Source organism: Kitasatospora sp. NPDC088351 (assembly GCF_040685575.1).
Taxonomy (GTDB): Bacteria; Actinomycetota; Actinomycetes; order Streptomycetales; family Streptomycetaceae; genus Kitasatospora.
This window is the reverse complement of record NZ_JBFBIL010000028.1, coordinates 55933-98223: the sequence shown is the minus strand read 5'-3', so window position 1 is coordinate 98223 and position 42291 is coordinate 55933. Positions and strand designations below refer to the sequence as shown.

General features: G+C 72.6%; 46 protein-coding genes (1 of these 46 only partly in view). 25 read left to right on the top strand and 21 right to left on the bottom strand.

Features of this window, described 5'->3' with window-relative positions; all coding sequences use genetic code 11:
- The 5 genes from AB0P06_RS20845 to AB0P06_RS20825 all read left to right on the top strand — a co-directional run.
- A partial coding sequence (locus tag AB0P06_RS20845; RefSeq protein ID WP_363609345.1) for an ATP-binding protein occupies positions 1 to 386 on the top strand: 386 nt, incomplete at its 5' end.
- Complete coding sequence (locus tag AB0P06_RS20840; RefSeq protein ID WP_363609343.1) at positions 383 to 643, top strand: hypothetical protein; 261 nt, start codon at positions 383 to 385, stop codon at positions 641 to 643. The genes AB0P06_RS20845 and AB0P06_RS20840, both read left to right, overlap by 4 nt.
- On the top strand, positions 631 to 879 hold the full coding sequence (locus AB0P06_RS20835; protein ID WP_363609341.1) for a hypothetical protein: 249 nt from the start codon (positions 631 to 633) through the stop codon (positions 877 to 879). Before AB0P06_RS20840 ends, AB0P06_RS20835 begins: the two co-directional genes overlap by 13 nt.
- Positions 876 to 1172, top strand: a complete 297-nt coding sequence (locus AB0P06_RS20830; RefSeq protein WP_363609339.1) for a hypothetical protein — start codon at positions 876 to 878, stop codon at positions 1170 to 1172. The genes AB0P06_RS20835 and AB0P06_RS20830 overlap by 4 nt, the downstream gene beginning before the upstream one ends.
- A 23-nt stretch (positions 1173 to 1195) precedes the next feature.
- Positions 1196 to 1336: a hypothetical protein gene (locus AB0P06_RS20825; RefSeq protein ID WP_363609338.1), complete on the top strand. Its 141-nt coding sequence runs from the start codon at positions 1196 to 1198 to the stop codon at positions 1334 to 1336.
- A gap of 61 nt (positions 1337 to 1397) precedes the next feature.
- On the opposite strand, the gene hisS is transcribed toward AB0P06_RS20825, so the two are convergent.
- The gene (gene hisS, locus AB0P06_RS20820) at positions 1398 to 2705 is read right to left on the bottom strand and encodes a histidine--tRNA ligase (protein ID WP_363609336.1); all 1308 of its coding nucleotides are present in this window, start codon (positions 2703 to 2705) and stop codon (positions 1398 to 1400) included.
- Positions 2706 to 2847: 142 nt separating this feature from the next.
- On the bottom strand, positions 2848 to 3312 hold the full coding sequence (locus AB0P06_RS20815; RefSeq protein WP_363609334.1) for a hotdog fold thioesterase: 465 nt from the start codon (positions 3310 to 3312) through the stop codon (positions 2848 to 2850).
- A gap of 260 nt (positions 3313 to 3572) precedes the next feature.
- On the opposite strand from AB0P06_RS20815, the gene polA reads away from it, so the two are divergent.
- The gene (polA, locus tag AB0P06_RS20810; protein ID WP_363609350.1) at positions 3573 to 6272 is read left to right on the top strand and encodes a DNA polymerase I; all 2700 of its coding nucleotides are present in this window, start codon (positions 3573 to 3575) and stop codon (positions 6270 to 6272) included.
- Between the two features lie 79 nt (positions 6273 to 6351).
- Here polA and hrpB read toward each other — a convergent pair whose 3' ends face one another.
- Together hrpB and AB0P06_RS20800 are read right to left on the bottom strand one after the other, a co-directional pair.
- Positions 6352 to 8898: an ATP-dependent helicase HrpB gene (gene hrpB, locus AB0P06_RS20805; protein ID WP_363609332.1), complete on the bottom strand. Its 2547-nt coding sequence runs from the start codon at positions 8896 to 8898 to the stop codon at positions 6352 to 6354.
- A gap of 21 nt (positions 8899 to 8919) precedes the next feature.
- Positions 8920 to 9774, bottom strand: coding sequence for a class I SAM-dependent methyltransferase (locus tag AB0P06_RS20800; RefSeq protein WP_363609330.1), 855 nt, complete (start codon positions 9772 to 9774; stop codon positions 8920 to 8922).
- Positions 9775 to 10188: 414 nt separating this feature from the next.
- Between AB0P06_RS20800 and rpsA the strand changes: the two genes are divergently transcribed.
- Together rpsA and AB0P06_RS20790 are read left to right on the top strand one after the other, a co-directional pair.
- A complete protein-coding gene (gene rpsA, locus AB0P06_RS20795) occupies positions 10189 to 11679 on the top strand; it encodes a 30S ribosomal protein S1 (protein WP_329487183.1) in 1491 nt (496 codons plus the stop codon).
- Between the two features lie 236 nt (positions 11680 to 11915).
- Complete coding sequence (locus tag AB0P06_RS20790; protein WP_363609328.1) at positions 11916 to 14174, top strand: MMPL family transporter; 2259 nt, start codon at positions 11916 to 11918, stop codon at positions 14172 to 14174.
- A gap of 37 nt (positions 14175 to 14211) precedes the next feature.
- On the opposite strand, the gene AB0P06_RS20785 is transcribed toward AB0P06_RS20790, so the two are convergent.
- On the bottom strand, positions 14212 to 14661 hold the full coding sequence (locus AB0P06_RS20785; protein ID WP_363609326.1) for a MarR family transcriptional regulator: 450 nt from the start codon (positions 14659 to 14661) through the stop codon (positions 14212 to 14214).
- Positions 14662 to 14723: 62 nt separating this feature from the next.
- On the opposite strand from AB0P06_RS20785, the gene AB0P06_RS20780 reads away from it, so the two are divergent.
- Positions 14724 to 15365, top strand: coding sequence for an MBL fold metallo-hydrolase (locus AB0P06_RS20780; protein WP_363609324.1), 642 nt, complete (start codon positions 14724 to 14726; stop codon positions 15363 to 15365).
- Positions 15366 to 15437: 72 nt separating this feature from the next.
- On the top strand, positions 15438 to 16034 hold the full coding sequence (coaE, locus tag AB0P06_RS20775; RefSeq protein ID WP_363609322.1) for a dephospho-CoA kinase: 597 nt from the start codon (positions 15438 to 15440) through the stop codon (positions 16032 to 16034).
- 90 nt (positions 16035 to 16124) lie between these two features.
- On the opposite strand, the gene AB0P06_RS20770 is transcribed toward coaE, so the two are convergent.
- Positions 16125 to 16763, bottom strand: a complete 639-nt coding sequence (locus tag AB0P06_RS20770; RefSeq protein ID WP_363609320.1) for an HD domain-containing protein — start codon at positions 16761 to 16763, stop codon at positions 16125 to 16127.
- Positions 16764 to 16822: 59 nt separating this feature from the next.
- Positions 16823 to 17596, bottom strand: a complete 774-nt coding sequence (locus tag AB0P06_RS20765) for a hypothetical protein (RefSeq protein WP_363609318.1) — start codon at positions 17594 to 17596, stop codon at positions 16823 to 16825.
- Between the two features lie 76 nt (positions 17597 to 17672).
- On the opposite strand from AB0P06_RS20765, the gene AB0P06_RS20760 reads away from it, so the two are divergent.
- Positions 17673 to 18563, top strand: coding sequence for a LysR family transcriptional regulator (locus tag AB0P06_RS20760; protein ID WP_363609316.1), 891 nt, complete (start codon positions 17673 to 17675; stop codon positions 18561 to 18563).
- Between the two features lie 267 nt (positions 18564 to 18830).
- Positions 18831 to 19097, top strand: coding sequence for a hypothetical protein (locus tag AB0P06_RS20755; protein WP_363609314.1), 267 nt, complete (start codon positions 18831 to 18833; stop codon positions 19095 to 19097).
- A 195-nt stretch (positions 19098 to 19292) separates the two neighbouring features.
- On the opposite strand, the gene AB0P06_RS20750 is transcribed toward AB0P06_RS20755, so the two are convergent.
- Positions 19293 to 21122, bottom strand: coding sequence for a Scr1 family TA system antitoxin-like transcriptional regulator (locus AB0P06_RS20750; RefSeq protein WP_363609312.1), 1830 nt, complete (start codon positions 21120 to 21122; stop codon positions 19293 to 19295).
- An 846-nt stretch (positions 21123 to 21968) separates the two neighbouring features.
- Complete coding sequence (locus tag AB0P06_RS20745; protein ID WP_363609310.1) at positions 21969 to 22352, bottom strand: hypothetical protein; 384 nt, start codon at positions 22350 to 22352, stop codon at positions 21969 to 21971.
- A gap of 97 nt (positions 22353 to 22449) precedes the next feature.
- On the opposite strand from AB0P06_RS20745, the gene AB0P06_RS20740 reads away from it, so the two are divergent.
- Together AB0P06_RS20740 and AB0P06_RS20735 are read left to right on the top strand one after the other, a co-directional pair.
- The gene (locus AB0P06_RS20740; protein ID WP_363609308.1) at positions 22450 to 22947 is read left to right on the top strand and encodes a MarR family winged helix-turn-helix transcriptional regulator; all 498 of its coding nucleotides are present in this window, start codon (positions 22450 to 22452) and stop codon (positions 22945 to 22947) included.
- Positions 22948 to 23393: 446 nt separating this feature from the next.
- On the top strand, positions 23394 to 23744 hold the full coding sequence (locus AB0P06_RS20735) for a hypothetical protein (protein ID WP_363609306.1): 351 nt from the start codon (positions 23394 to 23396) through the stop codon (positions 23742 to 23744).
- 167 nt (positions 23745 to 23911) lie between these two features.
- Here AB0P06_RS20735 and AB0P06_RS20730 read toward each other — a convergent pair whose 3' ends face one another.
- Genes AB0P06_RS20730 through AB0P06_RS20720 form a run of 3 tightly spaced genes read right to left on the bottom strand, consistent with a single transcriptional unit; the run spans position 23912 to position 25207 of the window.
- Positions 23912 to 24127: a DUF397 domain-containing protein gene (locus tag AB0P06_RS20730; RefSeq protein WP_363609304.1), complete on the bottom strand. Its 216-nt coding sequence runs from the start codon at positions 24125 to 24127 to the stop codon at positions 23912 to 23914.
- Between the two features lie 22 nt (positions 24128 to 24149).
- The gene (locus AB0P06_RS20725; protein ID WP_363609302.1) at positions 24150 to 24356 is read right to left on the bottom strand and encodes a DUF397 domain-containing protein; all 207 of its coding nucleotides are present in this window, start codon (positions 24354 to 24356) and stop codon (positions 24150 to 24152) included.
- Complete coding sequence (locus AB0P06_RS20720; RefSeq protein ID WP_363609300.1) at positions 24353 to 25207, bottom strand: helix-turn-helix transcriptional regulator; 855 nt, start codon at positions 25205 to 25207, stop codon at positions 24353 to 24355. Before AB0P06_RS20720 ends, AB0P06_RS20725 begins: the two co-directional genes overlap by 4 nt.
- 260 nt (positions 25208 to 25467) lie before the next feature.
- Between AB0P06_RS20720 and AB0P06_RS20715 the strand changes: the two genes are divergently transcribed.
- The 4 genes from AB0P06_RS20715 (at position 25468) to fxlM (ending at position 27906) form a co-directional block, all read left to right on the top strand.
- Complete coding sequence (locus tag AB0P06_RS20715) at positions 25468 to 25932, top strand: ATP-binding protein (protein WP_363609298.1); 465 nt, start codon at positions 25468 to 25470, stop codon at positions 25930 to 25932.
- Positions 25929 to 26213, top strand: a complete 285-nt coding sequence (locus AB0P06_RS20710) for a hypothetical protein (protein ID WP_363609296.1) — start codon at positions 25929 to 25931, stop codon at positions 26211 to 26213. Before AB0P06_RS20715 ends, AB0P06_RS20710 begins: the two co-directional genes overlap by 4 nt.
- A complete protein-coding gene (locus AB0P06_RS20705; protein WP_363609294.1) occupies positions 26210 to 26407 on the top strand; it encodes a hypothetical protein in 198 nt (65 codons plus the stop codon). Before AB0P06_RS20710 ends, AB0P06_RS20705 begins: the two co-directional genes overlap by 4 nt.
- 287 nt (positions 26408 to 26694) lie before the next feature.
- Positions 26695 to 27906, top strand: a complete 1212-nt coding sequence (fxlM, locus tag AB0P06_RS20700; protein WP_363609292.1) for a methyltransferase, FxLD system — start codon at positions 26695 to 26697, stop codon at positions 27904 to 27906.
- A gap of 261 nt (positions 27907 to 28167) precedes the next feature.
- Here the strand turns inward: fxlM and AB0P06_RS20695 are convergent, their stop codons facing one another.
- Positions 28168 to 28593 (bottom strand): hypothetical protein, encoded by a 426-nt coding sequence (locus tag AB0P06_RS20695; protein WP_363609290.1) that lies wholly within the window; start codon positions 28591 to 28593, stop codon positions 28168 to 28170.
- 250 nt (positions 28594 to 28843) lie between these two features.
- Here AB0P06_RS20695 and AB0P06_RS20690 point away from each other — a divergent pair, with 250 nt between their 5' ends.
- Complete coding sequence (locus tag AB0P06_RS20690) at positions 28844 to 29293, top strand: MarR family transcriptional regulator (protein WP_363609288.1); 450 nt, start codon at positions 28844 to 28846, stop codon at positions 29291 to 29293.
- Here the strand turns inward: AB0P06_RS20690 and AB0P06_RS20685 are convergent.
- From AB0P06_RS20685 to AB0P06_RS20665, 5 genes are all read right to left on the bottom strand, one after another.
- The gene (locus AB0P06_RS20685) at positions 29290 to 29916 is read right to left on the bottom strand and encodes a cysteine hydrolase (RefSeq protein WP_363609286.1); all 627 of its coding nucleotides are present in this window, start codon (positions 29914 to 29916) and stop codon (positions 29290 to 29292) included. The genes AB0P06_RS20690 and AB0P06_RS20685 overlap by 4 nt on opposite strands.
- A gap of 57 nt (positions 29917 to 29973) precedes the next feature.
- Positions 29974 to 31350, bottom strand: a complete 1377-nt coding sequence (locus AB0P06_RS20680; protein WP_363609284.1) for an MFS transporter — start codon at positions 31348 to 31350, stop codon at positions 29974 to 29976.
- Positions 31351 to 31569: 219 nt separating this feature from the next.
- Positions 31570 to 32625 (bottom strand): type III polyketide synthase, encoded by a 1056-nt coding sequence (locus tag AB0P06_RS20675; protein WP_363609282.1) that lies wholly within the window; start codon positions 32623 to 32625, stop codon positions 31570 to 31572.
- Between the two features lie 315 nt (positions 32626 to 32940).
- The gene (locus AB0P06_RS20670) at positions 32941 to 34146 is read right to left on the bottom strand and encodes a cytochrome P450 (RefSeq protein ID WP_363609280.1); all 1206 of its coding nucleotides are present in this window, start codon (positions 34144 to 34146) and stop codon (positions 32941 to 32943) included.
- 335 nt (positions 34147 to 34481) lie between these two features.
- Positions 34482 to 34637 (bottom strand): DUF6131 family protein, encoded by a 156-nt coding sequence (locus AB0P06_RS20665; protein ID WP_363609278.1) that lies wholly within the window; start codon positions 34635 to 34637, stop codon positions 34482 to 34484.
- Positions 34638 to 34831: 194 nt separating this feature from the next.
- On the opposite strand from AB0P06_RS20665, the gene AB0P06_RS20660 reads away from it, so the two are divergent.
- The 6 genes from AB0P06_RS20660 to AB0P06_RS20635 all read left to right on the top strand — a co-directional run bounded on the left by AB0P06_RS20660 (position 34832) and on the right by AB0P06_RS20635 (position 39982).
- On the top strand, positions 34832 to 35356 hold the full coding sequence (locus AB0P06_RS20660) for a GNAT family protein (protein WP_363609276.1): 525 nt from the start codon (positions 34832 to 34834) through the stop codon (positions 35354 to 35356).
- Between the two features lie 136 nt (positions 35357 to 35492).
- Positions 35493 to 35957: a hypothetical protein gene (locus AB0P06_RS20655; protein ID WP_363609274.1), complete on the top strand. Its 465-nt coding sequence runs from the start codon at positions 35493 to 35495 to the stop codon at positions 35955 to 35957.
- Positions 35944 to 36849, top strand: a complete 906-nt coding sequence (locus AB0P06_RS20650; RefSeq protein WP_363609272.1) for a class F sortase — start codon at positions 35944 to 35946, stop codon at positions 36847 to 36849. The genes AB0P06_RS20655 and AB0P06_RS20650 overlap by 14 nt, the downstream gene beginning before the upstream one ends.
- A 141-nt stretch (positions 36850 to 36990) precedes the next feature.
- Entirely contained in the window at positions 36991 to 37842 is an 852-nt protein-coding gene (locus AB0P06_RS20645; protein WP_363609271.1) for a hypothetical protein, read from the top strand.
- Positions 37839 to 38666 carry a response regulator transcription factor gene (locus tag AB0P06_RS20640; protein ID WP_363609269.1) on the top strand — a complete coding sequence of 276 codons (828 nt, stop codon included), beginning with the start codon at positions 37839 to 37841 and terminating at the stop codon, positions 38664 to 38666. Before AB0P06_RS20645 ends, AB0P06_RS20640 begins: the two co-directional genes overlap by 4 nt.
- On the top strand, positions 38663 to 39982 hold the full coding sequence (locus AB0P06_RS20635) for a HAMP domain-containing sensor histidine kinase (protein WP_363609268.1): 1320 nt from the start codon (positions 38663 to 38665) through the stop codon (positions 39980 to 39982). The genes AB0P06_RS20640 and AB0P06_RS20635 overlap by 4 nt, the downstream gene beginning before the upstream one ends.
- A gap of 23 nt (positions 39983 to 40005) precedes the next feature.
- Here AB0P06_RS20635 and AB0P06_RS20630 read toward each other — a convergent pair whose 3' ends face one another.
- The 3 genes from AB0P06_RS20630 to AB0P06_RS20620 form a co-directional block, all read right to left on the bottom strand.
- Positions 40006 to 40809 carry a thioesterase family protein gene (locus tag AB0P06_RS20630; protein WP_363609266.1) on the bottom strand — a complete coding sequence of 268 codons (804 nt, stop codon included), beginning with the start codon at positions 40807 to 40809 and terminating at the stop codon, positions 40006 to 40008.
- 150 nt (positions 40810 to 40959) lie between these two features.
- Complete coding sequence (locus tag AB0P06_RS20625; protein WP_363609264.1) at positions 40960 to 41871, bottom strand: VOC family protein; 912 nt, start codon at positions 41869 to 41871, stop codon at positions 40960 to 40962.
- 51 nt (positions 41872 to 41922) lie between these two features.
- Positions 41923 to 42291 carry the final stretch of a hypothetical protein gene (locus tag AB0P06_RS20620; RefSeq protein WP_363609262.1) on the bottom strand. It continues 954 nt past the right edge of the window, so 369 of the gene's 1323 nt are visible here — the last part of the coding sequence; its start codon lies beyond the right edge, outside the window; it ends in the stop codon at positions 41923 to 41925.

The following is a 42291-nucleotide window of genomic DNA, read 5'->3' as shown; positions in this document are numbered from 1 at the left end:
GTGCCTTCAGCCTGCCCGAAATCCCCGACTGGTCCGCCGCCCGTGCGGAGCTGAGTGACGCGATGTCCCTCGCCGGATGGCCGGACGACGCCATCTACGACGCCGAACTCGCCTTCCATGAGCTGTACTTCAACGCGTGGAAGCACGGCGGGAGCCCCGCGCCGACCGTGGTCGTCGTCCTTGCCGGCCGCACCGTGCGCGTCTGCGTCAGCGACGACAGCCCCGTCCTGCCCGAGCCGCGCGAGTGCGCCGACCCGTACGCGCAGTCCGGCCGGGGCCTGCACCTGGTCCGCGCGCTCACCCACCGCTTCGGCACCGTCCCCCGCAAGCACGGCAAATGCGTCTGGTTCGAGTTGCACGCCGCGGCCCTGGACGCCGCCGCGTGAGCGCCCGCCACCGGCCCCTCGCTCCGGACGACCCCCGGATGCGCGAGTACACCGAGGCCCAGGTCACCGCGCTCCTCGGCGAACTCCGCGAGCGAGGCCGCCCCCACGGCATCCTCTGGGGCTCCGCCACCACCCACAACGGCACCGTCGACGGCCGCGTCCTGATCGACTTCGGCAACGCGCCCGTCAGCACGCTCCTCAACCTCCTCCACCTGCTCCGCGAAGCCGGGCGGGGCGGTGACCCGTGGGAGTCGTGATCCCCCTCGCCACCTCCTCGACCCAGCCGGCCCACGTCGAGCGCACCACCGTCCCCTACCTCACCGTCGAACACGTCCCCGACGCCACCGTCCAGCTCCGCCTCGCCGTCGACCTCGACGTGGCCGCCGGCCCCGGCGAACAGCTCGCCTTCCCCCTCACCCGCGACCAGGCCGAGGAACTCCTCCACGGCCTCGCCGCCCACCTCGGCACCCGCGTCCTCGGAATCCGCCGATGACACCCGGCACCGTCAACTTCCTGATCGGCACGGCGTTCGTGGCCCTCCTCGCCCTCGCGATCGCCACCGTGATCCTCGGCGTCCTCGCGACCCTGCGGATGCCGCACCCCAGCGAACGGGCAGCCACCCCGCCACCGCCCCCGATCACCCGCCACGGCCGCTGGGAACTGCGCCAACTCCCCGACGGCACCACCGAATACGCCTGGATCGCCCGCCAGGCCGGCCACTTCGGCCCCGAGACCGGCCGACCGTCCGCCCCGAGTGCGACTTCTTTGATGCGCTCGCCGCCCTGATCGCCAACACCGAGCGCTGGGAGGTGGCTTGGCGCAAGGAGCGTGAGACCGGAGTCATCGACCGGTTGACCACGATCGAGTGCGACCTGGCGTCGATCGAGGCGCCGATGCACTGCGACACCTGCAAGAAGACCATCACGGCCGTCCTGTACCTGGACGAGTAGGTGCCATGAGCACGGTGCCCCGTTCCCGGATCGTTCGGGGGCGGGGCACCGTCGTGTTCGTCTACCGGGCGAAGTGTTCCGCCACCTGGTCAACGGGGTGCGTCGTCTGCTCGCCCGAGGTCATGTCCCGGACGATCACCTCTCCGGCCTCCCGCTCCCGCTCGCCGTAGATCAGGCAGAACCGGGCGCCCTGGTCTGCGGCCCACTTCATCTGCCGGGCCAGCTTCCCGCTCGACCCCAGGTAGACACCCGTGCGCTGTCCGGTGCGGCGGATGGCGGCAGCCATGCGGAACGCGTCGTCGGCCAGGGCCTCACCGAGCACGGTCACGGCAACGTCCAGTGCGGGTGCCGGCTGCTGAGCGGCGGAGGACAGCAGTGGCAGAATCCGTTCGATACCCAGCGAGCCGCCGCACGCGGGTGTGTCACTGCCGGACATCCGCCCGATGAGTCCGTCGTACCGGCCGCCGGAGGCGATCGAGCCGGGCATGCCGGGCGCCGTCACCTCGTAGATGACGCCCGTGTAGTAGTCCAGCCCGCGAACCAGGCTGGGCGCGAACACGATGCGTCCGGGCGGGACGGTCCCGGAGAGCAGGGAGAGCAGCCGGTCCACCTCGGCCAGTCCTTCCTGGCCGGTCGCGCTGCCCTTCAGCTCCTTCCGGATCCGGTCCGTGGCATCCGGGGCGGTGAGGTCGTCCACAAGCCCGTGAGCGGTCGTCCCGGGCACACCGCGATCGGCCACGAGCTCCCGGACCACCTCGTCGGGCGAGAGCTTGTCGAGCTTGTCCAGGGTGATCAGTACCCCGCCCCCGTGGCCGGCCGGGACCCCGTACACCTCCAGCAGCCCGGCGAGCGTCTTTCGGCTGTTCACCAGGAACCGGAACTCCGGGACGCCGAGCCGTTCCAGTGCTTCGTGCAACGCCGAGACCACCTCGGCATCCGCGAGGGGGGAGGCTGTTCCCACCACGTCCAGGTCGCACTGGACGAACTCGCGGAACCGGCCCCTGCCCGGTCGGTCGGCCCTCCACACCGGGGCCAGTGCATACCGCTTGTACGGCACCGGCAGTTGGCTGCCGTAGGCCGCCACCACCCGGGCAAGGGGGACGGTGTGGTCGTACCGCAGGGCCAGATCCGCCTCCCCGCCGGCCTCGTGTTCACCGCGGCGAAGGATCTTGAACACAAGCTTGTCGCCCTCGTCGCCGTACTTGCCCGTCAGTACTTCCAGCCGCTCGAAGGCGGGCGTCTGGAGGGGCTGGAAGCCGTACCGGCCGAACACCTCTCGGACTGTGGCGAACGCCCGTTCGCGGGCGTCGGACTCCACGGCGAGGAAGTCGCGGGTGCCGGACGGGGGGAGGAAACTGTCTGTTGCCATGGCCTAGATGATTCCCCATCAGGAGCGCGCCCCGAGCGAGATCGGGCCGTATGGCCGGCGCGATTCAGATCGGTTCCCGCCGCGGTGCACGGGCCCTCGCCGTCTCGGCGAGGGCCCGCTGCGGTCAGGCCGGGCCGGGCCGTCAGAGGTCGCGCAGCATGCAGGTCAGGCGGCAGCTGGTGATCCTCTTGCCGGTGTCGTCGGTGATCGCGATCTCGTAGGTGGCGGCGGTGCGCCCCTTGAAGACGGCGGTCGCGACCCCGGTGACCAGTCCGGAGGTGGCCGAGCGGTGGTGGGTGGCGTTCAGGTCCACGCCCACCGCGTACCGCCCCGGGCCGGCGTGCAGCATCGCGCCGATCGAGCCGAGGGTCTCGGCGAGCGCGGCCGAGGCGCCGCCGTGCAGCAGCCCGTACGGCTGCTGGTTGCCCTCGACCGGCATGGTGCCGACCACCCGGTCGCCCGAGGCCTCGACGATCCGGATGCCGAGCTTCTCGCCGAGGTGGCCACCGGAGAAGGTGGCCGGTTCCACGCCCAGCTTGGCGAAGTGGTCCAGCACGTCCTGGGGGACCTTCAGGACGGTGGACGCGTCGGGGGTCGCGCCGGTCATGGGGAAGCTCCTGCCGCTCGGGGTCACGTCGTCGTGCTGCCTGCGATCGTACGACCGTGCTACTGGGCGGTAGCGACCGCGGCGGCGGGCAGGCGCGTCGCCCGCCCGGCCCCGCCCCGCGCGGCGTCCCTTTTGTCGGTGCCGGGCCATAGGATCGGGGGCCGGTAGTGGAATCGGCAGGAACGGACGTTGACGTGGCTACGCAGAGTACGGACAAGGGCGCGACGGGTGGCGGCGGGGCCGGATCGCGGCCCCGGCTGATGCTGCTCGACGGGCACTCGATGGCCTACCGGGCGTTCTACGCGCTGCCCGTGGAGAACTTCAACACCTCCACCGGCCAGCCCACCAACGCGGTGTACGGCTTCGCCTCGATGCTCGCCAACACGGTGCGGGACGAGCGGCCCACCCATGTCGCGGTGGCCTTCGACCTCTCCCGGCAGACCTTCCGCTCCGTCGAGTTCCCCGACTACAAGGCCAACCGCGCCAAGACACCGGACGAGTTCCGCAGCCAGGTCCCGCTGATCGGCGAACTGCTGGACGCCATGCGCGTCCCGCGGCTGACCGCCGAGGGCTTCGAGGCCGACGACATCATCGCCACCCTGGCCACCGCCGCCGAGGCGGCCGGCTACGACGTCGACATCGTCACCGGCGACCGCGACTCCCTCCAACTGGTCACCGAGCACATCACCGTCCTCTACCCGACCAAGGGCGTCTCCGAGCTGACCCGCTACACCCCGGAGAAGGTCGCCGAGAAGTACGGCGTCACCCCCCGCCAGTACCCCGACCTCGCCGCCCTGCGCGGCGACCCGTCGGACAACCTGCCCGGCATCCCCGGCGTCGGCGAGAAGACCGCCGCCAAGTGGGTCAACCAGTTCGGCTCCTTCGACGAACTGGTCTCCCGCGCCGACGAGGTCAAGGGCAAGATCGGCGAGAAGCTGCGCGAGCACCTGGACTCGGTCAAGCGCAACCGCGTCCTCACCGAGCTGGTCCGCGACGTCGAACTCCCGCTCGGCGTCGACGACCTGGGCCGCGCCGCGTTCGACCGCGAGGCCGTCGGCACCCTGATGGAGTCGCTGGAGTTCCGCAACGCCAACTTCCGCGACCGCGTCTTCGGCATCGACCCGGGCGCCGAGCAGCCCGCCGCCGAGGCCGAACTCGCCCCCGGCGTCGAGGTCGACGGCGAACTGCTCACCGACCCGGGCACGCTCGCCGCCTGGCTCCGGCAGCACGCCGCGGGGAAGACCCCGGTCGCCCTCGCCGCCGTCTACCAGTGGGCGCTCGGCACCGGCGAGGTCACCGAGGTCGCGCTCGCCGTCGGCGAGGGCGCCGCCTGGTTCGACCCGGCCCTGCTCGCGGAGGAGGACGAACGCGCCTTCGCCGCCTGGCTGGCCGACCCGGCCGCCCCCAAGGCCCTGCACATCGCCAAGCAGGTCATGCGCGCCTTCGCCGAGCGCGGCTGGCGGATCGAGGGCGTCGCCGCCGACACCGCCCTCGCCGCCTACCTGGAGAAGCCCGGCCGGCGCACCTTCGGCCTGGAGGTGCTCGCCGAGGAGTACCTCGGCCGCTCGCTCACCCCGGCCCCCGTCGCCGAGACCGGCCAACTCGCCTTCGACGCCCCCGAGGAGGAGGACGGCACCGACGGCACGGCCGCCCGCGCCCAGGCGCTGATGCTCCAGGCCCGCGCCGTGCTCGACCTCGCCGCGCTCTTCGACACCCGCCTCGCCGAGGTCGGCGCCACCGAACTGCTGCGCGACATGGAGCTGCCCATCGCCGCCCTGCTGGCCCGGATGGAGCGCACCGGCATCGCCGCCGACCGGGCCTGGCTCACCGGCCTGGAGGCCCAGTTCGCCGCCGAGATCCAGCGCGTGGTCGAGGAGGCGCACGCCGCGGCCGGCCGCGAGTTCAACCTCGGCTCGCCCAAGCAGCTCCAGGAGATCCTCTTCGGCGAGCTGGCCCTGCCCAAGACCAAGAAGATCAAGACCGGCTACACCACCGACGCCGACGCGCTCACCTGGCTCGCCACCCAGACCGACAACGAGCTGCCGGTCATCCTGCTCCGCCACCGCGACCAGGCCAAGCTGCGCACCACCGTCGAGGGCCTGCTCAAGACGGTCTCCCCGCAGGGCCGCATCCACACCACCTTCAACCAGATGGTCGCCGCCACCGGCCGGCTCTCCTCGCAGGACCCGAACCTGCAGAACATCCCGGTCCGCACCGAGGAGGGGCGCGCCATCCGCCGCGCCTTCGTCGTCGGCGCGGGCTACGAGTCGCTGCTCACCGCCGACTACTCGCAGATCGAACTGCGCATCATGGCGCACCTGTCCGAGGACGAGGCCCTGCTGGAGGCCTTCGCCACCGGAGAGGACCTGCACACCACCGTCGCCTCCCAGGTCTTCGAGGTCCCGGGCGGCTCCGTCGACGCCGAGATGCGCCGCAAGATCAAGGCCATGTCCTACGGTCTGGCGTACGGGCTCTCCGCGTACGGGCTCTCGCAGCAGCTGGGCATCAAGCCCGCCGAGGCGCAGGGCCTGATGGACACCTACTTCGAGCGCTTCGGCGGCGTCCGCGACTACCTGCGCCGGGTCGTCGACGAGGCCCGCGCCACCGGCTACACCGAGACCCTGCTCGGCCGCCGCCGCTACCTGCCGGACCTCAACAGCGACAACCGCCAGCGCCGCGAGATGGCCGAGCGGATGGCCCTCAACGCCCCGATCCAGGGCTCGGCCGCCGACATCGTCAAGATCGCCATGCTGCGGGTGGACGAGGCGCTGCGCGCGGCCGGCCTGGGCTCCCGGATGCTGCTCCAGGTGCACGACGAAATCGTGCTGGAGCTGGCCCCCGGCGAGCGCGAGCGGGTCGAGGCGGTCGTCCGCGAGCAGATGGCCGGCGCCTACCCGCTGCGCGCCCCGCTCGACGTCTCGGTCGGCGTCGGCGCCGACTGGGAGGCCGCCGCGCACTGACACGCGTCCGGACGGCGGCGGGCGCGGGCCTCGGTCCGCGTCCGCGGCCGTCTTCCGGGCGGGGCGGGCGGCCCGGCCCTCATCTGCGCGTGTTGGTGCGCCGGGTGGCCTCCGCCGTGGTCGGGGCCTCCGGCCAGGGGTGGCGGGGGTAGCGGCCGCGCAGATCGGCGCGGACGGCGCGGTAGCCGTCGCGCCAGAAGGAGGCGAGGTCCCCGGTGACGGCGGCCGGGCGGCCGGCCGGGGAGAGCAGGTGGACGGTGAGCGGCACCCGCCCGCCGGCCAGCGCGGGGGCCGCCGCCCAGCCGAACAGCTCCTGCAACTTCACCGCCAGCACCGGCCGTTCGCCGCTGTAGTCGACCCGGACCCGCGAACCCGACGGGACGGTGATCCGCTCCGGGGCCAGTTCGTCCAGCCGGCCGGCCTCGCCGCCCGCCCACGGCAGCAGCCGCTGGAGGGCCGACGCGGTGTCGATCCGCGCCAGGTCGGACCGCCGCCGGGCCCGGGAGAGTTCCGGCTCCAGCCAGTCGTCGGCCGCCGCCAGCAGCGCCTCGTCGCCCACGTCCGGCCACGGCTCGCCGAGCGCCGCGTGCAGGAAGGCCAGCCGCTCCCGCAGCCCGGCCGCGCCGGCCGGCCAGGAGAGCAGACCGCTCACGCCCTCGCGGGCCAGGCCGTCCAGCAGCGCGGCGCGCAGCAGCGCCCGGTCCGGCCGGTCCAGCGGCGCCGCGGCCAGCTCGACGGCGCCCAGCGACTCCACCCGCCGGGCCGCGACCTCGCCGCGCCGGGCGTCCCAGCGCACCTCCTCCCGGGCGGCCAGCAGCGGCGCGCCCGCCAGCCGCGCGGTCTCCTCGTCCAGCGCGGCCGCGTGCAGCACCCGCGCGGACGGCGACCCGGCCGGGCGGTCCGCCACCGCGACGGCCAGCCACGGCAGGGCGCCCAGCGCGGTGCCGGGGGCCAGTTCGGCGGCCGTGCCGGAGACCATCAGATACGGGCTGTGCGCGCCCGGTTCGGGCTTCTCGACCCGGGCGCGGGCGATCCGCTCCGGGAAGGCCAGCGCCACCACCAGGCCGACCGCCGCGGTGTCCGGCAGTGGTGTCGCCGGGGCGTCGCCCGCCCCGCGCAGCAGCCGCCGGACCTCCTCGCGCCAGCGGCCGGCGTAGGGATCGCGCCCCTCCCGGACGGTCCGCAGGACGGCGCCGAGGTCGTCCCCGAGCGCCCGCGGGGGCTCCTCCGACAGCAGCGCCACCACCTCGGCGGCCCGCCGGGCACCGACCGCCGGGGCGCCGTCCACCAGCGCGCGGGCGAGCCGCGGGTGCAGCCCGGTGCGGGCCAGCCGGACACCGCGCGCGGTGGCCCGCCCGTCGGCGTCCACCGCGCCCAGCGCCAGCAGGGTCTGCCGGGCGGCGGCCATCGCCCCGGCCGGCGGCGGGTCGGGCAGCGCCAGCCCGGCCGCGTCCGGGTCGCCCCAGCAGGCGGCCTGGAGGGCGAACGGGGTGAGGTCGGCGAGCGCGATCTCCGGGGTCGGGAAGCGCGCCGCCCGGGCGTCCTCGGCCTCCGCCCAGCACCGGTAGACGGCGCCCGGCGCCTCGCGCCCGGCCCGGCCGGCCCGCTGCCGGGCGGCGGCCAGCGAGGCCCGGACGGTCACCAGGGCGGCCAGGCCGCGGGCGTGGTCGGTCCGCGGCTCGCGGGCCAGCCCGCCGTCCACCACGACCCGTACGCCCGGCACGGTCAGCGAGGACTCGGCGACCGAGGTGGCCAGCACCACCCGGCGCCCGGCGGCCGGGGTGAGCGCCGCGTCCTGCACCGACTGCGGTGCCCGGCCGTGCAGTTGCAGCACCTCCGCCGGGGCGCCCGCGAGCAGTCCGGCCACCCGGGCGATCTCGCCGACGCCGGGCAGGAAGCAGAGCACGTCCCCGGACCGCTCGGCCAGCGCCCGCCGGACGGTGGCCGCGACATGCTCCAGCAGCGCCGGGTCGACCCGGGTGCCGTGCGCGGGCCGGACGGCGCGCGGTGGCGGCGCCCAGACCACCTCGACCGGGTGGGACACCCCGTGCGCCTCGACCACCGGCGCGGGCACCGCCCCGCCGCCGCCCAGCAGTTCGGCCCAGGCCGCGGTGTCGGAGGTCGCCGAGGCGCAGACCAGCCGCAGCTCCGGCCGCAGCGCCGCCCGGACGTCCAGCAGGAAGGCGAGCGCGGTGTCGGCGTCCAGGTGCCGCTCGTGGCACTCGTCCAGCACCACCACGTCCACGCCCGGGAGTTCCTGGTCGCGCTGGAGCCGCTGGAGCAGCACGCCGGTGGTGACCACCTCGACCACCGTGTCCGGGCCGACCCGGCGCTCGCCGCGCACGGTGTAGCCGACCTCGGCGCCGACGGACGAGCCGAGCAGCCAGGCCATCCGCCGGGCCGCCGCCCGTACCGCCAGCCGGCGGGGCTCGGCGACCAGCACCCGGCGCACCGGGCCGCCGCCCTCGCCGCCGTCCCCGGCCAGCCCGGCCAGCGCCAGCGGCACCAGGGTGGTCTTGCCGGTGCCGGGCGGGGCGGCCAGCACGGCGGTGCCGCGCTCGTCGAGCGCGCGGTGCAGCGCGGGCAGGGCGGTACGGACGGGCAGTTCGCGCCAGACGGGGTTCACCCGGACAGTTTCCCCGATGCGTCAGCCCCGCTCGGCGACGAAGACCGCGGTGCCCGGGATCAGCCGCCCGCGCAGCGGCGACCAGCCGCCCCACTCCTGCTCGTGCCCCTGCGGCCACTCCGGCTCGACCAGGTCCAGCAGCCGGAAGCCGGCGCCGGTCAGTTCGCGCACCCGGTCCCCGAGCGTGCGGTGGTGCTCGACGTAGGTGGCCCGGCCGTGCTCGTCCTCCTCCACGTAGGGGGTGCGGTCGAAGTAGGAGGCGACGGCGGTCAGCCCCTCGACCCCGGGCTCGTCCGGGAAGGCCCAGCGGATCGGGTGGGTGACCGAGAACACCCAGCGCCCGCCCGGCCGCAGCACCCGGTGCACCTCGCGCATCAGCGCGGCGGTGTCGGCGCTGAACGGCACCGCCCCGTACGCGGAGCAGGCCAGGTCGAACGAGCCGTCCGCGAACGGCAGCACGGCGGCGTCGGCCTGCACCACCGGTACGGGGGAGACGCCGCGCGCGAGGTCGATCCGGCGGGAGTGCTGGAGCTGGCGGAAGGAGATGTCCAGGGCCACCGGGCGGGCGCCCTGTCCGGCCAGCCAGCGCGAGCACTGGGCGGCGCCGGCGCCGAGCTCCAGCACGGCCAGCCCCCGGACGTCCCCGAGCAGCCGGGCGTCGGCCTCGTCCAGGCCCTCCGGGCACCAGACGAACCGGTCGTCGCCGAGGAACTCCCCGTGCTCGTCCTGGTACTCGTCCGCGTTGCGGTCCCACCAGTGCCGGCTGGCCCGGCTGCTCTCGCCGGCCTCGGCCGCGCGCCTTACCGCGTCGTCGCCGTCGTCGTCAAGATCATGCAGGTCGGACTGGGGGGTGGTGGCCACGGTGATAATGCCCATCGCGTAGGGTGTGGTCTGCGGAAGCGCCGCTGCCGCGAACCCGGCCCGAAAGGCCCGGATCCTGGCGGTGGCATCCGGGGAAGGCTTCCTGCGGCCGCCACCCATGAGGTGCGCAATCGGAGGATATGGCCTGATCCATACCGGCCTCCACCGTCTTGACGCCCTTGGCGTTGACCGTTCCTGGCCGTCCCCGTATGCTACAAGTTGCGCTGCGGGCCTGCGCGCCTCGGACGGAGCAGGTCGCGCTCGCATCTGTCGAAGACCCCACGGTCGCAAGACGGACACCGGTTTTCTCGCTGTGCGGGAACCTCCGGTGCGCCGTGTTCTTGGCTGTCCGGCTTTCGGTGGGAGCGATACGGGCCCTCCGCGTGGCATTACCTACGACTTCATGTCCGTACCGGAGCCCTTTTCCTAATGACGAGCCCCACCGACTCCTCCCTCAGCACCACCCCGCAGGTCGCGGTCAACGACATCGGCGACGCTGAGGCGTTCCTCGCCGCGATCGACGAGACCATCAAGTACTTCAACGATGGCGACATCGTCGAGGGCGTCATCGTGAAGGTCGACCGTGACGAGGTGCTCCTCGACATCGGTTACAAGACCGAGGGCGTCATCCCGTCCCGTGAGCTCTCGATCAAGCACGACGTTGACCCGCACGAGGTCGTCTCCGTCGGTGACAACATCGAGGCCCTGGTTCTCCAGAAGGAGGACAAGGAGGGTCGTCTCATCCTGTCCAAGAAGCGCGCTCAGTACGAGCGTGCCTGGGGCACGATCGAGAAGATCAAGGAAGAGGACGGCATCGTCACCGGTACCGTCATCGAGGTCGTCAAGGGTGGTCTCATCCTCGACATCGGCCTCCGTGGCTTCCTGCCGGCCTCGCTCGTCGAGATGCGCCGCGTCCGCGACCTCCAGCCCTACGTGGGCAAGGAGCTCGAGGCCAAGATCATCGAGCTGGACAAGAACCGCAACAACGTGGTCCTGTCCCGCCGTGCCTGGCTGGAGCAGACCCAGAGCGAGGTCCGCCAGACCTTCCTCACCACCCTGCAGAAGGGCCAGGTGCGCTCCGGCGTCGTTTCCTCGATCGTCAACTTCGGTGCGTTCGTGGACCTCGGCGGCGTCGACGGTCTGGTTCACGTCTCCGAGCTGTCCTGGAAGCACATCGACCACCCGTCCGAGGTTGTCGAGGTCGGCCAGGAGGTCACCGTCGAGGTTCTCGACGTCGACATGGACCGCGAGCGCGTCTCCCTGTCGCTGAAGGCGACCCAGGAGGACCCGTGGCAGCAGTTCGCCCGTACCCACCAGATCGGCCAGGTCGTCCCGGGTAAGGTCACCAAGCTGGTTCCGTTCGGTGCGTTCGTCCGCGTGGACGAGGGCATCGAGGGTCTGGTCCACATCTCCGAGCTGGCCGAGCGCCACGTCGAGATCCCGGAGCAGGTCGTCCAGGTCGGCGACGAGATCTTCGTCAAGGTCATCGACATCGACCTCGAGCGTCGTCGCATCAGCCTCTCGCTGAAGCAGGCCAACGAGGCCCTCGGTGCCAACCCGGCCGAGGTCGAGTTCGACCCGACCCTGTACGGCATGGCCGCTTCGTACGACGACCAGGGCAACTACATCTACCCGGAGGGCTTCGACCCCGAGGCGAACGACTGGCTGCCCGGCTTCGAGAAGCAGCGTGAGGAGTGGGAGCGCCAGTACGCCGAGGCGCAGTCCCGCTTCGAGCAGCACCAGGCCCAGGTCATCAAGAGCCGTGAGGCCGACGCCGAGGCCGCTGCCGAGGGTGGCGACGCTGTTGCCGCCGCCGCCGGTGGCTCGTACTCCTCCAGCAGCGACGAGGGCTCCGGCGCTCTCGCTTCGGACGAGGCCCTGGCCGCCCTGCGCGAGAAGCTGGCGGGTGGCCAGAGCTGAGGCTCTGACCCTGCCGGTCGCTAGCGCATAGCGACACCGCTTGAGCGATGCGCCCCACCCGGATTTCCGGGTGGGGCGCATTGTTTTTCCTCTTCACTTATTTGTCCCTTATGTGAAGGATTTTTGTGATAAGGGGCTCATCTGTTCACTATGTGCCGTTCGGGACCTAGGACCTACCTTGGGATGAGTTGCCCGATCGGGCTGCTCACCGGCCCCGCACGCTAGGCACCCTGTATATGCGCCGTAGCACCGCAGTGACCCCCCTCCCCGCCGCCGCCTCCGCCGCTGTTTCCGCCTCCGCCGACAACAAGGTCGACGGGCGGCTCGCCGCCCTCGGCCGGTTCTGCTTCCGGCACCGGCGCTGGGTGCTCGGGTTCTGGGCCGTGGTCCTGGTGGTCGGGGTGCTGATCGGCGGCCGGGTCTTCGCGGGTTCGGTGGCCGGCGCCTCCTCGGCCAGCTCCGAGGCGGACCGCGGCGGGGCGGTGGTCGCCGCGGCCGATCCGGTCAGGGGCACCGTCACCGCCGTGGTGGACGGCAGGCCCGTCGACGACCAGGCGGTACGGGACGCCGTCACCCGCGCCACCGCCGAGATCGCCGCGCTGCCTGGGGTCTCCTCGGCCACCGACGCCTACGGCACCGACCCGGCCGCCGCCGCCCTGCGCTCCGCCGACGGGAACGCGAGCCTGATCTCCGTCCGGATGGCCGAGACCAGCACCGACGCCCAGACCGGCGCCGTCACCCAGCGGCTGGCGGACCTCAAGGCCGACGGCGCCCACGTCACCGTCGGCGGGGACCTGGTGCTCCAGGACGAGGTCAAGAAGCAGACCGAGCGGGACACCCGCTTCGGCGAGATCGTCACCCTGCCGCTCACCCTGATCGTCATGGTGCTGGTCTTCGGCGGGCTGGCCGCCGCCAGCCTGCCCGTGATCGGCGCGGTGGCCTCGGTGGGGGGCGCACTTCTGGCCATGTTCGGCTTCAGCAAGCTCATGGACATCGACACCAGCGTGCTGCCGATCGCCACCGTCCTGGGCCTGGGCCTGTCGATCGACTACGCGCTGCTCATGGTGAATCGTTTCCGCGAGGAACGCGGCCAGGGCGCGTCCATCGACGCCGCCGTCGAACGGACCGCCGCCACCGCCGGCCGGACCGTCGCCTTCTCCGGGCTGACCGTCGCCGTCGCGCTCTCCGGCCTCTTCATCTTCACCAGCCCGGTGCTCGGGGCGGTCGCCGCCGCCGGGGTGAGCGTGGTGGTGATCGCCGTCGCCGCCGCGCTCACCCTCATCCCCGCCCTGCTCGGCTTCGCCGGCCGCCGGATCAAGACGCCCGCCGCGCCCGTCCCCGACGAGGGCTTCTTCAGCCGCACCGTCCGGCGGGTGCGCAAGCGCGCGGTGCCCGTCGCACTCGCCTGCACCGCGCTGCTGATGGCCGCCGGGGCGCCGTTCCTCCACGCCGAGATGCGCAACTCCGGCGCCGCCGTGCTGCCGGCCGCCTCGGCCGGCCGACAGGTCGCCGACACCATCGACCAGCGCTTCCCGCAGGTCTCGCCGGCGGCGGTCACCGTGGTGGTCGAGAGCGGCGCGCCCGCCGCCCAGGCGTACGCGGACAGCGTGGTCGCCAAGCTCCCCGGTGTCAGCGGGGTCCGGGCGGTGACCCCGGTCACCGACACCCTCTCCACCATCGACGTGCTGGTGCACGGCGACCCCCAGGGCGGACCGGCCAAGCAGGTGGTCGAGGAGCTGCGGGCCGACCGCGGCGGGCTCACCACCTACGTCACCGGCGGCGCCGCCTCCGTGGTCGACTTCCAGCACGAGCTGCTGACCCGCGGCCCCTGGGCGCTCGGCCTGGTCGCGGTCGGGACCCTGATCCTGCTGTTCCTGATGACCGGCTCGGTGGTGATGCCGGTCAAGGCCCTGCTGATGAACCTGCTCTCGCTCGGCGCCTCGCTGGGCGCGCTCACGCTGATCTTCCAGGACGGCTACTTCAGCGGCCTGCTCGGCTTCAGCCCCACCGGCGGGCTGGAGACCTTCATCCCGGTCCTGGTCTTCGCCTTCGCCTTCGGGCTCTCCATGGACTACGAGGTCTTCCTGCTCGCGCGGATCAAGGAGCTGCGTGACAAGGGACACAGCTGCACCCGCGCCGTCGAACTGGGCGTCCAGCGCAGCGGGAAGATCATCACCTCGGCGGCCCTGCTGATGGTGATCGTCTTCGCCGGCTTCGCCGCCGGGGACATGCTGATGGTCAAGCAGATGGGCATCGCGCTCGCCGTCGCCGTGGCCGTCGACGCCACCCTGGTCCGCTGCCTGCTCGTCCCCGCCGCGATGAGCCTCTTCGGTGAGTTCAACTGGTGGGCCCCGGCCCCGCTGCGCCGCCTCCACCGCCGCTTCGGGCTCAGCGAGCACGTCGACCTGCCCGCGATCGAGCCCGCCATCGAGCCCGCCGCGCTCCCGGCGCCGCGGCCGGAGCCGAAGAAGACGCTGGTCGGCTCGACGCCCTGATCCTGTTGTCCTGACTCGGCTGCCCCGACCCGGCCGCTCAGCGGAGCCGGCGCAGCAGCGTGACGCTGTCGCGGAGGGTCTGCTGCTCGGCGGGGGTGAGGCGGGTCTCGATGGCGTCGGCGATCCAGGCCTCGCGGCGGGCGCGCTGGTCGTGCAGGGCGGCGCGGCCGGCGTCGGTGGCGGTGATCAGGAGCTTGCGGCCGTCGGTGGCGTGCGGCTGCTGGGTGACCAGGCCGGCCTCGATCAGCAGGGCGACCGTCCGGGCCATCGACTGGTGGCGGACCCGCTGGAGGGCGGCCAGTTCGCTGACGGTGCAGGCGCGCTCGTCACGGACCAGCAGACCGAGGACGCCGGCCTGGTTCTGCGGCAGGGTGTCGCCGGGGCGCAGCGCGCGGACCAGGTCGCCGATGGCGGCGCGGAGGTCGGCGGCGAGTTCCAGCGTGTCGGGGCGGGGGACGGGGCCGTCGGTGGGCTGGGGGCTGCTCATAGGAGAAGTCTATCGTCAGGTTGTACAGCAAAACTGCACAGCCTTGCTGTACTGTTTTCGCCATGCGAATCACCAAGTTCGGACATGCCTGCGTACGCCTGGAGCACGGCGGCACCACCGTCGTCGTCGACCCCGGGGTGTTCACCGATCCGGCCGCCCTCGCGGGGGCGGACGCCGTCCTGATCACCCATGAGCACGTGGACCACTTCGAGGAGGCCCGGCTGCGCGCCGCGCTGGAGGCCGACCCGGCGCTGCGGGTGTGGACCAACAGCGCGGTGGCCGCGCAGCTGGACGGTGCGGCGCAGCGGGTGACGGTGGTCGGCGAGGGCGACGCCTTCCAGGTCGGCGGGATCGACGTCTCGGTGCACGGCGAGTGGCACGCGGTGATCCACCCGGACATCCCGCTGGTGAAGAACATCGGCTTCCTCTTCGACGGCCGGCTCTTCCACCCCGGCGACGCGCTCACCGTGCCGCCGCACACCGTGGAGACGCTGCTGCTGCCGATCGCCGCGCCGTGGACCAAGATCTCCGAGCTGATCGACTACGTCCGGGAGGCGGGCCCGCGGCAGGCGCTCCCGATCCATGACGCGGTGCTCAGCCCGGTGGGCCTGGCGCTGCACACCCGGCTGGTGGGGCCCGGCGGCCCGGGGACGGGCGCGGAGCTGCGGACCCTGGGGGAGGGCGAGAGCCTCGATCTGGCCTGACGCCGTTGTGGGCGGGCCGACGTCGCCGTGGGCGGCCTGACGCCGCTTCGCCCGCGCCGGTAGCCTGGCGCCATGCTGAAGATCGGACTGACGGGTGGCATCGGCGCGGGCAAGAGCGAGGTGTCGCGGCTGCTCGCCGCCCATGGCGCGGTGATCGTGGACTCCGATGTGATCGCCCGCGAGGTGGTCGCCCCCGGCACGCCGGGCCTGGCGGCCGTGGTCGGCGAGTTCGGCCCGGAGATCCTGCGGCCGGACGGCTCGCTGGACCGCCCCGCGCTGGGCGCCGTGGTCTTCGCCGACCCGGAGCGGCTCAAGGCGCTGAACGCCATCGTCCACCCGCTGGTCCGGGCCCGCTCCGCCGAACTGGAGGAGGCCGCCGCGCCGGACGCGGTGGTGGTGCACGACGTCCCGCTGCTCGCCGAGAACGGTCTCGCCCCGCTGTACGACCTGGTGATCGTGGTCGACGCCGAGGACGACGTCCGGGTCGACCGGCTGGTCCGCCTGCGGGGCATGGCCGAGGAGGAGGCCCGGGCCCGGATGGCCGCCCAGGCCACCCGGGCCGGCCGGCTCGCCGTCGCGGACGTGGTGATCGACAACAGCGGCCCGCTGGACGCCCTGGCTCCCCGGGTCGCCGAGGTCTGGGACGGGCTGAAGACGCGTCGGGCCTGATCCGGCCGGACTCCTCCGCGGCGGGGACTGCGGACGGACGGTCACGGCACTTTCGCGCCACCCGCGGTGGCGCACTGTCCGCCTCCGCGATCACTCCGGCCAGTCGGAGCGCTCGATCACCTCGACGAAGTCGGTCCGTTTGAAACCGGGGCTGAACCGGGCCAGCACATCGGCCTTGACGTTGCCGAAGGTGGTCTCCGGCTTGGGCACGATGCCCTCGTGGAAGGCGCGCAGGATGCCGCGCTTGAAGTCCGGCCGGGGGTGGGCGGCGACGACCGCGTCCCGGGCGCCGGCGTCGATGTCGTGGTAGCCGATGCCGAGCACGTCCAGCTCGACACCGGCGGTGGTGAGGGCGATCTCGGGCTCCAGGTACTCCGGGATCCCGGGCGTGGTGTGCAGGGCGATGGCCTCCCAGACGAGGCGGACCCGTCGCTCGTCCACCCCGTGCCCGCGCAGGAAGGCGGCCGCCGCCTCGGCGCCGTCGACCTCGAACCGCCGCCCGGAGGCGCGGTGTTCGGGCCCGAGGCCGAGGTCGTGGAACATCGCGGCGAGGTAGAGCAGTTCGGGGTCGAAGGTGAGGCCGCGCCGCTGCCCCTGGAGGGCGCCGAAGAGGTGGACCCGGCGCGAGTGGTGGTACAGCAGTTCGGTGGTGGCATCGCGGACGAGTTCGGTGGCCTCGGTGGCGAGCTTGCTGTCGGGGATCTTCACCCCGGCGATCTCGGTGGTCATGCGGGTCTCTCCTCGGTTCTTCGGCTCGTTTCGGGTTTCCGGTTTTCCTGCTTTTCCGGTCAGACGCCGACGCCGGTTCCGTGCTCGACGCCGGTTCCGTGCTCGACGGCGGACGCGTGCTCGACGGTGGACGCGTGCTCGACCGCGGCTGCGGCGAGCGCGCGGATCGCGGGGTGGGCGCGGGTGCCGTCCCCGGCGAGTTCGGGCTGGAACAGCGAGGCCAGGAAGAACGGGTGGCCGGGCAGTTCGAGCACCCGCACCTCGCCGGTGCCGTCCACACCGCTGAACCGCAGCCCGCGCCCGCGCAGTCGCGCCAGGTAGTCGGCGTTCAGTCCGTACGCGCAGTGGTACCGCTCCAGGGTGCGGGTGGTTTCGAAGACCCGCTCGGCGAATGAGCCGGGAGTGATCTCCACCGCGCCCTCGTGCCCGACCAGCGAACAGGTGAGCGGCACGATCAGCAGCTCGTCCCGCTCGGGGTGCGACTCGCCGTGTGCGGCGCCGCCGATCCCGCAGACGTCGCGCGCGTACTCCAGCACCGCGTGCTGGAAGCCCGCACAGGTGCCGAGGAACGGGATGCCGCGCTCCCGGGCGGTCCGGACGGCGGCCAGGGCACCCGCCTCGCTGCGGTACGGGCTGCCGGGGAGCAGCCAGATGGCGTCGAAGCCGTCGAGCGCGGTGGGCGTTCCGGCGTCCTCGGTGGGGATCCAGTAGGCGTCCAGGACGAGCTGGTCGTGCTCGGCGAGCGCGTCGAGCAGGCCGGGGACGCGGGCGTGCGAGCGGACGGCGGGGGAGCGGTCGCCGACCAGGGCGATGCGGGGGGTCAGGTAGGCCATGCGGCTATCCTCACTCCCGGGCCGACATCAGTGCCAACGATGATTCCTTACTCTCTGATCAGAGGATCTGATAGCCATGGATCCGCATCTGCTGCGCACCTTCGTCACCGTGACCCGTCTCGGCTCGTTCTCCGAGGCGGCCCGGGAGCTGGGCTACACCCAGTCCGCGGTTTCCCAGCAGATCGCCGTGCTGGAGGCCGACCTCGGGGTCGCCCTGCTGAACCGCCGCCCGGTCGGCCCCACCAAGGCGGGCGGGCGGCTGCTGGAGCACGCCGGTCCGCTGCTGGTGCGGCTGGACGCGGCGCGCGCCGATGTCGCACGCCTGGCGGGTGCTCCGAGCGCCCGGCTGGTGCTCGGCACCACCCCGCTCGCGATGGGCGCCGCCCTGGGGAGCGCACTCGCCGAAGTGCGCCGGGTGTACCCGCGGGTGGACCTCGTGGTCCGGGTGCTGTCCCAGGGCGCGCTGCCCGCCCAGGCGGCCACCGGCGAGGTGGACCTCGCCCTGATCGACGGCCTGGCCGCGCCCAGCGACCCCCTGCCGCTCCCGGACGTCGGCCCGCTCGCCACGGTGGCGGTCGCCGAGCAGCCGCTCGCCGTCGCGCTCCCCACCGGCCACCCGCTGGCCGGCCGCCCCGGGCTCGCCCTCGCCGACCTCTCCTCCGCCCGCTGGCTCGACGCCCCGGACCTCGCGCCCGCCGCCGCCCGCCTGCGCGCCGCCACCGGCATCGACGGCTTCCGCCCCGCCACCCGCTACCAGGGCACCGACCTGCGCGGCCTGCTCACCCTGGTCGCCGCCGGCCACGGCCTCGCCGTCCTCCCCGTCTCCGCCCTGGACGCCGCCCCCGGCATCACCGCCGTCCCGGTCCGCAGCCCCCGTCTGGTCCACCGCACGGAACTCGTCCACGGCAGCCTCCCCGAGGGCCCGGCCGCCCTGCTGGCCCGACTGCTGGACGGGGACCGGGTGTGAGCCCCCGCACTGGGTTGTGGGCAAACTGATTGACCGTCAAATATCTTGACCAGCAAAGTCGCTGATCGCTGCGTCGGTGCTCGCCGGGCGCGCGGAAGCAGCCCGGCGGCGGCGGTAGAGTGGGGGTCCTCGGGGCCCCTGTGGGATGCCCGGGTCCTTGCTCGGTCGGACGGTCGAGCCGGTCGCCAGTACCCCGGTCCTGGCGGTCGGCCCGGCCGTTCGCCGGTCGGAGTCATGTACACCGCCGACATAGCAAGGGGGACCACCGTGGCAGATCGCGCGGAACGCGAGGACCAGCAGCCCGAAGGCGAAGAGAGCCGGAAGGCGCCGGACCCCGGGGCCGGGCAGAAGCCGGGTGGACCGAAATCTGCCAGGCCCGCGTGGGTCAGGTGGGGGCGGCGAGCCCTGGGGGTCGGCATCGGCCTCTACAAGGTCCACAAGGCCTGGCGAGCCGTCGAGAGCGTGTTCGGACTCGATGATCCTTCCTCGACCGATGAGCGCTCGCCCGTCGCGGAGTTCTTCGACGAGCTCTGACCCGCCTGCGGGCTGCGGGGCGTTCGGCCGGTCTGCCAGCCGGCCCTGGCGTCGCGGCAGTTCGAAGGTCGACCAACTCCGAGATCATGTAAGCGCCTTGACCGGATGTAAGTGATCTCCCTACCGGAGTCGCCCCTCAGGAGGAGGGGCGACTCCTTTCTCTCCTGCCGTCGGGGCGAACGGCTCGGGCGGTGCTCAGGGCGGCTGCTGGGAGAACCGGTCGCGGGCCTCCGTCAGCGCGGCCAGGCTCTCCTGTCTGGTCCTGGCCTGCATGAGAAGCCGGACGTGGATCTCCCGGTAGAAGTCCGGCCGTGTCGTTCGGGCCGTGAGATCCCGATAGGGGCCCGGTACCGGATCCGACTCCATGATGTACTCCGCCGAGTCGGGCTGTTCCAGATAGAACATCTCCGCCAGTTCGGCCTCTCGGAACCCCAGGTGCGTGAGTGAGGCCAGTGAGGGGGCGACGGCACTGTCGAGAGAGATGATCCGGATACTCGTACCCGGTGTGTCGAACGTGTCGATCAGCCGTTGCAGTTGCGAGGCCATCACCTCGGCGTTTCCGACCCGACGGTGCAGCACGCTCTCGTCCAGCAGGAATACCGACTCTGTGGGGCTTGTCGAGAATCGCTTCTGGCGCTCCATGCGCAACTCGACCAGGCGGTTGGCCCTGGTCCGGCCTGCTTTGCCGGGATTCTGTGCCAGGACGGCCTTTGCGTAGTCCTCGGTCTGCAACAGACCCGGCACCACGCGTGCCTCGTAGGTCCACAGCTCGGATGCCACGGTCTCCAGTGACATGAGTCGGGTCAGCCAGCCCGGTGTCACGTCGAGATAGTCGTGCCACCAGGCGGGCTGGTTCGCCTGCGCGGTGAGCGATTCCAGCTCCGCGGCCTCCTCGGGAGGGAGCCGGTAGAACGTGGCAAGCCTGTGGACATCGCTCAGCTGCGGGCGGCTCTGGCCGCGTTCCAAGCGGCTCAGTTTGGAAACGGACATACCGGCAGCGTCGGCGGCCGCTTTCAGATCGAGGTTCAGACGGAGTCTGCGCAGGCGTGCGCCCAGGAGCATCGCCGCCACTGTGGGGTTCGTGGCCCCGGCTTCCGCTGCCGGCCCGTGAGGAAGGGTCGGAACGGTCGTGGAGTGGTGGGTCGGCCCCGTTGCCGTGCCGGGGCCTCCCGCCGGAGCGGTCGTCGCCGTGCCGGGGCCTCCCGCCGGAGCGGTCGTCTTCTCCTGAAAGCGCTTCAACTCCTCCTCGGCGGCGTGTAGCTGATGCCTGAGCTCGGCTATCCGGGCCTGGAGGGCGTCCACGGTTTCATCGGCGTTGCTCTCGGGCGCGCCGATCGACTCGGCAAGGTCGGCCTCCCACAGTCGCCGAAGGGCCTTCAGGTCATCGGCGCTTGCGTCAAGCGCCCTGGCCATCACGTCAACTACGCGCCAGGGTGGTGATCCTCTACCCCTCAGGACGCGGCTCAGGGTGGAGGCGCTGATGCCGGTGTCTGTGGCGAGCTTGCGGAGGGGTGGCTGCCCGGCGGCCTCGCGAAGCGCGAGCAGGAGTGCCGTAAGGGTCTCGTGTCGGACAGGGGCTTGCTGCTCCGAAGCGGGGTCGCCGAGTGTGATGCCATCCGGGTGGTGATCGCGAAGCGCGGGATCGTGGCAACCGGGGCAGCGGCTCCCCTTCCGGTCGGCGGGCCTCCGCGTGCCGAACCGGCTTCCACAGCCCTCGCAGGTGTCCGACACGGCTGCGATGAGGCCGTGCAGGCCTGATTCGATCCGGAGTTCGAGATTGAGCTCGCGACGACGCTCCGCCCATGCCCGGCGGTCACCGTTCCATGCGGTGACAAGGACTGCCAGCACTTCCCGGGACGGCGTTCTGGTCCCGCTGAGTGCGGCGTAGATCGTCGAGACGGGGATGCCGGTGGCCTGATGAGTCTCGGCCACCGTGAGGTGCGCGGCCTCTCTCAGGGCCCGCAGCTCGCTCGCGAACTCTGCGAGAGGGCCCGAGGTTTCGTTGAGTGAGTGGGGGCGGCCCATGCGCTTCTCCTTGCTCGACAGGCGGGTGCCATCGCCTCTGTTCTCGGATTGTCTCGCTTCGGTGAAACAGTCATCTATGATGTAACGGACGGTTGATGACGAACCCTCAGGCGATATGGCCGGAGGCATGCCTTGCCCCTGATCGGCCCTGGGTGTGGCCTCGGCTGTCTTCGTGGGCCGTGCGCGATGCCTGCCGTGCGGGAGGAGCTGGTGATGAGGAGAACCGAGCAGGAGACGACCTTGTGCACCCCTCCCTGCGAGTCGACTGCCGTCGACGGCGGCGGTCTTTCCCAAGCGTCCAGATGTGCGAGACGCTCAGCGGGACTGCCATCCCACTGAGCGTCACGGCAGCCCGAGAGCGTGCCAACTCGCGGGTCGTCCAAGCGCCTTGACCGGATGCGGACGAACCCACCTACCGGATTCACCCTCCGAGAGCAGAGGGCCGGCCCTCTCCCGAGGGCTTCCGGAGCGGTGATCAAGTCTTACCATCCGCCCTCCTGACCAGCGCCTTTGCGGCGGGGCGGTCAGTAGGGGACGTGATGGGGGACCATTACAACCAGGTTGTGCTTGATGATTCTAGCAAGGCCTCAACTCCCAGCACTGAAGCGGAGTCGATCTACACGGCCGCACGGGTTCGGCCTTCGCGGGTCAAGGGCGGCTGGGTGCTGTTGCAGGGGTGAGCCTCCAACTGCCCTGCCCCGCCCCGTCCGTGCTGTTGGAGGGCCGTCGACGGGCCGGAGCGCCGGTGTGCTTCGGTGCTGTCGCGGATGACGTCATCCGCGGGTACCGGGTTGAGTACCCGGTGCGCGCCGGGAGCGGCTGTCAGGGGGTGGTCCTGCCGTGCGCTCAGGCCGTCTCTCCGGCCACTCCGCTGCGGCCGGCCGGGACCCCTTCGACGGTCACCATGGTCTGTGCCCGGACGCCGTCGCCCAGTACCCCGGCGACGGCGTCCGTGATGGCGGTGACCAGCCTGGTGGGCGCGTCCGGGACGTGGGTGAGGTGGTAGGCGGCCTCGCGCATGGCGAGGGTGACCAGCGGGGCGTCGTCGTTGGTGGGGGTGCCGCCGATGCCCCGACGGTGTTGCGGGACGCCGATCAGCTCTACGGCGACCAGGGGGCGGACCTCCTCGCCGTAGACGGAGGTGACGGCGGCGGTCAGGGCGCCGATGAGCTTCGGTTCGACGGTTCCGTCGAGGGTTTCCTCGCGGAGGTGCAGGCTGAGGTGCGGCATGGCGGAGCTCCGTTCGGGTCGGTTCGTACCATGGGTGCGCGTTCGCTTTGCATGTAAAACATCTTTGCTTTCAAAGGTAAGTGGACGGGAGTGCGTGATGTCAACGCCGAAGGCGCGGGAAACCGGGGGCAGTTGGCCCGGCGGCGGTGGGGCCGACGACGCGGTCAGGGCGTTGCTGCTGCTCATGCCCCGGATGGTCGGCCGGGTGAAGAGGATCCCCGTTCCCGAGGCGCTGCGGTCGTTCCCGCTGGCGCCACGACACCTGTCGCTGCTGTCGTACCTGCTGTTCGACGGGCCGATGACCGTCAACGAGCTGGCCGCCCGGCTGGAGGTCGCGCCGACGACGGTGAGCCTGATGGTCAGCGAGCTGAGCCGGATGGGCGTTCTGGAGCGGCGTGAGGACGAGGCCGACCGACGTCGTCGAATCGTCGGCATCGCCCCCGGGCATCGGCCCGCCATCGCCGGCTGGCTGGCCCCGGGGGCGGCCGCCTGGCGGAAGGCGCTGGAGCCGCTGACGCCGGAGCAGCGGCGGATGTTCGTGGAGACACTGCTCGCGTACGAGGCCGCAGTCGCCGAAGGGGGCGACCGCGACTGAGCCCGCGCGACGTTGGCCGGCGGAGCGGTGACCCGGTCGATCGAGGGCCACTTGCTCTGCAAGGGTGGAGAGCGTGGTCGGCCCGAACGTGTCGGCGAGCGCGGCCATGCGTCGGGGCCCGGCTGTTCGGGCCCTGACATTCCCCGCCGGGCAGCCGAACGTTCCTTTTCCCGTTGCAGGGCTGGGTTTTACCAGTTGTCGCGGATTCGCACAGGAGCGCGCCGAAGAGAGTGCGGAGCACTTTCCCGGCTTGCGTGGGAAACGGGTACTTCCGCCCGTTGCCGCGAAACGGACATCCGCTCTATTTCGGTGTTGACGCCATTTGTCGGTCTCGTCACTCTCGAAGAGTGCCGAGGACGAATCCGCGGGGGGACTGCCGCGGCCGGTCGGGCCTCGTGCTGACCTACCTGTGGAGGGAACTCGTGTCCAAGAGCCGTGCTGTTCTCGTGAGGTTCGGAACCGGGGCCGTGGCCCTGGCCGCCCTGCTGGTGCCGGTCGCCGGCGCCCCCGCCGCCTCGGCGGCCACGCCCGCCGACTCCTGCACCAACAACTGGACCATCAGCTCGGGCGAGGGCTACGCCAGCGGAAAGTGGTGCAACAACAACACCAAGGTCATCGGCACCGTGCACGACACCAAGGCGGACGGCCGCTGTCCCTACGTGCAGGGCAACCTCTCGAACCACGGCCACGTCGACAGCGGCTGGGCGGGCGGCAAGGGGAAGTCCCGTGCGTTCACCCTCTACGCGCCGTCGGGCACGCACTTCACCTCGCTCTCGATGAGGTACATCAACTGCTGAGAGCGGGCGCGTTCGGCTCTCCTCGTCCGGACGGCGGCGACCCGGCGCGGGGTGAGGCCTCTTCCACCTCGCCCCACGCCGGGTCGGGCCGATCATCTCACCCTCGGGCGGCCAGGGCATGTGGCAGCCCCGCGCCACCGTGGCGCGGGGCTGCGGAAAGCGGCCGATCAGAGGTGGTCGGGGAAGTCCCCGGCGCGGATGCCGGCGACGAAGGCCTGCCAACCGTCGGCGGTGAAGGCCAGCGCGGGCCCGGCGGGGTCCTTGCTGTCCCGGACGGGCACGGTGTTCGGGACGCCGTCGGCGACTTCGATGCAGTTTCCGCCTTCGCCGCCGCTGTAGGTGCTCTTGCGCCACTGAGTGATTCGGACGTCGTGCTCCAACATCTGCATTCCTCTGCGTCAACGCTCAGTCGATGGGGAACTCGCCGGCTCGCACGCCGGCGACGAAGGCCTGCCAGCCGTCGGTGGTGAAGGTCAGCGCGGGCCCGTGGGGGTCCTTGCTGTCCCGCACCGGGACTACTCCGGTGAAACCGTCGGCGATCTCGACGCAGTCGCCTTGGCCGTTGCTGTACGTGCTCTTGCGCCACCGGACGCCCTGGAAGCTCTGCTTCATTCCGTGTACTCCTTTGCGACTTTCCTCAACCATGAGATGGATTTCTCGGGTTGGACCGAAGATGCCATGAGGCGTAGGAACGCGTCCTCGTGGCGCTCAACCTCAGACTGCCGCTCCGTGTAGATACTGCTGGTCGTTGCTTCGGTGTAGGCCACGCTCCCCGGGATGTCGCTGAACGACAGCACGGAGAACGATGCGCCCATGGCCGCATGTGCTCCGGCCGAGAACGGGAGCACTTGGATCGTGATGTTGGGTCGTTCGTCCGCCATGGTCGCGAGATGGTTCAACTGCTCGCTCATGGCGGGAACGCCACCTACCGGTCGCCGTATGACGGCCTCGCCGATGATGGCCCAGAACTGAGGCGGGTCGGGGCGATCGAGGATGTGCTGACGCTCCATACGGAGTGCAACTCTTCGTTCCACTCCGTCAGCTGACTCGGTCGGATTCATCGCCCTGATGACATGCCGCGCGTACTTCTCGGTCTGAAGCAGTCCCGGGACCAACTCGCATTGATACGTGGCGATCTTCGCCGAGTCCGATTCGAAGCCCACATAGGCGCGGAACCACTCCGGCAGCGCATCGCCGTAGGCGTGCCACCAACCCTGCTGCCGGCTCTGCCGGGTCAGGCTGAGGAAGTGTTTCACCTCATCGGGTGAACTCACGCCGTAGTGAGTCAGCAGCTTCGCGGCGTCTCGTTCTTGTAGCGGGACTTGGCCGCTCTCGATGCGGCTCAGCTTCGAAGCGGACCAGCCGAGCGCAGCGGCCACATCCTTGGCGTTCAGCTCGCGCGATGCGCGCAACTTGCCAAGCTCGCCGCCGAGCCTACGCCGCAGCACGGTCGGACTGCCCACTCGTCACACTCCCTGGCTGGTTGGTTCCTTGCATAGTCTGCCACCTCCTCCTGGGGCTCAATCCTCTTTCTAGATCAAGCAATTGCCAGATGGAAGCAGTTGCATGCAATCACTGTTCAAGGGCATGCTACACGGAGTAGTCCGACGGTTCGCCTGAGTGATCAAGCGAACTGCCGACCGGGCATCCCTTTGCCTCGGCCGGGCTGCTGCTTGGCCTCACCACGCCTTCAACTCCCTGTACTTCGGAAGGTGGCTCCGCCATGCCTCAAACCCCCCACAAGCTCCCCACCCCCACCTCCACTCCCTCCGCCGCGAGCAGTAGCTGCTGGCTGCCCCGCAGCCGGCGTTCGCCCGAGGGGGCCCGTCGTCACCTGGAGAAGCTGCTCGCGGGCTTCCCCGGCGGTCAGCGCTTCGCCGAGGACGGGCTGTTGCTGGTCAGCGAGTTGGTGACCAACGCCGTCCTCCACGGCACGCCCGTCGACAACAAGATCTGGCTCGCGCTCGACGTGAACGACCTCCGCCTCCGCATCGAGGTGCACGACGCCCGAGGGGAGCGCGAACCGGTGATTCGCGCCGCAACCGGCGCGGACGACGAGTCGGGGCGCGGCCTGCTGCTGGTCAAGTCCCTCTCCCAGCGCTGGGGATGCTGCCCCCGCTTCCCCATCGGGAAGATCGTCTGGTGCGAGTGCGCTCCGCCGGCCGACCGCGCGGAGGCCGTCGCGTGAGGGACAACCGCCTGGTCACGGCCGAGATCACCGGCATCATGCCGCCGACGATCTACTTCCTCCTCCCCAAGGCGCTCTCCGCGCTCTGGTTCTCCCTCCAGTTCCGCTCTCTCGGCAGACCCCAGTGGGAGTGGTTCGAGCGCTACCTCACCGGCCCCAGCGCCGAACGCTTCGTCGTCGAGTACCTCAACCACACCGGCCCGCTGTCGCTGCCGGTGGTCCTCCCCGAGAGCGTTCACCACCTGCGCATCCGCTGGACCGCCCCGGAAGGTGACCGATGATCCGCGGCAGACCGTTCCGGCTGCTCCACGCCCCGGGCGACTGGTGGTTCCTCCACTGCTCCCGTGCCCCGGTGGCTCGCCTCCTCCGGGCCGAACGGCGCCGCCTCGAAGCCGAGTTCGCGCAGTGGCTCCCCGAAGCCTCGGCCCGCGTCCGCCAACGCGTCCTGAAGGCCGTCGCCGACGACCCCCGCTGACGCGGGAGGCCGCCGAGCCCCGACCAGTTGTGGCCGGCACACTCCCGTGCCGGCCCCCGAGCGCTGACGGCGAACGGCACGGGACGAGGTTCCACCCGAATGCGACCACCCCCGACGCGAACGGGCCCCGATCCCGGGACTGCTTTTCAGCCGAACTCCGAAGGCCACCCCTTCAGGCGTCGCGTATCCGCCCGCAAGGCCTGGCGCCCTGGCTAGCGTCCTCGCTGAGCACCGCGCCGAGCCGGGCTGCCGCAAGCACCAACCTCCCGACAGAAACAGGTAATCGGATGACTGCCATTGATGACTCACCGGCCCGCGATCCCGACGCGCTGCGCGCGGACATGGTCCGTGCACTCCGCGACCAGGACGGGATCAATTCCGAGCCTGTCGCTGCCGCCTTCGCGACGGTGCCCCGTCACCGGTTCGCGCCGGACGCGCCCGTGGAGGTCGCCTACGACCTGCACCGCACCGTGCCGGTCAAGAAGGACGAGAACGGCCTGGAGCTCAGCGTCATGTCCGCGGCCCACCTGCAAGCCGTGATGCTGGAGCAGGCCGGCATCGAACCCGGCATGAAGGTCCTGGAAATCGGCTCCGGCGGCGTCAACGCCGCCTATCTGCAGGAACTCGTCGGCAAGCAGGGCGAGGTCACCACCGTCGACATCGACCGCGACGTCATCGACCAGGCCCGGCGGTGCCTGGACGACGCGGGATACCCGCAGGTGCGGACGGTCCTGGCCGACGGTGAGAGCGGTGTGCCCGGCGGCGCCCCGTACGACCGGATCATGGTGACGGCAGCCGCGTGGGACATCCCCCCGTCGTGGATCCGTGGGCTGACGGCGGCCGGGCGCCTCGTCGTGCCCCTGACACTGTGCGGCACGACCCGCTCGATCGCCTTCGACCGCGACCCCGATGGCGACGGCCTGGTCAGCCGTTCGTACAGCCTGGCCCGGTTCGTGCCCATGCAGGGCGAAGGGGCAGCCGAGGAACGCAAGGCGATGCTGCGGGAGGGCGTGGCCTTGCAGACCGACGAGGTACGGGTGCCGCTCAACGGCCAGGCGCTGAACCGCGCACTGGATACGCCCAGGTTGGAGCGCTGGTCCGGAGCGGCGTACGACCTGCCCGACGAGCTGGAGCTGTACCTCACGCTCAACCTTTCCAGCCCGGCCCGCCTGCACGCTTCCAACGACGTGGTGGAGTGCGGCGTGGTGGAGGCGTCCGCGCTGTTCGGGGTGCCCGCCCTGGTGAGCGAGGACAGCATCGCCTACCGCACCCGCCGGGAGAACGAGGACACCGGCGGCTTCGAGAGCGGCGTGATCGCCCACGGGCCCGGGGCCGAAGCGCTCGCGGACGAGTACGTAGCGCTGCTGCGGCGTTGGGCCCACGACCACCGCCACCGGGGAGCCGCAACCTTCCGCTACCTGCCGGGCCCCGCGCCCACCCCCCTGCCCCAGAACGCCGTCCTGCGACGCCACGGCATCGTCACGGCGACCTGGCACTGAGACTCCCGGGCCCCGTCTCGGGGCCCGGTCACCCGCCTCCTCCGGTCCGAACGCCGCTGCCTCGAAGCCGAGTTCGCGCAGTGGCTCCCCGAAGCCTCGGCCCGCGTCCGCCAGCGCGTCCTGGAGGCCGTCGCCGCCCGCGCCGCCGTCTCCCGCATCGTCGACGGCCGTGGCCACCCTCGACCCCGTCCGCCGGCGGGCCGCCGGATGGACCTAGCGGGCCCTCGGGCGGCCCTGACGGCCGAAAGTGCGGGCCTGGTCTCATATGCTGAAGCGCGGGCCGGTCTTGCCGGTGAACGGGAAGAGCGGATAGCCCTCCAGGCACGCGCTGTCCGGCGGGAAGTACGGCCAGTCCATGCCGATCCGGTACACCAGGGTCAGCAGGACGGCGGCGGCGAAGGGCGCGAGCCACCTGGTGGCCCGCCCGCCCGGGAGGGGCCGCCTCCGCAGGGCGAGTTGGAGGAGAAACAGCAGCAGGGTCATGCAGAGCCAGACCGCAGGCATCGTCATCATCTGCAGCCCGATGTTGTTGCTGAAGTTGTTTCCGAGCGGGCAGCCCGCCCACGACCTGACGGTCCACACCGTGCCGACGCACACACCGACGCCCGAGAGGGCGGGAGCCAGCAGGTACCACCCGCACCCCGGCGCGGAGGAAGCCGACGCGCCCCGTGCCTGTGACTCCCGCATCCCCTTGCCTCCCCGCCGACAACCACCGAGCCGCTGCGCCGTTGCGCCACCGAGCCGCTGCGCCAGAAGTCGGACCGGCCGACTTCTGGCGCTGCCACCGAGCTCACCTTCAGCCGTGTCGACCGAAGAAACGATCACTTCGGTTCCCGAGATTGCGCCACGGTCGCGTGACCGGTCGAGAGGCCGGCCGGGTGGGCACCCGGGTCGCGGCCCTGCTCAGGCGGCCTGGGCCCTGTCCTATGCTGGCCCGGTGAGTAGCGAACCGGTTCCGCCCGAGGGCACCGCCGTCGAGCTGATGCGGGCCATGACGCGGTTGCGGGCACGGCTGCGCACCGAGGCCCCGATCGACGACCTGCCGTGGAACTGGTCCCACCTGACCACCCTGCACCGGATCGTGCAGAACGGTCCGATGACCGCGAGCGAGCTCGCCCAGGCCGAGCACGTCCGGCGGCAGTCGATGGCGGAGACGCTGGCCGCGCTCCGCGACGGCGGGCTGGTCGCCACCGCCAAGGACCCGAACGACGGGCGCAAGTCCCTGGTCAGCGCGACCCGTGCCGGGCAGGAGCTGTGCGAGCGGATCCCGGCGGCGCGGGAGGCCTGGCTGTCCGGCGCGATCGGCTCCATGCTCCGGGCCGAGGAGCGCAGGACGCTCCAGCGGGCTGCGGAGATCATGAACCGGCTGGCGGACTCCGAACGCTAAACCGGCTCAGCGGCCGTGCTCAGTGCGGCGAGTTCCGCGGTGGCGACGACCTCGGCCTGGCGCGGGAAGACCTTCTCGGTGAGCACCCGGTGCACCTCCGGGTCGGGGTCGGCGGTGGCGTCGGCCAGCACGAAGAGGCGGTAGTCCTCGTCGGCCGCCTGCCGAAGGGTCGACAGCACCACGCCACTGGTGGAGAGCCCGGCGAGCACCAGGGTGTCCACGCCCCGCGCGCCCAGCTCGGCGCGCAGATCGGTGTCGCCGGCGAACGCGCTGAACCGGATCTTGCGCACGGCCAGGTCCTGCTCCCGGATCTCCAGGGACGGGTGCACCGCCGTCGTGGAGGTGCCGTCAGTGAGGGATCCGGCCGCGGCGACCTGGGCGAAGGTCTTGTTGCGGGCGGGCACGGCAGCGGCGTCCTCCTCGGTGAGCGCGACGCGTACGAAGACGACCTGCACACCGTGGGTGCGGGCCCAGGCCAGCGCCTCGCCCGCGCGGGCGAGCACACCCTCCGGGTCGGGGACGGCGCCCAGCACGAGGGGCTGGAAGTCCATCAGCAACAACGCGGTACGGGCCGGGTCCATTGCCGCGGCGGTGTTCGCGGCGGCGGTCATGTCGGTGGTCATCTCGGTGGACCTGCTTTCTCTTGGCGCTGCGGGATTCGGGCCCTGGCCGGTGCGGAGTCAATCCGCCTGCTGCCGGTCGGCCCGGGCCAGCCGACGGTCGCACACGGTCAGGACGAGGACGAGGACGGCGATCAGTACCAGCACCCACGCGATGTGGTGCAGCCCGCTGTCGTCCACGCCGCGGTGGAAGGCGGTGCCGGTGATCGCGGCCGAGGCGATGGACCCGACGTAGCCGAAGGTGCGGAGCAGTCCGGAGGCGGTGCCGACCGTGGCGGCGGGGGCCTCCTGGTAGAGGACGGTCTGGTTGGCGACCGACCCGGCGCCGGAGGTCAGGCCGAACACCGCGCTCGCGGCGACGACCGCGGCCATCGGGGTGCCGCCGTCCACGAAGAGCACGGCCCCCGCCCCGACGAGCAGCAGCACCGCGCAGGCGATCAGCGGCAACCGCACCCTCGCCCGCCGCGACACCACCCGGGCGGTCAGCGCGGACAGCACGCCCATCGGCAGCAGGACCAGCCCGGCCTGGTAGGCGGACAGTCCGCGGGCGGCCTCCAGCCACTGGGTGAGTCCGTACAGGATCACGTACGTGCCCAGCAGCGTCAGGCCGTTGCGCACATAGGTGCGGGTCAGGGCGCCGTTGGCGGCGAGCAGGCGGACGTCGAGGAACGGGTGGCGGGCGCGCAGCTCCCACCCGGTGAGTGCCGCGGCGAGAAGGAGGGTGGCGGCGAGCGCCGGCCAGTCCGGGCGCGGCAGGGCGGAGAGGAGGACCACCAGGGCGGTGAGCACGCCGCCGAAGCCCACCATGCCGAGCAGGTCGAGGCGGGTGGCCAGGGCGCGCACCGATCCGGTACGCACGGGAGCGGGGTCCGGCGCGATCCCGGCCAGCGCCAGGACGAGGGCCACCGCCGCGAACGGGATGTTGATCCAGAAGGCGGTCTGCCAGCCGAACGACCCGACCAGTAACCCGCCGATGGCGGGGCCGACGGCGACGGTGGCGGATCCGGTGACCGCCAGGCCGCCGAGCACCCCGCGCGGGGGGCCGTCCTGGCCGGCGCCCTGTGCGCGGCGGCTGATCAGCAGCATCGCGGACGGGTAGCCCGCCGAGGTGCCCGCGCCGATCAGCACCCGGGCGCCGATCAGCGCCGGCAGCGAGTGGGCTAGCGACCCGACGACCCCGGCCGCGAGCACCAGCACGATGCCCGCGAGGAATACCCGGCGGGGCCCGAACACCTCGGCGAGACGCCCGGCGGCGGGCTGGGCCAGCGCACTGGTGAGGTAGAGGCAGGAGATCAGGATCGCGGTGTCCCCGACGGGGATGTGCAGGGCCGCGGCAAGCGGGACCAGCGCCGTCGCGATGATCGAGCTGTTGACCGGATTGAGCGCGGCCCCCAGGTACAGCGGCGCCACGAAGCGCCTGCCGAAGGGATCGCCCACGGCCGGACCGCCCCCGACCGCTCGCTGCGGAACACTGGTGTCACCGGCGACAGACACGACACGACTCCGTCCTCCGGGACCTCCGCGACAGGCGGGCCCACCGTGGAGATCCCGGCGGAAGTAGGCAGGCCACCTGACAAAGATTAGCAGGTAGCCTGCCTACTTGTGGAGTGGTGACCCCGTGGAGGACGCCGGGGCCGTGCCTCCGGAGCGGGCGGCCTAGCTGCCGGGGGCCGACCAGGTGCCGAGGGCGATTTCGGCGGTGATGCCGGGGCCGAAGCCGGCGAGCAGGCCGCGGTGGCCTTCGAAGGCGGACTGTTCGTCGAACATGCGGGACAGGGCGTCGAGGACGACGGCGCTGGCGATGTTGCCGTACTCGGTGAGCGTGGCGCGGCTGAAGCGGAACGCCTCGCGCGGCACGTCGAGGAAGCGGCTGAGGTCGTCCAGGATCCGGGGGCCGCCCGCGTGGACGATGTAGAAGTCGAGCTTGCCGACGTTCCAGTGGTGTTCCTCCGCGAGGGCGCGCAGGGCCGGGCTGAGGTCCTCCATCGTGCCCGGTACCCGCTTGTCGAGCAGGAAGTGGAAGCCGGTGGAGCGGACGGCGTAGGAGATCCAGTCCTCGGTATTGGGGATGAGGTAGGAGCCGTTGCGTTCCAGACGGACCCCGTGGCCGCCGGTGCCCTTGACCACGGCGGCGGCGATTCCGTCCCCGAACAGGCCGTTGGACAGGAGTGAGCCCACGCCGAGGTCGGTGGGCTGGTAGCACAGCGAGCAGAACTCGCAGGCCACGATCAGCACATTGTCGTCGGGGTGGGCGGTGCAGTAGTCGTGGGCGCGGTTGATCGCCGCACCGCCTGCCGCGCAGCCGAGTTGGGCGATGGGTATCTGGCGGGTCTGCGGGCGGAAGCCCATCTTGTTGATGAGCCAGGCCGTCAGGGCGGGCATCATGAAGCCCGTGCAGGACACATAAATAATCAAGTCGATCTGCGTCGGCTCGAGTTGAGCGGTCTCCAGGGCGCGGGAGACCACGGCGGGCACGCGGGCCTTGGACTGGGCTTCGTAGACGGTGCTGCGCTCGTCGAGTCCGGGGTGGCGCAGGACCGTCTCGATGGGCTGGATCAGGTGCCGCTTCTGTACACCGGTGTGCTCGATCAGGCGCAGGGCCAGGTCGAGTTGGGGGTGGCCGCGGTGGATCCTGCGGGCGAGTTCGAGGGTTTCCTCGTTGGTGATGACGTATTCGGGGACGGCGATCGCCGGTTTGCACAGAACTGCCATGAGATGTCCTCCTGGCGGACGATTGTCCCGGCGCGGCCCTGACCGCTTCCGGTGTCCACCGATGGGCGGAAGCCGCTGCGGAGGTACGCTGCGCGGCCGCGCCTGTGCGTGGTGGACCTCGCGTGAGCCGAGGGGCGGAGGGCCGGCCGTCCGGAGGGCCGCGTTCCCGTCGTACGGGCCGTCTGTGCCGCGGTGGGGCCGGTCCTGGGCACCTTAGTCAATCTACGGGAGACGGCTCGCGGACGCATGCCGGGCGGCATGCGTCCGCGAGTTCGGCGCGCACCCCCGGGCGCGGTGCGCCCGGGGGTGCGGCCGTCACCAGACGACGGGGAGGGCGAGGGGGTACCGCCAGATCGAGGTGGTGTTCCACTGCACCTCGTCGGCGGGCTTCGCCAGCGCGAGGCGGGGGAAGCGCTCCAGGAGCGTTCCGATGGCGACCTCCAGTTCGGCGGTCGCGAGCGGGGCACCGAGGCAGTGGTGGGCGCCCCAGCCGAAGGTCATGTGGGGCGGGCTGGTGCGTTCGAAGTCCAGCTCGTCGGGCCGGTCGAACTTGCGGCCGTCGCGGTTGGCGGTCAGGTAGGAGACGTGCACGATGTCGCCCGCCCGGATGGTCACCCCGCCCAGCTCGACGTCCTCCAGGGCCGTTCGGGGGATGCCGACGCCCTTGCGGAAGGGGATGAAGCGCAGCAGCTCCTGGAGGGCCTGCGGGAGCATCTCGGGCCGCTCGCGCAGCAGGGCGAGCTCGTCGGGCCGGGTGAGGAGGGCGTAGGCGAGGTTGCCGATCTCGTAGGTCGTGGTGTCCTGGCCGGTGATCAGCAGAACCATGGCCATGACGGTCAGTTCCTTGTCGTCCAGGACCATGTCGCCGTCCCGGGCCGTGGCCAGCGCGCTGATCAGGTCCTCGCCGGGGTCGCGGCGCCGCCGCGCGGTCAGTTCGGCGAAGTAGGCGCGCAGGTCGGACTTGGCCCGTACCGCGTCGGGGCGGTTCTGGGCCGTGACGTTCATCATCGTCCGGGCGTGGGCGCGCAGTTGCGGGCTGTCGGCCTCGGGGATCTCCAGGACCTCGCAGATCGTGATCAGCGGCAGCGGGTGGGCGAGGTGCTCCATGAGGTCGGCCGGGTGGCCCTGTTGAGCCATCCGGTCCAGCAGCCCGTCCACCACGTGCTGGGTGCGGGCGCGCATCCGCTCGATGCGTTCGGGCTGGAACGCCTTGGACACCAGGCTTCGCAGCCGGCTGCTGTCCGGCGGGTCCATGACGTTGATCGCCTCGGCCTGGACGATCGGCTCGGGGGTCATCCGGGGGAAGTCCTTGCCGATGACGCCGGCGCGGCTGAAACGCCGGTCGGTGGTCACGGTGCGAACGTCGTCGTAGCCGGTGACCAGCCACGCCTCCCCTTCGCCGTAGGGCAGTCGGATTCGGGAGACTGACTCCTGTGTCTGGAGCTCCCTGAGGGTCGGGTCGAACTCGAGGGCGTCGGCGAAGTCGAAGGGGCACGTGCGCGCGTTGGAGCCGGTGGTCATGCGGATCTCCAGGACATGGTTCGGAGGGCCGGATTATGTGGGGGGTGGGGCTGGGGGGTGAACGGGACACGGGTACCCGACCGGCGGCCCGCGTATACCGGATGAGGCCCGCAGCGGCCGGTAATTCATCCGTGCTGATCAGTCGTGGCGGCCGGGCCCGGCGTGTCGCCCGTGTCGGCGTGTCGCCCGTGTCGCGTGGCGCCGGGGCGGGGGCACCCTGGGGCGCCCCCGCCCCGTCCGGGGAGCGGAGCCCTTTCAGAACAGCCGTGCGCCGCAGGCTGTCACCACGCTCACCGACCGTGACCGGTCGCGGTTCCGTGCCCGCGTCGGGTCACTCACCAGTAGTGGTGGCGGCCTCCCACCGCGTGCCCCACGGAACCGAGAATCCACAGGGCCAGCCCGATGACGGCCAGGATGATTCCGATCGTCCACAGGATGGAGATGTGGGCGACGAAGCCAATGATGAGCAGAATCACTCCGAGAATAATCACGGTGACCTCCAGATTCGGTAAGGCCCCCTCCGCTTAACTCTGCTTCCCACTGGTCGCACTGGCAAACGAATCGCCGACGATCACTGACCGTGGTCGTGTCGGCCGCTACCCGGTGTCGACGGGTGCCGGGGTGCCCGGCAGCCGGTGGAGATGAGGCGGGAGCCCTTCCGGCACCCGCCCGTTACAGTGCCGGGATGAGTGATGAACCGGTGATACTCCGCCCTCTCTCCGAGGCCGATCTGGTGACCGTCGAACAACTCCTGCTCGACCCGGAGGCGGTGGGGCCGCTCCAGTGGTTCGGGTGGTCGGACCCGGGCCGAAGCCGGCGGCGGTGGGCGGAGAACGGCCTGTTGGGGGAGGACATTTCAGTGCTCGCGGTGGTCGTCGCGGGGGAGCTGTGCGGCTTCGTCCAGTGGCGCCGGGCGGGGCTCGTGCCCGCGTCCTCGTACTGGGTCATCGGCATCCAGCTGCTCCCGCGGGCCCGCGGCCGGGGGATCGGCACCGAGGCCCAACGCCTCCTGGCGGACTACCTGTTCGCGCATTCGCCGGTGGTCCGGCTGGAGGCGGACACCGAGGTCGTCAACCTCGCCGAGCGGCGCGCGCTGGAGAAGTGCGGCTTCACCGAGGAGGGCGTGCTGCGCAGCCTGGTGTTCCGCGACGGGCAGTGGCGCGACATCGTCCGCTACAGCCTGCTGCGTTCGGACCGTGCCGAGCGCTGACCCCACGGTCGTTACGCAGCCGATGGGTGGCCGTGACACGACCGGCCGGGGACCGCGACACGGCCCTCCTACCGTCGCTGTCAACGCACCGGCCGCACCGGCCGGGCCGCGTCCGCGACGAAGGAAGAGACACCGTATGAGCAGGAGCCGTACCCACCGCTCGCCCGCCCGCCGGGTCCTGGCCGTCTGTGCCCTGACCGGGGCCGCGCTGATGACCGCCGTCACCGGCGGAAACGCATGGGCCGACGGAGCCCCCGCCCCGGCTGCCCCGAGCGTCGCCGGCGTCTCGGCCCCGGCTGCCCCGAGCGCGGCCCCCACCGCCGCACCGGCCGGCGGGACTCCCACCGCCACGCCCACCCGCCCGACCCCCGCCACCCCCGCCGCCGCGCCCGCCGGCGGGACCCCCACCGCCACGCCCACCGCCGGTGGCACCGGGCCCCAGGTCCGGGAGGTGCCCGCGGGTGCCGCCCAGGCCGGTGACGGATCCGGTTCGACCTCCGTCTCCGGCCCGCTGCTGGTCGGCGGCGGCACCGTCGCGGCCCTCGGCGCCGGTGCGCTGGGCTTCGCCCTGCTGCGCCGCGGCTCCGGTGCCCGCGGCTGACACCGGCCCCGGGTCCAACGGGCACCCCGGCGCCGCTCCCCCGCACCTGGCCAGGCAGGGGAGCGGCGCCGGGGTCCCGCCGGAGAGCGGGAGACCCGGCGCCGACGACACGGCCGCATCCGGCGACCGGGGCGCCCGGGCGACCGGCCGCCGCCACGCGCGCGGCAGCGGTCACCGGCGGTCCCGCACCGCCGGACCCGGCCCGAGCGCACTGCGGCGGAGCGCCTTCGGTGCCGCAGGTCTGCTCTGCCTGGTGATCGGCGCCTCCGTGGCGCTGTCCGGCCAGCGCACCCCGGTGGTGCGCATCGAGCCCTCGGTGCACGGCGGCGCGGACACCCCGGCGAAGGCCACGGGGCCCGCGGCGAACCCGGTGTCCGGGCCCGCCCCGGCCTCCGCTGCCCCGGCCACCGCTCCGCGACCCTTCGCGGCCTCGGTGCCGACCCGCCTGCTGATCCCGGCCGCCGGGGTGGACGCCCCGGTGACCAGCCTCGGCCTGAACGCCGACGGGACGGTCGAGGTGCCGCCGGCCGACCGGGCCGGGGAGACCGGCTGGTACCGCAACGGCCCGACCCCGGGGGAGACCGGCCCCGCCGTCCTCATCGGGCACTACGACACCGTGCACGGCCCGGCGGTCTTCCACGGTCTGCCGAAACTGCGGCCGGGCGAGCTGATCCAGGTGCGGCGCGCGGACGGAAGCACGGTGGACTTCAGGGTCCGCACGCTGCTGCAGGCCGCCAAGGACCGCTTCCCGACCCAGACGGTCTACGGTGACACCCCGACGCCTACGCTCAGGCTCATCACCTGTGGCGGGCGGATCGGCTCGGACGGCCACTGGACCGACAACATCATCGTCCTGGCGGACCTGGCCGGTCCGGACGGCGCGTCCGGCTGAGGCGGCCGGGCGGGTGCCGGTGGTTCCGCCCGGCAACCCGCCCGGGCGGAACCACCGGCAGCCGTCCACGCGACCTACTACCGGGGCGGGTACGGAGCGGACCCGGCGCATCGCCGCAGACCAGGAGGATGAGCACCGACCGTGGCACCGTTTACTCCCCGCCGCCGGACCGGCGCCGTGTCGGCGGCCGGACTCGCCGTCCTCATCGCCATCGCCGCCCTCGTGGCCATGGCGGTCGGCCGTGTCACCCCCGGCGGGCTGCAGGACCACGGCGCGTCCCAGCCGGTGACACCGCCGCTGAAGCCCCAGCCGCTCTGGCCCGGCCTGGATGCCTCTCCGTCGCCGGCCTCACCCGCCACCGCCACCGCTCAGCCGACGCCGCGCCCCGTCCCCGACGTGACCGTCCCCGGGAACGACACCACCGCGGTCGACGTCCGCACCGTCCTCGCCAAGGACCCCATGGTGGGCCCGGAGGAGCGGCGCGCCCTCGACTCCTGCCCCGAGTGCAAGGTCCGCAGCCCCGAGTACCGCGACCTCACCGGTGACGGGCGCTCCGAGCTGCTCGTCGCCGTCGCCACCCCCGGGGCGGTGGTACTGCACGTCTACACCCTGGCCGACGACCGGGTCCTGTCCGTCCTCCAGGTCACGGCACGGGAGGGGTTCAGCGCCGAGACCGTCGGCTGCGACCTGTGGCTGTACGAGCTGACCACCGCCTCCGCCCGGACCAGCAGCCACTACCACTGGGACGGGGTCCGGCTCGGCCTGGTGGAGCAGAAGGTCGAGGGCATCGTCCCGGTGCCCGGCGACGGCACCGGACAGACGGGCCCCTCCGCCGGCGTGACCGGACCGGCGGTCAGCCCCGGCATGGGCGTCAGCCGCACCCCCGGGGCGGCCGGCGAGGCCAGCCCCGTCCCTCCCGGACCGGCCCCCGGCACCCCCACGAGCCGTCCAACCGCCCGACCGACCCCGGCGCTCTCGGAAGCGAAGCCATGAACCCCGCAGCCGCACCCACCCACCCGCACATCCTGATCGTCGAGGACGACGAGGTGATCCGGGAGGCCACCCGGATGGCCCTGGAGCGCTACGGCTTCCCGGTCTCCACCGCCGCCGACGGGCTGGAAGGGCTGGAGGCGTTCCACGCCGTCCGCCCCGATCTGCTGCTGCTGGACGTCATGCTGCCGCTCCTCGACGGGGTCGGCCTCTGCCGCCGGATCCGCGAGGAGAGCCAGCTCCCGATCCTGATGATGTCGGCGCGCACCGATCCGGTCGACGTGGTGTCCGGCCTGGAGGCCGGTGCGGACGACTACGTGGTCAAGCCGTTCGAGAGCGCGGTGCTGGTCGCCCGGATCCGGACGGTGCTGCGCCGGGTCCGCGTGGTCCCGGCGGCCGAGACCCCGCCGCCCGCCGCGGACGCCCCGCCGGCCCTCGCGCCGGTTCCCGTGCGGGCCGTTCCGACGGGCCCGACCGCCCCGACCGCCCCGGCCGTGCAGACGGCCCCGACCGTTCCGGCCGCACCGGCGCCGCGGACCGTGCGCAGCTTCGACGGGATGGAGGTGGACACCGAGAGCATGGAGGTACGGGTGCACGGCCGGCTCGTCCCGCTGACCCCGACCGAGCTGCGGCTGCTGCTGGAGTTCACCGCCGCGCCCGGCATCGTGCTGGAGCGCTCCGTCCTGCTGGAGCGGGTCTGGGACTACGACTGGGGCGCCGACACCCGGGTGGTGGACGTCCACGTGCAGCGGCTGCGCGCCAAGATCGGCGCCGGCCGGATCGAGACCGTCCGCGGGTTCGGCTACAAGCTGCGGCGCTCGGCATGACCCTGCGCCGCCAGATCGCCACCGCCGTCGCCGCCATCTCCGTCCTGGTCGCCGTGGCCGTCGGCCTGCTGGTCCACCAGGCGATGATCCGCCAGCACGTCGACCAGGCCCGGGCCTCCGCGCTGACCGCGCTGGACTCGGCGCTGGGCGCCTACGCGCGCGACGGCAAGGTCGCCGGTCTGGACGACCCGGCGCTGCCGCCCCGGCTGCGCGCCCTCGTGGCGGACGGCCGGCGGGGATCGCTGCTGGCCGGCGGTCCGCAGGGCGAGGCGATGTGGGCGGCCGGCCCGGTCCAGGGCGGAGTGGTCTCCGTCCGGGTCGACTTCGAGCCGGACCGGGCGGCGATCGCCGACCTGGACCGGATCATCCTGATCACCGTCGTCGCGTCGGTCTTCACGACGGTGCTGGTCGGGGTGCTGGTCGCGGACCGGATCAGCCGCCGGCTGCGCACCGCGGCGACGGCCGCCCGGGGGATCGCCGCCGGGCGCACGGACACCCGGATCGGAGAGCTGGTCGACGGGCGGGACGAGGTGGCCGACCTCGCGGCGGCCGTCGACCTGATGTCGCGGGCGCTGCACCGCCGACTGGAGGACGAGCAGCAGTTCACCGCGGACGTCGCCCACGAGCTGCGGACCCCGCTGACTGGGCTGGTCACCGCGGCCGAGCTGCTGCCGCCGGGCCGGCCCACCCAGCTCGTCCAGAACCGGGTGCAGGTGCTGCGTTCGCTGGTCGAGGACCTGCTGGAGGTGTCCCGGCTGGACGCGAACGTCGAGACGCCGTACCTGTCGGCCGTGCCGCTGGACCGGGCGGTGCGCCGTACCGTCACGCTCACCGGCCTGGACGTGGAGGTCGAGGTGGCGCCGGGCGCCGCCGACACGTCGGTCCGCACCGATCTGCGCCGGCTGGACCGCATCCTGGGCAATCTGCTCGTCAACGCCGACCGGCACGGCGGCGGTCCGGTCCGGCTGGGCGTGGACGGACTGCGGATCACCGTCCGCGACCACGGGCCCGGTTTCCCGGACGACCTGTTGCGGCACGGGCCCAAGCGCTTCCGGACGAGCGTGCGCGAGCGCGGGCGCGGCCACGGCTTGGGCCTGACGATAGCCACCGGCCACGCGCGGGTGATCGGCGCGGCCCTGACGTTCGCCAACCACCCGGACGGCGGCGCGGTGGCCACCCTGGTGCTGCCGCCCACGGTGACACCCGACCGGGCCGACGACCGGGCCGAAGGACCGGCAGGCGACTCGACCGGCGGCCCGGCGCACGGCCCGGGCCAGGACGCCGGGGAGAAGCGGGGCGAGCGGCCGGCCCCCTGACGAGGGCGGCCCGGGCTCCCGCGTCAGCGGTCGGCGACGAGCAGGGTCTGGAGGATCCGGCCGCAGTCGCCGGCCGCGTCGTCGAGGCGGCCGGAGGCCAGCCCGGAGCCGTCCGGGCTGGCGGCCGTGGCGGCGGTCAGATGGAGCCAGGAGCCGACCGGGTCGCGGTGGAGGGCCAGCGTGACATCGGTGTTGATGACGAGCCGGCCCACGTGGTCGAGTTCGAAGGCGACCGCCCAGTTGCTGTCGGCGAGGGTGAGGGCGCGGGTCAGCGGGGTGTCCGGCTCGCCGTCGACGAGGGGGATCCGCTGCCGGGCCCACACCGTGCCGGGGCCGGGGGTGTCGAAGCCGCCGCCGGGCGGGAAGCGCCACTCCATCGCCGAGACGTACCCGCCGAGGTGCGCGCCGGCCATGACGGGCGGCGGCTGCGGGCCCGGAAGCGGCGGTGGGGCCGCCTCCGGGCGGAGCGGCGGGGTCTCCCGAGGGCTCGCCGCGATGCGCCACGCCCGGGCCAGCAGGACGGGCCGACCGCCGGAGGTGAGCTCACCCTCCAGGAGTTCGGCGCGGCCGCCGGAGCGGATGGCGCGGACCTCGACCTGGAGATCGCCGACGGGCACCGGGCGGGGGATCTCCAGCGTGATGCGGGCGATCCGGAAGCCCTCCCGCGCCCCGTGCCGTTCCAGGGCGCGGCCGAGCAGGGCGGACGGGGGGCCCGCGTGCTGCGCCTTCGGACTCCACGGCCCCGCCGTGGCGGCCGTGCTCTCGTAGCGCCCGTGGCCCACGGCCCGGTAGAAGGACCCGGGCAACTCCGCCGAATCCGGCGTCATCCGCCGACTCCCCTCATCGAGATCCACGAGAAGGTATACCGGTCGTCCGGGCCCGGCCGGGAGTGGCCCGGCCGCCATTCTCCCGCGCGGTTTCGGACGGAGGGCGGGTCAGGACCAGGCGGTGCCCCAGCTGTTCCGGGCCGGAGCCGGTCATGCCCGGTACGCGGCGGGCGGACCGGCCCAGATCTCGGCCGACTCCCCGCCGGGGAGCGGCACGACGGGACGGCCGTCCACCCCGGAGCCCGGGCGGATGGCGGCGCCCGCCCGGGCGGCCGCCGCCTCGACCGACGGCGCCAGCAGGGCGAACGGGACCGGCGACGCGTCCTCGTGGGCGGCCTCGTCCGAGCCGACCAGCAGCAGGTTGCCCACGATCGCGAATCCGGCGCCGCCCGCCCGGCCCGGGGCGGGCGGCACGGCACCGGTCGCGGCCGCCGTCCCCGGAGCCGCCGACAGCGTCTCCGGGGCCGTCGCCGACGCCGTCTCCAGCGCCGTCTCGTAGAACCGGACGGCCCCGCCGAGCGAAGCGGCCGGCACGGCCCGCCGGACCAGGAGGCGCACGCCCCCGTCCCCGGGCCCGACTTGGCGAGGTGCGGGCCGTTCCCCGGGCCGGGGCCGGTGCTCGACCAGCTCGGCGAGCGAGCCGTCCGGGTAGCGCACCCGGGCCCGCGCGCCGGGCACGATCGCCTCGCGGGGCTCCAGCACGGTCGTGCCGGTGCGGCCCAGCAGATCGAGCTGGCCGGCCAGCGAGGGCACGATCAGCGAGTACGCCGTCCGCCGCTGGACGGGGGTGAACGGCCGCTCGCTCGCGATCAGCAGAACGGTGCCCACGGCGGCCAGTTCGAGGCCGCCGAAGTCGGGGATCGGCATCCGCAGATCCGCGCGCACCCCGAGCAGCCGCTCGTAGAACGCGATCCGGTCGTCGAGGTCGGCCAGGTCGATCAGCGACCGGGCGAGCAGGCGTGGCCGGTCCAGGACGGACGAGTCGGGGGTGGTCCGGAACCAGCGCTCCGAGAGCCCGGGCGGGCCGGAGAGACCGGACGGTGATGCGGTGCTTCCTGTCATGGTGCTGTGCTCCCTCTTCCGACTGGGCTGTGATTCCCGTTCACCCGGCGGCTACCACCGCTGCGCCCGCAGCCCCCACGCGGCGAACTCGTCGGTGACGAGCCGGCGCAGGGACTCGGTGCCGCCGAAGTGGTCGGGCATCCCGGTGACGGTCACGGTCACCCGCTCGCCCGACCGCACCATGCACAGTGAGGCGCGCAGGGCGGCCTTCTCCGGCACCAGGCCCGGTACGTTCATCGTGCGCAGGGCGACGCTGTCCGCCTGTTCGCCGGCGAAGCGCGCAGCGGCCTCCGGTACGACGCCGAAGTTGGACGCGACGACGTCGGTCTGCTGCGCCCCGGGCGCCTTGAGACGGTCGGCGTACCGGCGGGGCAGCAGGTGCCACAGCGGCTCCGGCACGAGTGTGCCGCTGTGCTCGCC

What these genes read in the sequence shown, in the direction of transcription:
- AB0P06_RS20670 (WP_363609280.1), bottom strand. Translation starts at nt 34,146, where the DNA reads ATGACCACCGGCTCCAACGCGCGCACGTGCCCCTTCGACTTCGCCGAC.
- AB0P06_RS20635 (WP_363609268.1), top strand. Translation starts at nt 38,663, where the DNA reads ATGACCCTGCGCCGCCAGATCGCCACCGCCGTCGCCGCCATCTCCGTC.
- AB0P06_RS20660 (WP_363609276.1), top strand. Translation starts at nt 34,832, where the DNA reads ATGAGTGATGAACCGGTGATACTCCGCCCTCTCTCCGAGGCCGATCTG.
- AB0P06_RS20790 (WP_363609328.1), top strand. Translation starts at nt 11,916, where the DNA reads ATGCGCCGTAGCACCGCAGTGACCCCCCTCCCCGCCGCCGCCTCCGCC.
- polA (WP_363609350.1), top strand. Translation starts at nt 3,573, where the DNA reads ATGCTGCTCGACGGGCACTCGATGGCCTACCGGGCGTTCTACGCGCTG.
- AB0P06_RS20760 (WP_363609316.1), top strand. Translation starts at nt 17,673, where the DNA reads ATGGATCCGCATCTGCTGCGCACCTTCGTCACCGTGACCCGTCTCGGC.
- hisS (WP_363609336.1), bottom strand. Translation starts at nt 2,705, where the DNA reads ATGGCAACAGACAGTTTCCTCCCCCCGTCCGGCACCCGCGACTTCCTC.
- AB0P06_RS20640 (WP_363609269.1), top strand. Translation starts at nt 37,839, where the DNA reads ATGAACCCCGCAGCCGCACCCACCCACCCGCACATCCTGATCGTCGAG.
- fxlM (WP_363609292.1), top strand. Translation starts at nt 26,695, where the DNA reads ATGACTGCCATTGATGACTCACCGGCCCGCGATCCCGACGCGCTGCGC.
- AB0P06_RS20785 (WP_363609326.1), bottom strand. Translation starts at nt 14,661, where the DNA reads ATGAGCAGCCCCCAGCCCACCGACGGCCCCGTCCCCCGCCCCGACACG.
- coaE (WP_363609322.1), top strand. Translation starts at nt 15,438, where the DNA reads ATGCTGAAGATCGGACTGACGGGTGGCATCGGCGCGGGCAAGAGCGAG.
- AB0P06_RS20830 (WP_363609339.1), top strand. Translation starts at nt 876, where the DNA reads ATGACACCCGGCACCGTCAACTTCCTGATCGGCACGGCGTTCGTGGCC.
- AB0P06_RS20625 (WP_363609264.1), bottom strand. Translation starts at nt 41,871, where the DNA reads ATGACAGGAAGCACCGCATCACCGTCCGGTCTCTCCGGCCCGCCCGGG.
- AB0P06_RS20780 (WP_363609324.1), top strand. Translation starts at nt 14,724, where the DNA reads ATGCGAATCACCAAGTTCGGACATGCCTGCGTACGCCTGGAGCACGGC.
- AB0P06_RS20745 (WP_363609310.1), bottom strand. Translation starts at nt 22,352, where the DNA reads ATGCCGCACCTCAGCCTGCACCTCCGCGAGGAAACCCTCGACGGAACC.
- AB0P06_RS20655 (WP_363609274.1), top strand. Translation starts at nt 35,493, where the DNA reads ATGAGCAGGAGCCGTACCCACCGCTCGCCCGCCCGCCGGGTCCTGGCC.
- AB0P06_RS20705 (WP_363609294.1), top strand. Translation starts at nt 26,210, where the DNA reads ATGATCCGCGGCAGACCGTTCCGGCTGCTCCACGCCCCGGGCGACTGG.
- rpsA (WP_329487183.1), top strand. Translation starts at nt 10,189, where the DNA reads ATGACGAGCCCCACCGACTCCTCCCTCAGCACCACCCCGCAGGTCGCG.
- AB0P06_RS20725 (WP_363609302.1), bottom strand. Translation starts at nt 24,356, where the DNA reads ATGAAGCAGAGCTTCCAGGGCGTCCGGTGGCGCAAGAGCACGTACAGC.
- AB0P06_RS20765 (WP_363609318.1), bottom strand. Translation starts at nt 17,596, where the DNA reads ATGGCCTACCTGACCCCCCGCATCGCCCTGGTCGGCGACCGCTCCCCC.
- AB0P06_RS20685 (WP_363609286.1), bottom strand. Translation starts at nt 29,916, where the DNA reads ATGACCACCGACATGACCGCCGCCGCGAACACCGCCGCGGCAATGGAC.
- AB0P06_RS20730 (WP_363609304.1), bottom strand. Translation starts at nt 24,127, where the DNA reads ATGTTGGAGCACGACGTCCGAATCACTCAGTGGCGCAAGAGCACCTAC.
- AB0P06_RS20715 (WP_363609298.1), top strand. Translation starts at nt 25,468, where the DNA reads ATGCCTCAAACCCCCCACAAGCTCCCCACCCCCACCTCCACTCCCTCC.
- AB0P06_RS20630 (WP_363609266.1), bottom strand. Translation starts at nt 40,809, where the DNA reads ATGACGCCGGATTCGGCGGAGTTGCCCGGGTCCTTCTACCGGGCCGTG.
- AB0P06_RS20675 (WP_363609282.1), bottom strand. Translation starts at nt 32,625, where the DNA reads ATGGCAGTTCTGTGCAAACCGGCGATCGCCGTCCCCGAATACGTCATC.
- AB0P06_RS20740 (WP_363609308.1), top strand. Translation starts at nt 22,450, where the DNA reads ATGTCAACGCCGAAGGCGCGGGAAACCGGGGGCAGTTGGCCCGGCGGC.
- AB0P06_RS20695 (WP_363609290.1), bottom strand. Translation starts at nt 28,593, where the DNA reads ATGCGGGAGTCACAGGCACGGGGCGCGTCGGCTTCCTCCGCGCCGGGG.
- AB0P06_RS20815 (WP_363609334.1), bottom strand. Translation starts at nt 3,312, where the DNA reads ATGACCGGCGCGACCCCCGACGCGTCCACCGTCCTGAAGGTCCCCCAG.
- AB0P06_RS20750 (WP_363609312.1), bottom strand. Translation starts at nt 21,122, where the DNA reads ATGGGCCGCCCCCACTCACTCAACGAAACCTCGGGCCCTCTCGCAGAG.
- AB0P06_RS20800 (WP_363609330.1), bottom strand. Translation starts at nt 9,774, where the DNA reads ATGGGCATTATCACCGTGGCCACCACCCCCCAGTCCGACCTGCATGAT.
- AB0P06_RS20770 (WP_363609320.1), bottom strand. Translation starts at nt 16,763, where the DNA reads ATGACCACCGAGATCGCCGGGGTGAAGATCCCCGACAGCAAGCTCGCC.